We start from the raw sequence: 57671 nt of genomic DNA, 5'->3' as shown, positions 1-57671 counted from the left end.
TGGCTCTGCAGGCGACGCACGATCTCGGCCCACACGTCCTCCTTGTGCAGACGTTCGGCCTGGTCCTTCGCGGCACGGGTGATGTTGGGCTGGAGGTCGTACCAGTACTTCCCGGAACCCGAGTAGAAGTACGTCGCCCGGTCACCGAGCCGGGTGAGGGCGGAGTGGAAGTTCCCCGGCACGTCACCGGGGACTGCCGTACCCAGAAAGACGCGCTTGGCGGTCACCCCCTTGTGGACGGAACCGGGCGCGATCGTCGGCGCCGCACCGAAGAAGACCGCGCGAGCGAGCCGCTTGGTCAACGCCCGCTGCCCGTACAGGGGCTTCTCCGCGTCGATCCGCGACGGTTCGGAGTTCGCGCCGTCCACATCGGCGTCGATGATCGTCTTCCACGAGTCCTGCAGGTACTGGGTCAGGGTGGAGTTCACGTTCGATGTCGCGAGCGGAATGGACCCGGGCATGATCAGCGGCGCGGCGTCCTCACCGACCCACAGGGCGTGGATCACCGTGCTCATCAGCTGCAGGACACCGCGAGTCCGCTGGAAGCGGTCGAGTGAGGACCACTCCTCGTAGAGCGTGTCGAACAGCTCGGGGTGGATCGGATACGTGCGCTTGATGCGGTTCTCGTAGGCGGAACCGCGAGCCTCGCGTGGGAAGTCGTCGGAATACTTCTTGTACATGTCGACGTAGGCGCGTGCGGTCGCGCTGATGGCCGCGAGGGCAGGGGCGTCGGCCTGCTTGAACAGGCGTTGCTTCACGATGTGGTAGGCCTCGTCCGAGGACGCCGGTCGCCACTGGTCGGCGAGACGGCGCACTACGTTCTGCAGCCGCTCTAGCGCCTCAAGCCCATTCGTCCCACCGACTTCCTCGGCGGTCCCCGCGACGGGCTTGGCGTCGACGCCCCGCTCGGAAGCGGGGATGGAGATGGCCAGCAGGACGCCGGATGTGCCTTTGGCCGCCTCGGTGAGGGACTGCGCAAACGTGAACTGGTCCTCGAAAGTCCCGCCGGCGAGGTCGTCGCGTCCGACGAGTGAACGCGCATAGGCGACCCACTCGTCGATCAGGATCACGGCCGGCGAGTAGAGGGTGAGCAGCTCGTGCAGCGCATCGCCGGGATGAGTGCGGTGCCGGTCGGCGGTCGCGACGATCTCGTAGGCCTCCGCTCCGCCGAGCTGCCATGCGAGTTCGCCCCACATGGTGTTCACGCGGGTGCCGTCGTCCTTTGTGGAGCCCGTCGGACTGAGATGGTTTCCGACGATGGCGACGCGGTTGACCCTCCGGCCGGTGTAGCCACTGGCGGTCAGCAAGTCCTGTGTCTCCTGCGGGAAGTCACCGACCGGAAGGCCAGCCGCGATGTGCCACAGGGACAGCATCGAGTGGGTCTTCCCGCCGCCGAAGTTCGTCTGCAGGTTGATGACCGGGGAGGCGTTGTCGTCACCGGAGAGCCGGCGCACCGCGCGGCCGATGAAGTCGCGCAAGCCTTCGGTCAGGTAGGTGCGGTTGAAGAACTCCAGCGGGTCGGCATAGTCGGCGTCGAGTTCGCCGCCTGTGGCGACCTTGTAGAGGTCGGCGGCGAACTCTGAAGCGTGGAAGTTCCCGGTGGCGACGTCGTCGTGAGGAGGAAGCACTTCGCGCCAGGGCTTCAGGCCGGAGGCCTCAGGGTTGTCGACGACGGCCTTGAGGACCTTCTTGTCGTCCTTGTCCGCGGTGACACGGCGGAGGTTGAGCCTGATCTGCGCGATGTCATCGCCGGTACCGACCGCGCCGATGGCGGCGGCGAGCCGCTGGGCGGTGTCGAGGGCGCGGTAGGCGTCGTCGTCGGTGAACGCCTTGCCGTGGGCCCAGGCATGGCGGGTTTGCAGAAGTTCGGCGGCGTAGGCCTCGTGGGTGCGGGAGAGTTCGGAACGTAACGGGTGCCAGCCGCCTTGGAAGCGGTGCGTGTAGTTCTGAGTGATCACCTTGAGCTGGATCGAGACGTCACCATGGTGGACGTCCCGACCATTGTTGCTGTCGACAGTGGTGACGATGTGCGTCCACGTGCGGCCGGCGCCGAGCTGTCGGTTGAGGACTCGCGACAGGAACGCGTCGAGTTGGGGAGCCATGAGGTCGAACATCTGGCCGATGCGATCGCGGTTGGTCGCTGCCATGTCAGTCGTCCTGTTCGGCGAAGTCGAGGGTCGGCTGGGCTGGGGCCGTAGAACGGACGTCTTGCGCGGCGTCGAGGATGTCGGGCCAGCTGGTGACGAGGTTGTTGAAGCTGAGGGCGTCTTTGGTCCAGCTGTGGGCTTCGGCGATCCGAAAGAGGAGGTGGGCGAGTTCCTTGAGGAGGTCCGCGTCGATCACACTATTGGGGAGACTGACTGCCTCCCGGAGGAAGTCGCCTGCGGGGGCAATGCCGTCGCGCTCGAGGGTCTTGGTGAGATGATGGAGGACTTCCCAGTTGCTAGTGTGGCGATCCGCGCGGATGTCGTACTGCGCAGGGAGACTCACTGGACTGATTAGCCGGACATTGCCCGCCCGGCTGGTCAAGATGCCGTCCCGGTCCATCGCGTCCACGCTGGTGTTTCGCGCCCGAGCAAGATTGTCCGCGGCACCGAAGTGACCGATACCGTAGCCATGCTGCCGATACCAGGAGATTGCCCAGCGGGTGGTGGTATCAAAATCGCCTTCCTGTTCAGCGAGCACTTGATCGAGGATTTCGTTGATCCTCGCCAGCGCGGCGCGGACGCTCATTTTCGATCCATCACTCTCGAGCACCTTGCTGTAGCGGCTAAACACAGCCATACCCGGCCCAATGGCTGCCTGCGGTAGATCTACGGGCGCGATCTGACCTTGCTGCAACCTACGCAATGCATCGGGCAGTTCAGCTTCCAACGCGGCTACGAATCCCCGCCGATCCGTCATAAACGCCCCCTCGAGCCGTGGCCGGAGAGAAAGGACGATAGAAGATGCTAGAGAATTGACCCCAACACTGGACATCCGACCGTCACGCTCACTTCGCAGCGGCCACGTCGACGTAATCTCCCAGCCACTTCTAATCATACCCTCGAGTAAGGTCTCCCAGCCGGTCGAGGCCGCGCCTCCAGCGTCACCCTCGGCTTGCTTGAACGCGTAATAGACGGTAATCGGGAATTGATCAAGAGCATGCTTCCTAGCATTACTAAAGACAGCCCGAAAACCTTCCTCAAAGAACTCTCGCGCACGCAGCCTTCCGCCGTGCCGATAGGGATTAGCGACCAACTCGTCAATCTTCGGAACGAGCATAGCTCCAAGCAGATCACCATGATACGCACGGATCGATCGACGAAGCCAGACATAGAAGTAGTCGGAAAGGTCAGAGTATACAATATTGTCATAGTACGGCGGATCGGTCGAGATCAGAGCAGGACCTCCCACGTAATCTATTGCATTCCCCTGGAAGGCAACAGCGTCTGATCTCCCGTTCCAACCACTCAGAACGCGATCTATGCCACGCAACATAAAGCCAAAGTTCCCTGAGGAATCACTGAATGGATTAGCTTCAGCAAATCCCCACGTCATTGGCAATGCCTGACGCGCAAACGTGTTCCGAATTCCTTCATTCTTCGGATCTGGCATCCAGGTCGAAATTGTCGATCCGTAATCAGACAAGCGACTAACCGCCAGACCGAGATACGTAGCAACTGCAGCGGCGTATGATGGACTATTTCCATCGCGAAGCACTCGATCATGAGCCTCCCCGACAAGGTCCCCAAAAGTTGCCAATGCAACCAACTGGCGCCTTGTAAAGAGATCGATGAATCGCCTCATACCATACTGCGGCACCCATAGATTGCGCGGATCGAAAGCGATCTCTTGATCGGGCACGTCCGCTCGGTGGTCCACATCGGCCGCCAGCTCATGCACCGACGTTGGCGAGAGATAGATTCGCCGCCGATCCCCCTTTGCCACCACCCCCATGAGCACGGTACCCATTCGACCGGCCATACCTTCATTCTTGATATGGCTCTTGCTAGCAACGGAGTCACAAGCAAGGCAAACACCTCCTTGGCGAGCCGACATTGTTCCATCACTGACCTGGCGCGGCGCAGAAGCCGGGTCGCTGCCAATCTCAAATTTCACTCGCTTTCCAGAACTATGACTGCCGTCAGGAACAACCGACGGAACGACATACGCCTGCTTGCCGGTTTTCTTTCCAAGCCACCAGGAGCGAACAAGCGGCATTGCAATACCACATCCAGGATTAGGGCAAGTCACCGTTCGAGCCCATATCCATGCTATAACCGTCACCTTGGATCCATCAGGCGCTATTGCCTTGGGATACAGATGACCAATTCGCGATTCGGCCTCAGCGTGAATCCAAGCTCCGTAAGACCGTACGTCAGCCGCAAGGCCCTGAGCACCTTTCCATTCGCGAAACTCAGACTCGGCCAACCCGGGAAATACAGGGATCTTATCCCGAAACTTCGACGGAATCTCGACGAGGGCCTTATTAATCAACACCGCTACAGGGTTGAGATCAGAAGCATAGGTCTCTAAACCCAAGCGCTGCGCCTCCAATGGAATGGTCCCACCACCAGCAAATGGATCAAGGATCGGCGGCGGTTTACCATCAGTGGATCTGTGAATCTCGGCACGCACCTCGGCGAACAGATCTTCGTCGTGGATGTTTTCCCACTTGACGAGCCGTTCGATCAACGCATGGAGGCGCTTGCGCTCCTTACGTTGCAGCTCCTCGGTAGGGAAGTCCCCGGGCCGCGACGACGGATCATCAACCAGCTGCGCAAACAGGACCGCCCGCGCCGCAGCCAGCGGTTTACGCGACCACCACAGATGGAGCGTCGACGGATGGCCGTGTCGGATCGATTTCTCGCGCGCGGACTCACGATTGATCACGTCTAAAGGGAGGGCGACCTCGATCAATTTCTTCTTGGGCATGACAAGTCCCCGAGCTTCGCATGTGGGCAGGCACACCTCGCAGGGAGCTTGATAATAAGCTCTCCTGGCGCGAAATCAAAGGAATGCTGCCCTTACGGGCATCAAGAGAGGTCAGTGTGGCCCGGCCCCCTTCAACCACATATTGATCCAATCAAAGCGGATACCCGTTACCTCGATCCCGCCAAGATTAGTACTGATGAACGGATCATCCAGATACCGCACCTCATCCCACTCCGCCCCAAGCGGATCAACCTTCACCAACGCAAGTCGATACCTAGGCGCCGAGTTCTTCCCGGTCAAGAACTCGTTGTACGTAACGAAGAAGTCCTCTGCCCCCGCAATACGAGCCTTCACCTCGATCCGGTACATCTCCCCACCCGGTGCCGTAGACAAGATGTCGAAGCCCGGGTTGTTGAAAGCCTGCTCCACCGGCTCCCTCCCCAACTCCCGCTCACACTTCATCACCAGGTCAACCCCACGTCGCTCCACCTCCTTCGTCTCCTTGGCATGCATCGGCGCATCAGCCGGCAACTCCCCCTCCACCATCCCCACGGGCAGCACCAACGCCGCCGTCACCACCAACGGTGGCTTCGTCGACATCAGAATCTGCTGGTCCAGCACCTCCCGACGACGCTCCAGCCGCGCCTCCAACTCCGCAGCCTTACGGCTAAGCCCCTCCGCCGACTCCTTCGGCTTCTCCCCCTTCTGCTCCTTCTCCGACGCGACCGCAGCCTCAAGGATCAGCCGCTCGCTCTCCTGCGAAAGCCGCTTGGTGACCAGATCCCGTGTCCTCGCCAGCTCACCCACACGCCGTGGTCTCACCTCACTCAAGTGCTCCGGCAGCCGGTTGGCGATGATCCAGCTGATCGCCTTGTCCTCGGCGTCCGCCAACCAGGGCAGGCCACGGGCAGCCGCGACAGCCGGCGTATCTGGTGCCTCAACGCAGTCAAGGTACGGCGAGGGTCCGGCGGGCGTGACGGAGCCGGAGGCATCCACGAACGCGTAACCGAACCGCCTCGCCACACTCGCCCCCGTCGCGTCCGCGACCTCCTCGATCACCCCGACCAAGAGACACGGCTCGTCGAGCGTCGATGACACGAGCACAGTCCCGGCGTTGAGCACGCCCCCGAACCGTCCGACCGTCTCGTCCATGACCGCGTCATGCAGCGGGTGCCCTGGCGCGAGCAGGTCAGCGCGGGTCTGACCGGCATCCGTAGCCGCATGATCCAGGTCAAAGGTGACGCGGTCGTACCGTGTCGCGATCGGCCCATGCCTGCCCGTCCTGAGCTGAGCCGGCACGTTGGTGATCTCGTATCGCGCACGCTCCCGTCTCGCAATGCGACCACCCAGCCTCGTGAACGCCGCTTTGAAGGCGCGTTCGATGTAGTGGGGTTGCAGGCGCCGGGCGCGAGCCGCGTCCATCGCGCCGCGGAGTTCGGCGAGGTCGGTGTCCGCGAGATGCGCGGCGGCCAGGGCTCTCTCCGCCAGCAGCTCTTTGACTCCGTCGCCGACGCTCGCGTCGATGACCTGGTGCATCTTCGCGCGCACGTCCGGGCGTTCGCCGTACTGGATGGCCTCCATGAGCAGGTCGCGGAGCGGCGTCTCGGCGAAGGCCTCGCCAAGGACGTCGAAGACCTTCCCGCCGTACGCCTTGCCCATCTCCTCGATCTTCAGCAGCAGCCGCGTGAAGACCTCGCCTTCGCGGGTGTTGGACGCGACGAGGTTCCACAGTCGGCAGACCTGCTCCTGCCCGATGCGGTGGATTCGGCCGAAGCGCTGCTCGATGCGGTTCGGGTTCCAGGGCAGGTCGTAGTTGACCATCAGGTGGGCGGCCTGGAGGTTGAGACCCTCTCCGGCGGCGTCAGTGGCGAGGAGGATCTGGCACTCGGGATTCTGGGTGAACTCCTCGGTGATCTGCCGGCGCTCGCCGCGTCTCACCCCACCGTGAATGGCGCGGACGGCGTCCGGGCGACCGAGCAACGAGGAGATGCGATCGCGGAGGTATTCGAGGGTGTCGCGGTGCTCGGTGAAGATGATGAGTTTTCGCGGCGAACCGTCGTCGTCCACGGTGAGGGCGTTGCCCTGGAGGATCGTCGACAGCTCGGTCCACTTGCGGTCCGTACCCGAGTCGCGGACGGTCTTGGCGAGAGCGGTCAGCCCGGTCAGGTCGGCGAGTTCGACGTCGAGCTCCTGCACGGTGCGGGCGGCCGTGGCGGCGTCGAGGAGTTCCTCTTCGAGCGTTTCGACCTCTTCGGCGTTGTACTCGTCGGCGTCGAGGTCGGCGGGTTCGATGGTGGGCTCGGTGTCCACGTACGTCCCGCTGAGGATCTCGTGCTTCTTGCGTTCGAGGCGGCGAGACCGGCGGATCAGACTCTGGTGAATCGCCGCGGGGCTGGAGGCGAGGCGTCGTTGGAGCACCGTCAGCGCGAAGCCGACGGTGTTGCGGTGCTTGCCTTCGAGCTTCTCGGCCCGGTTCATGCCCGTCCGCACGTAGTCGGTGACGTGCTCGTACAGGTCGTACTCGAGGGCGGTCAGCTCGTAGGGAACGGTCTCGGCGATCCGCTCGGGGAACAGTCTGCGCCCTTCGAAGGTGAGCAGATCCTCCTTGACCATGCGGCGCATGATCCCCTTGGTATCGGCGGCGTCCTTGGACCGGCCTTCGAAGCGGTCCCGGTCAAGGAGGGTGAGGAAGAGCTGGAAGTCCTCTTCCTTGCCCGAGTGCGGGGTGGCCGTCATCAGGAGCAGGTGGCGGGTGATGTCGCCGAGCAGCTCACCGAGCTGAAAGCGCTTGGTCTTCTCCAGCTTGCCGCCGAAGAAATGTGCTCCCATCCGGTGTGCCTCGTCGACGACGATCAGATCCCAATCGGTCTCCCGCAGCCGGCCGCGCAGTTCCTCGTTGCGGGCGAGCTGGTCCATGCGCGCGATCAGCAGCTGGCTGGTCTCGAACACGTTGAGGTTGACGTTGGCGTCGATGAGCTGGTTGGTGAGCAGGTCGAAGCGCAACCCGAACTTGAAGAACAGCTCGTCCTGCCACTGCTCGACCAGTCCCCCTGGCGCGACGATCAGGCAGCGGCGCACATCGTCGCGGAGAATGAGTTCCTTGATGTAGAGGCCCGCCATGATCGTCTTGCCGGCACCCGGGTCGTCCGCGAGGAGGAAACGCAGCGGGGTGCGTGGCAGCAGCTCGCCGTAGACGGCGTGGATCTGGTGGGGTAGCGGCCGGACATCGCTCGTCGCGACCGCGAGCATCGGGTCGAAGAGGCCCGCGAGGGTGATCCGCTGGGCCTCGGCGACGAGCTTGAAGTCGTTCGCCGGGGCGTCGAACGCGCGGCTTCCGGTCCGGGCGACCGACAGCGCGTCCGCGTCCTGCCCGAAGAGGACCTGCTGTCCGAGCGCGCCCGTCGTGGTCTTGTACGTCAGTTCCAGTGCGTCGGGACCATGTCGCTGCACCGCGATGACGGTGACGACTTCGGCCGGAATGACACCTGACAGCCTTAAGCCCGGGGCCACCTCATCGAGTAGCACCTGTGCTCCCTCCTCGCCCCCACGCCACTACGCGGCCTTGCGGCGCATCCGAGCGTAATCGGGCGGGACCGGAGAGGAGTAGTGCCACGCGGTCCTAAACCCCCACCCGCTCCGGCTCCGGTGCCTCCGTGCGGACTTCGAGGCGGCCCGTCTTGCGGGCCCAGATCTCGAACAGGACGGTGAAGAAGGGCGGGATGGACGCGGCGAGGGCGAAGAAGGTCGTCCAGGAGAAGAGGCGCCAGCGCAGTTTCCAGGAGACGAGGAAGGTCTCGACGACGTAGGCGACGAAGACGGCGCCGTGGATGGGGCCGAAGATCTTCACGCCGATCTCGGTGGTCGATTCCGGGATGTACTTGAAGTACATGCCGATCAGCAGTCCGGCCCAGGTCAGGGCCTCGACGATGGCGATCACCGAGAACCAGCGGACGAGGGGTTCGCGGGGGGCGGGCGTCGTGTCGCGGGTGCTCATCGGGCGCCTTTCGTTGGTGGCTGGCGTCGCGTGAGGGTACCGGACGGGGGTAGGGGCGCCGGCGACTCCCTTCGTGGAGATGAGCTGGGTCATTGTCGCCGACCGGACAGGTTACCCACCGGTACACCTCCCGTCGCTACGATGCCCGCAGTCCATCCGATCTGGAGGAAGCATGCGCAATCGCAGTCGCCGCATGGCGACTTTCTTAACCGCGACCCTCGGCGCGGCGCTACTCGCGCTGCCGTCGAGCGCGGCGGCGGCCTCACCTGACGTGGTGATCGCCGAGGTGTACGGCGGAGGCGGCAACAGCGGCGCCCCGTACGCCAACGACTTCGTCGAGCTCTACAACCGGGGCGCCTCGCCGGTCAGCGTGGCGGGCTGGTCGGTGCACTACGCGTCGGCGTCCGGCACGAGCTGGGCGGCGGCGGCACTGCACGGGTCGATCCCCGCAGGTGGCCGCTACCTGGTGAAACTCGCCGGCGGCACCAGCGGCGGCGCGGCGCTCCCGGCACCGGACGCGTCGGGCGGCATGAACATGTCGGCGACGACCGGCAAGGTCGCGCTGGTCACCTCGACGGCGGCGCTGAGCTGCGGCGCCAACTGTGACACGGCCGCCGGTGTGCGCGACTTCGTCGGCTACGGCAGCGCCAACGACTTCGAGGCGAGCGTGGCGCCGGGCGCGTCGAACACGACCTCCGTCGCGCGCAAGACCGTCACCGCCGACGCCGACGACAACGGCACCGAGTTCGCCGCCGGGGCACCGACCCCGCAGAACATCAACGGTGGCGGCGGCGACGGCGGTGGGACCTGCGATTACCCGTCGACCCGCATCCGCCAGATCCAGGGCGCGACCCACAAGTCGCCGATGTCCGGATCGGCCGTCACCGACGTGCGCGGGGTCGTCACCGCGGTCGGCGCGACCGGCTTCTGGTTCCAGGATCCCTGCCCCGACAGCGATCCGGAGACCTCGGAAGGCGTGCTCGTCTACACGAGCAGCGCGCCGACGGCCAAGGTCGGCGACGAGGTCGCGGTCAAGGCCACCGTCACCGAGTTCCGCCCCGGCGGCACCGCGACGACGAACCTGACCACCACCGAACTCACCGCCCCGACCGTCACGAAGCTCGGCACCCGCACCGTGCCCGCGCCGACGGTCATCGGCGGCGGCGGACGGGTCCCCCCGTCCACCGTCATCGACGATGACGCCAACGGCGACGTCGAAGTCTCCGGCACTTTCGACGCGGCCACCGACGGCATCGACTTCTACGAGTCCCTGGAAGGCATGCGGGTCCAGGTCAGCAACCCCGTGGCCACCGGCCCGAGCACGTCCTTCGGCGAGATCCCCGTCCTCGCCGACGACGGCGCCGGGGCCTCGGTTCGCACGACCCGCAAGGGCATCGCGATCCGCTCGACCGACTTCAACCCCGAGCGGGTCGTCCTCGACGACGCGGTCCTGGCCGGGTCGACGCCCGCCGGCGTCAACGTCGGCGATCACTTCTCCGGCCCCGCCGTCGGCGTGCTCGACTACGCCTTCGGGAACTTCAAGCTGGAGCTGACCGCGGCCCTGACCCGCGTGTCCGGCGGTCTCACCCCCGAGACCACCGCGGCCGCGGGCGCCGGTGAGCTGTCGATCGCGGCGTTCAACGTCGAGAACCTCGACCCGACCGACCCGCAGAGCAAGTTCGACGGGCTCGCCAAGCAGATCGTGACGAACCTGGCCGCGCCGGGCATCATCGCCGTCGAGGAGATCCAGGACAACGACGGCGCCGCGAACAACGGCGTCGTCTCCGCCGACCAGACGTGGGCGAAGCTGATCGCGGCCATCAAGGCGGCGGGCGGTCCCACCTATGACTGGCGCGGTGTCGACCCGGTCAACGGCGCCGACGGCGGCGAGCCGGGTGGCAACATCCGCGTCGGCTTCCTGTTCCGGACCGACAGGGTGCAGTTCGCCGGCGGCACGCCCGGTGGCGCGACGACGGCGGTCACCGCCACGGCGAGCGGCAATGCCGCCGACCCGATCGCGCTGAACGTCAACCCGGGACGGATCAGCCCGGCGAGCGCGGCCTTCAACGCCAGCCGCAAGCCGCTGGTGGGCAAGTTCGTCGCCAACGGCAAGCCCGTCTACGTCATCGCCAACCATTTCAACTCCAAGGGCGGCGACGACCCGCTCTTCGGCCGTAACCAGCCGCCGAAGCGCAGCAGCGAGACGCAGCGAAACCAGCAGGCGCAACTCGTCGCCGACTTCATCGCGAAGATGCGCGCGATCGACACGAACGCGCGCGTGGTGGTCGCCGGGGATCTGAACGACTTCGAATTCTCGGCGACGATCGCGAAGCTGACGGCGGTGGGGATGACGGATCTGCCGTCGACCCTGCCCGACGCCGAGCGCTACACCTACGTGTTCGAGGGCAACTCGCAGGTCCTCGACCACATCCTGATCTCGCCGTCGCTGGTGAGCGCGGGCTACGCCTACGACGTGGTGCACACGAACGCGGAGTTCGCGGGACAGCTGAGCGACCATGATCCGCAGGTCGTGCGGGTGAAGGTCTAGGTGGTGGGCGCCCGGTCTCGGGGCCGGGCGCCCGCCTCACGGTTCGCTCAAGGCGTTCTCCTCGGCCACCGTCGAAGGCCTCCATGACCGGGCTGCGCGGGCAGGCGCCGTGTGTGCGGGTGCGGTCGGGGGGCTCGCCGGGGCTTCTCATCCAGGTCACACGAGCGTCCCCGTCACCGCCTCCTCCGTGACCGCGTAACACACCGCCCGATTGCTGCCGTTGGGCCACAGGTCCGGTAGCGGTAGGTCCGCGGCGGCTGTGACCCCTTCGCGTTCGTCGCCCAGATATGCGGCGACCCTCGCTTCGCAGTGGTCGACGGCGCGGTCGGCCATCTCGGGGATGCCGGGAGCCGGATCGGCCGGGGAGCCGAGCACGAGGACGCCCGGGACCGCTTCACTCCGATGTGGACGGTCGCAGGGCACGGTGACCGTCGCGTCCTTCGTGGCCGGTTCGTCGACGAGGCAGCGGCGGAGCTCGCCGAGGCCCGCGGCGAGTGCGCCGGCGAGGGTGCCGGTGCGGGGGACGGGCTTGTCGTCGGGGCCACGTTCGGCGATGAGGCAGGCGAACCAGCGGTTCCCCGCCTTCCATTCGGCCTCTCCGGCCAGGTAGCTGAGCGTCTCCAGCCTGCTCGCCTCGGCGTCGGGGCTGCCGAGGAACACCGGCAGCGCGGCGGTGCAGACCGGGCGGTAGACCGTGACGTCGGGCAGGTACGCGTCGGCGTCGCCGGCGAACTCCTGCGAGAGCATGACCTGGTACTCGTGCCCGACGGCACAGTCCACGGTGTCGAGCGCCTGCCCGTCGATCTTCAGGCAGTCGCCGGGGCCGTAGGGGCCGGCGCCGTCGGCGGGCAGCGGCGGGCCTGGCGGGGAGGACGCCGGCGGCGATGCCGGAGCATCGGCCTGGATCGCGCCGTTCGGGTGGGAACAGGCGGCCAGCGACCACATCACCGTCAACAGCACGACCGGCAGACGAAGGCGTCTAGGCATACGATCATGCTGCCCTCGACGCCGTGGGAGGGGTCCTAAACCCGTTGTCGCGGCACCCCCGCGAGGCGTTCGGCCAGCGCCACCGTCCGCTCGGCCGCGGCGATCATGGCGCGGTCGGCGAAGCGGCCGTCGGGGAGCACGACGGTGCCCGAGCCGCGGGCTTCGGCGCCGGACAGGGCGTCCAGCAGCGTGCGCGCCTTGTCCACATCGGACTCGGCGGGGCGGAAGGCCGCCGCGATCACCGGGAGCTGCCTCGGGTGGATGGCCGTGCGGCCCAGGAAGCCGAGGGCGCGGCCCCGCGCGCAGGACGCCGCCAGACCGTCCATATCGGACACGTTGGCGTAGGCCGACATCGTCGGCGGCGCCAGGCCCGCGGCGCGGGCGGCGACGACGATCCGGCTGCGCGCGTAGGTCAGCCCCGCCTCGTCGGCGACGTTGAGGTCGGCCGACAGATCGGCCTCACCGAGCCCGACCGAGCGGACCCACGGGTGGGCGGTGGCGATCGCGTGGGCGGCCTCGACACCGGCCGCCGACTCGATCAGGCAGTGCAGTTCGGGCTCGCGGATCGTCAGCGCCGCAACCGAAGCGGCGATGTCGTGGACCTGCTCGCCCGACCCGACCTTCGGCAGCCGCAGACCCGTCAGGCCGCGCGCGTTCGCCACGGCCGCCAGGTCGGCGGCGACGTCGGGCCCGGTCAAGTCGTTGACGCGCACCTGGATCGGCACCGCGCGCGGCTTGGCCAGATAGGCCGCCACCGCTTCACGCGCCGAGGCCTTGTGCGGCGCGGCGACGGCGTCCTCCAGGTCGAGGATCACCGTGTCCGCGCCGGACTCGACGGCCTTGTCGAAGCGGTCGGGCCGGTCCCCCGGCACGTAGAGCAGGGTCAGCGGATCGCTCATATCGCGCCCTTCTCGCGCAGTTCGGCGATCTCGTCGCCGGACAGCCCGAGCTCACCGAGGACGGCCTCGGTGTCGGCCCCGTGTGGGCGCCCGGCGAAGCGGATCTCACCGGGCGTGCCCGACATGCGGAACAGCACGTTCTGCATGGCGACCTCGCCGAGCTCGTCGTCGGGGACACTGTGGACGGTGCCGAGCGCCTGGAACTGCGGATCGGCGATGACATCGTCGATCTCGTACACCGGCGCCACGGCGGCCTGCGCGTCCTCGAAGGCCGCGACGACCTCGCTCGCCGGGCGCGCGCCGACCCACGACGACACCGCCGCGTCGAGCTCGTCGGCGTGCGCGGCCCGGCCGCTGCCGGTGGCGAACCAGTCGGCGTCGATGAAGTCGGGGCGGCCGACCAGCTTGACGACCCGCTCGGCGATGCTCTGCGCGCTCGTCGACACGGCCAGCCAGCGCCCGTCGGCGGTCCGGTAGGTGTTGCGCGGGGCGTTGTTGCTCGACCGGTTCCCGGTGCGCGGCTGCTTGTACCCCAGCTGCGTGTACCAGGTGATCTGCGGCCCGAGCAGCGCCATGATCGGCTCGATGATGGCGAGGTCGACGACCTGCCCGCGTCCGGTGGTGTGCCGGGAGTTCAGGGCCATCGACGTGGCCAGCGCCGTCGACAGCGCGGCGATCCCGTCGGCGAGCCCGAACGGCGGCAGGGTCGGCGGCCCGTCGGGTTCGCCGGTGACGGCGGCGAAGCCGCTCATCGCCTCGGCGAGGGTCCCGAAGCCGGGGCGCGCGGAGTAGGGCCCGAACTGCCCGAAACCCGTGACGCGGGTCAGGATCAGGCCCGGATTGGCCTTCGCGAGCTCCTCGTAGCCCAGGCCCCAGCGTTCGAGGGTGCCCGGCCGGAAGTTCTCGATGATGACGTCGGCCTCGGCGGCCATGCGCAGCAGCACATCGCGACCGTCCGGTGTGGACAGATCGAGGGTCATCGCCCGCTTGTTGCGGCCGAGGACCTTCCACCACAGGCCGACGCCGTCCTTGCTCGGGCCGTGCCCGCGCGAGGGGTCGGGTTTGCGGGGGTGCTCGACCTTGACGACGTCGGCGCCGAAGTCGGCGAGCGTCGCGCCGGCGAGGGGCCCGGCGAAGAGGGTGGCGAGTTCGATGACGCGGACACCGTCGAGTGCGGGGATCACCGTGCGTCCTCCGGAAGGTCGGCGGCGCAACGGAAACCGATCGAGGAGGAGCGGGCGAGCCCGGCGCCGGGGATCAGGAACTTCACGCTGACCTCGGGCGGCTGCGGGCCGCCGTCGAGGTACCAGTCGGAGCCTTCGGCGGCGTAGTCGGCGCCGCCTTTGAGGATCGCGAAGCGGGTGCGCCCGTCGGTGTGCTCGCTCTCGGTCCAGTTCCACACGCGCGGGCCGTCGAGGTCGAGCAGGCCGTCCTCGGCGGCGGCCTGCCACTCGTCCTCGGTGGGCAGGCGCAGACCGGCCCAGGCGGCGTAGGCGCGGGCGTCGGCGAGGTCGACGTGGGTGACCGCCTCGTTCTCGCGGCCGGCCGGGGGCCGGTCGTCCGACCAGTGGTCGCACAGGCGCTCGGAACGCACGGGCCGGTAGCCGGTGTCGGCGAGGAAGTCGGCGTATTCGGCGTTGGTGACCTCGCGGGCGGCGATGGCGTGGCGCGTGAAGGTCACCGGCCGGATGAGGCGGTGGGTGTTGTGCAGGCGCGGAGGCAGCGGCTTCCACTCGTCGACGTAGGGGACCTCGCCGTACAGGCCGGTCTCCCGCAGCCGGTAGCGGACGGTCAGTTCCCGCGCGCCACCGTCCACAACCGACATTCCACTGGGGACGGTCTCGCGGATCGCGCGCGGCGCGGGGGTCCGCACCGCCGAGCGCCGCGGATAGGTCGTGTCGACCGGACCGGTCTCGTGCACCGGCAGGATCACCGGCACCGGGCTGGCGAGGACCGCGGCGACGCCGCCCCCCTCGATCGGCCCGCCGACCGCGACGCGACCGTCCCCCAGCGCGACCGGGGTCAGTTCGGTGCCCGTGGTCAGCTCGTACCAGCGGTGACCGGGCCGCTCGTCGGTCACCAGCCACGGCCCGTCGTGCGCGGCACCGGTGTTCGCGACCGTCCACATCGGAGTGTCGAGGTGATCCCAGCGCGAGGCGTACACGCCGATCCCGTCACCCGGATGGTCGGCGAGGGGCGTCCAGCCACCGTCGCGCAGCCAGGCCGCGTAACCGTTCCAGACCCGGCGCATGGCGCGCAGCAGACCCTTGTCGCGGTCGTTCCAGCCCACCCAGGAACCGAAGACGCTCTCCCACACCAGCATCCCGGCACCGTTCAGCCAGGCCGAGTGCAGCTCACCGGAGTGGTCGCGGTGCCAGCGGCGGGTGTGGTGCGGCATGTGGCGCGGCTCGAACCAGCGCGACCGCAGCACCCCGGGGACCTCGCTGTCGGCGAACCACTGCGCCCACGACATCGGGTGGTCGCACACGCGCTCCAGCGGCAGCCGCGACTCGCCTTCCAGGGCCACCCCGGGACGGACGGCGTCGAGCGCCTCGCGCAGGACCGTGCCGCCCTCCTTCATCGTGTCCAGGAAGACGCCGTCGACGCCCAGCCACTCGACGATCTCGGCGACCGCGGCGACGTCGTCGACGGCCTCACGCCGAGTGCCGACGTCCCAGGGGTTGTAGTCCACGAAGACGCGCACACCGCGCGCCTGGAAGGCCGCCACCAGACCCGGCAGCTCGGGAACCTGCCGGTAGAAGTCGAACTGGTTGCGGTCGTCGACACCGATGACGGGGTAGGCGTGCCAGAGCACGACGCCGTCGAAACCACCGAAGTCGCGCTCGGCGACCTCGCAGAAACGCTCGGGGGTGAAACGGCCCTCGGCGTGGTCGTAGAGCAGCTCGTCCCACAACCAGGCCAGGCACACCACGTAGTTGCTCGCGACCCAGTCGAACTCGGGCCGCGCGTAAAGCTCGTCGTCGTAACCGATCCGCTCGACGGCCTCCGTCCGCCACCGGCTCAGCGCGGCCCGCCAGGCCGGCCACTCGGCGGGGTCCTCCGGCACGGCGAAGATCTTGGCGTCGTCGAGGACGCGCAGATCCGTACCGTCGAGCGGCACCCGCGCCGGACGGTCGATCGGCCGCGGAACGTACGGATTGAAACTCACCGGTAGGTCACCTCGTACAACTCGTCGATCTCGGCTCGGCCGGGCAGCGCACTGGTGGCGCCGGGCCGCTGAACGGTCACTCCCCCGGCGGCGCTCGCCCAGCGGCAGGCGTCGGGCAGGTCGCGGCCCTCGGCCCAGGCGACCGCGAGGGCGCCGGTGAAGGAGTCCCCGGCGGCGGTCGTGTCGACCACGTCGACCTTGGGCGCGTCGATCGCGACCTGCTCGCGATCACGTGCCGCGTAACGGGATCCGGCACCGCCGAGGGTCAAGACCACGTGCGGGACGGTCGTCAGGAGCGCGGCGGCCAGCTCGGCCGGATCGCCCCCCTCGACACTCGCCAGCATCGCGGCCTCCCCCTCGTTGACCACCAGAAGGTCTACAAGGGACAGTAGCTCCGGCGGCAGCGCGCGTGCCGGAGCGGCGTTCAAGATCACGCGGGTGCCGGCGTCGTGGGCCGCACGGGCCGCCTCCAGCACGGCCAGCAGCGGCACCTCCAGCTGGCAGACCAGGACCGAGGCCGCGCCGATGCGGCCGCGGTCCTCCACGGTCAGGTGCTTCAGCTCGCCGTTGGCGCCCGGGGCCACGACGATGCTGTTCTCACCGGCGTCGTCGACGGCGATCAGCGCGACGCCCGAAGGGCCCGGCACCGTGCGCAGGCCGTCGGTGTCGAGGCCGGACAGCTCCAGCGCCGACCGCAGCTCGGCGCCGAAGCCGTCGGAGCCGACGGCGCCGATGAAGGCGGTACGCCCCCCGGCCCTGGCGGCGGCGACGGCCTGATTGGCGCCCTTGCCGCCCGGAACGGTGCTGAATCCATGCCCCAGCACGGTCTCCCCCGGCGCGGGCAGGGTCGGTGCGGTGGCGACGAGGTCCATGTTGACGCTGCCGACCACGGTCACTTCAAGGCTCATGCGCCTCACTCTGCCTTGCCCGGCACCAGCGCGAGAGTCCGCTCGGCGAGGACGTCGAAGCCGATGCCGTCGAGGCCCGGGATGGAGGTGGCCAGACGGTTGCGCAAGGGCGCCGTCCAGCGCTCCGGCAGGGCTTCGGCCCCGAGCAGCGCGCCCAGGATCCCGCCGACCGTGGCGCCGTTGGAGTCGGTGTCCCAGCCACCGGTCACCGTGGCGCAGATCGTCGCCTCGAAGTCCCCGCGCCCGTGCACCAGCGCGGCCGTGACCAGTGCGGCGTTGTTCACGACGTGGACCCAGTGCAGGTGCCCGTGCCGTTCGTGGAGCACGTCGAGGACCTTCGCCCAGTCCGCCTCCGACGACGCCAGCTCCCGGGCCTCACGAACCGCGACGGCGATGCGCGACTCCGGTGGCAGCACGCCGATCCCGGCGTCGAGCACGTCGTCCACAGTGGACGATGCCACCGCCGCCGCGCCCATCGCGGCGGCGAACATCGCGCCGTAGACGCCGTTGCGGACGTGGCTGACGACCGCGTCCCGGTAGGCCAGGGACGCCGCCGTCGCCGGGTCGCCCGGATGCGCCCACCCGTACACGTCGGTGCGGATCTGCGCGCCGATCCATTCCGCGAAGGGGTTTCCCGTCGTCGCGGTCGCCGGCGGAACGAGACCCGACAGCAGGTTGCGGTAGGCCACCCGCTCGGCGGTGAAGGTCCGCCCGGCCGGAAGCAGGTCCAGCCAGGACTGCGCCACCGCCTCCGGGGTGATCGCGCCGCCCTTCTCCTCCAGCAGGAGCAGGGCCATCAACGGGTAGTTGAGGTCGTCGTCCTCGGGCATCCCGTCGATGTTCTCGGCGAGGCTGGTGGCCTTGCTGCGCCGGTTCCACGGCCGCCGCGCGGCCACGTCCGAGGGCAGTCCCACGGCGGTGAAGTAGCCCGACAGCGGCCACGAGTCCGTGGCCCGCAGGATCTCCTCGATCCCCTCACGCGGCAGCCCTTCGACGGGCTTGCCGAGCACGCAGCCGACGGCACGGCCCAGCCAGGCGCCGTGCAGCCGGTCGAGGGTCGTGCCCGCCGGCCGCCCGGACGACTCGCCGAAGGACCACCCGGCGGCGATCTCGTCGAGGCCCGACGGCTCGCCGGGCCGGTCCGCCGCCTGCACGGCGTCCAGCTCGGCGAGCAGGACAGCGGCCAGCGCCCGCAGCTCGGGTGCGGCCTCCACCGGCGAGGCGCCCTTGGGCGGCGGGACCGCGGCGCCCCCGGCCGCGGTCCAGCGACGCTCGACGGCGTCGGCGCTGGCACCGTGCCCGTCGAGACGGGCGGTGGCCAGCGCGTGGGGAACCAGGTCCTCTGGCTGGATCCAGGTGATGCGCACTAGTCCCCCGCGGCCTCGGCCAGCGCGGCGAAGCGCCCGGCGCGCGTCCGCCAGCGGCTTTCGTCGGCGGCGAAGATCTCGGTGGCGACCTCCGCGAGCGCGACGGCCGGTGCGACCAGGTCGACGCGGCTGGCCTCGGCGACCTTGTCCGACCAGTCGGTCGGGACGGCCTTGGAGCCGTTGAGGGCACCGGCGAGGGCACCGGCCATGGTGGCGGTCGAGTCGGCGTCGCGGCCGTAGTTCACCGAACCGAGAACGGCCTTGGCGAAGTCGCCGTCGGCGATGAGCAGCATCCCGAGCGCGGCCGGGAGCTCCTCGATGGTGTGCAGGCGGCTCGGGCGGCGGGCACCCAGACCAGGGTTGCGGTACTCCTCGCCGACGGTGTCGAAGGGCGCGATCGCCCGTCGCAGGTCGCCGATGGACTCCAGGCAGTCGGTCTTGCCGGCGACGGCGTCGCGGACCGCTTCGATGGCGGCCCGGGTGCCGTCCTTGGCGACCGACAGGGCCGCCTCCACGACGGACGCCGGGTCCGCGCCGGGTGTCATGGCCTCGGCGACCGCGGCGGCGAAGACGCCGGCGGCCTCGCGGCCGTAACTGGCCTGGTGCGTGCCGGAGATCTCGATCGCCTCGGCGTAGGCCCCGGCGGGGTTGCCGGCGTTGACGATCCCGACCGGCGCCATGTACATCGCCGCACCGCAGTTGACGATGTTGCCGACGCCGGCCTCACGCGGGTCGGCGTGGGCGTGGAACAGGCGCGCGACGAGGTGCCGCTCGGCGAGGGCGAGCCGGTGCAGGGTGACGGCCTCGCGCTCCATGTCGGGGATGTAGACGCGGTGGCCGATGAGGTCGGGGACCAGGTGGTCGGCGATGTCGAAGGCGTCGAGGTGGTCCCGGCGGACGGCGTACACGCGGATCAGGGCGTGCGTCATCAAGGTGTCGTCGGTGATGTGACCGTCGCCCTTGTGGTACGGCGCGGTGGGCCTCGCCGTCCTCCAGTCCTCGTGGAAGGGGCCGACGACGCCGTCGACCCATCCGCCGAAGCGGGCCTTGATCTGTTCGGGGAGGGCGCCTTCGGTGGCGCCGCCGAGGGCATCGCCCACGGCGGCGCCGACGAGGCAGCCGGTCGACCTGTCCACCAATGCGGCACTGGTCACGATGCGTTCCCTCCAAAGGGGACGTTGGGCTGGCTCACGGAACGAGTCGGCACGGTCATTTGATGATGTCCGCGCCGCCGTCGACGAGTCTCTTGCCGAGTTCGTCGAGGGTGATGGTGTCGGCGAAGTACTCCTGGAAGGCCGGGGTGGCGATCTTCGACTTCCACTCGGAGAACTCCGGGACGGTCTGGAAGGGGGCCAGGACCAGCGAGTTCGCGCTGGCGACGGCGACGTCCCAGCCGTCCTTGCCCTCGGTGGAGGCGACGAGCTGCTCACCGGCGGTCTTGCCGGTCGGGATCAGCCAGTCGCCCTTGGCGAGTTCGGCCTGGTTGGCCGGGGACAGGAAGTTCGCCATGAACTGCATGGCCTCGTCCTTGTGCTCCGAGGCCTCGGAGATGGACAGGGTCTGCGGGTTGGCCGACTGGTTCTGGCTCAGGCCCTTCAGCGGCGGGAGGGTGACCCACTCGAAGCCTTCGGGGGCCTGCTCGACCATCTGCTGGCGCAGGTAGATCGAGCCGGGGAGCATGGCGTACTTGCCGCCGAAGAAGCCGGGCAGGGGGTCGGTGCCGCCCATGCCGAGGGCGTCGGGGGCGGCCGACTTGTCGGTGTAGACCATGTCGTGGATGCGGCGCGGGACTTCCTGCTCGGCGGGGCCGAAGACGACGGAGTTCTTGCCGTCGGTGTTCTGGAAGTACTTGCCGTCGTAGTTGAGGCCGAGGTTCAGCACGCGGTTGACGGGCTGCTTGAGCGGCCAGGCGGTCCCGAAGGTGTCGCCCTTGGTGAGCTTCTTGGCGTTGACGGCGAACTCGTCCCAGGTCCACGGCGCGTCGGCGGTGGGGACGGGGATCGAGGCCTCGTCGAGGAGCTTCTTGTTGGCGATGACGACCTGCGACTCCAGCAGGAACGGCACGCCGAAGACGGCGCCGTCGGGGGTGGTGACGGTGTCCCAGACGTTCTGGCCGATCTCACCCTTCAGGTCGGCGGGGACGATGTCCTTGAGGTCGGCGAGGTACCCCATCTGCGCGAACTGCCCGGAGAGGGCGGCCTCGTAGTGGATGATGTCGGGCGCGTCGCCGCCTTCGAAGGAGGTGAGCAGCTGGTCGTGCACCGAGTCCCAGGAGCCCTGTACGTACTCGATCTGGATGTCGCTGTGGGCGGCGTTCCAGTCGTTGACGAGCTTCTGGTTGGCCGCGACGGAGGCTTCCTGCCAGGCCAGGCTCAGAAAGCGCAGCTTGACCGGGCCGTCGGCCGAGTCGTCGCCGCTGCCGCAGGCGGTCAGCGAACCGACCGCCATGGTGGCGGCCAGGGCCACCGCCGCGACTTTGCGGGGGGTGAGGCGCTTCATTGCGAACTCCTTGGTGTGTATCTCTGGGGGTGGTGGGGGGTCAGCCTTTGACGGCGCCGGCGAGGCCGCCGGAGGTGAGCCGGCGTTGCAGGAACGCGAAGAAGATCAGGCTGGGTACGGTCGCCATGAGCGATCCGGCGGCCAGTGGCCCGAGCCGCGCGATCCCCTCGATGCCGACGAACTTGGCGAGTTCCAGCGGAAGCGTGGCCAGTTCGGGTCGTTTGAGGAGCACCAGGGCGAAGAAGAACTCGTTCCAGGAGCTGATGAAGGCGAACAGGGTCACCGCGACGACGCCGGGGGCGAGCAGCGGGGCGACGATCCGCCAGAGGGTCTGGAATCTCGACGCGCCGTCCATCGCCGCGGCCTCCTCCAGTTCGCGGGGGATGCCGCGGACGAAGCCCTGGAGCATCCACAGCGCGAAGGGCAGCGACCAGGTGACGTAGACCAGGATCAGCCCGAAGAGGCTGTTGGTCAGGCTCGCGCCCTTGAGGATGATGAACAGCGGGATGACCAGCAGGATGAACGGGAACAGCTGGGACAGCAGGATCCACGCGGTCGCCAGGGTGTTGATCCTGCTGCGGACCCGGGCGAGGGCGTAGGCGGCCGGGAGCGCGATGACGACGGTGAGGACCGCCGAACCGACGGAGACCTGGAGGCTGTTCCAGGCCGCGCGCGCCAGGTGCTGCTGTTCGAAGGCGCTGGTGTAGTTGTCGAGGGTCGGTTCGCGGGGAATGAGGCTCGGGTGGAGTTCGACGACCTCCTGCGGGGTCTTGAACGACGTGGAGAGCATCCACAGCAGGGGGAAGGCGAGGAAGGCGATGTACCCGAGGAGCGCGAGGTACTGCAGGGCGCGGGTGAGCGGTTTGGAGCGGTTCATGCGTTGACCTCCCGCATCCGGCGGCGCAGGTAGAAGAACAGGAGGACGACGATGATCAGGACCATGACGTTGCCCATCGCCGCGGCGGTCCCGAAGTGGCCGAACTTGAAGGCCTCCTCGTAGGCGAAGAGCATCGGCAGCATCGTCTTGCCGCCGGGCCCGCCGGTGGTCAGGACGTAGACCAGGCCGAAGGAGTTGAAGTTCCAGATGAAGTCCAGCGAGGTGATCGCCACGATCACCGGCCGCAGTTGCGGGAGCGTGATGCTCCAGAAGCGGCGCCAGGTGCTCGCGCCGTCGACGGCGGCGGCCTCGTTGAGTTCGGCGGGCACGCCCTGGAGTCCGGCGAGGAGCACGACGGTCGTCTGCGGCATCCCGGCCCACACGCCGACGACGATGACCGCGGGCAGGGCGGTGCTGAAGTCGCCGAGCCAGTTCGTGGCCAGGTCGCCCATGCCGACGCGGTAGAGCGCCTCGTTGACCAGGCCGGCGTCGGGGTGGTAGACGAGTTGCCACATGATGCCGACGATCACCGGCGGCATCGCCCAGGGCACCAGCGCGAGGGTGCGGGTCAGCCACTGGAGGCGCAGGTTCAGGTTGAGCAGCAGGGCGAGGCCGAGGGCGGCCAGGAACTGCAGGATCGTGACGCTGAAGGCCCAGATCAGGCCGATCTTGAACGAGGCCCAGAACAGGTCGTTGGACAGCAGTTCGGTGTAGTTCTCGATCCCGGTGAAGTGGGTGGTCTGGTTGAGTCCGGCGCGGGCGTCGGTGAAGCCGAGGTAGATGCCGTTGAGCAGCGGCACGACCGACAGGATGAGCACCGGCGCGAGGGCGGGGAGGACGAGGAAGTACGCGTACCTGTTATGGGACAGGCGCTTCTTGCGCGCCAGTGGCAGCTCTTCGTTGAGCGTTGTCATTGCGGGGCCTGATCCATCGGAGGGGCGTGAAACAGTGCGGTCGGTCCGCCGCCGCGGGGCCGGCGGGTGCCGGCCCATCCCCGCGACGGTCGCTGCCCGGTGAGGACGCGGACGGGGACGGCGTCCCCGGGAGGGGCCGCCGCGTGCAGGCAGGCGTTGCCGCCGAGGGCGTGGCAGGCGCAGGTGAGGGCCCGGTCGGGTCCTTCTTCGACGACGAAGCTCATGGGTTCTCCTGTTTCGCCGCGGTGTCGCTGGAGGCGCGGACGACGAGCGTGGGGGCGACGGTGACGCGCTGCGCCGGCCGTCCCGGCTCGGCGAGCCGGGCGAGGAGCAGTTCGGCTGCCAGCCGTCCGCGTTCGGCCGAGCCGAGCGACACGCTCGACAGTTGCGGGAAGGACATCTCGGCGAGGTCGGTGTCGTCCATGCCGACGAGCGCGACCTCCTCGCCGACGCGTTTGCCGGCGGCGAGGAGGGCGTGCAGCGCGCCGACGGCGATGAGGTCGTTGGCGCACAGGATCGCGTCGGGTTCGGCGCGGTCCAGCAGGCGCCGGGTGGCGGCGCGCCCGGCGGCGTAGTGGAAGTCGGCGGGTTCGACGAGTTCGGGGTCGAAGGGCAGTCCGGCGGCGTCGAGCGCGTCGAGGTAGCCGGCCTGGCGGGCCGCGCCGGGGACGGTGTCGAGGGGTCCGTTGACGAAGCCGATGCGGCGGCGTCCGCCGGCGACGAGGTGGTCGATGGCCAGGCCGACGCCGGTGTGGGAGTCGGCGCGGACGTTGTCGATCGGTTTGGTGGTGGGCATGTCGTCGGGCAGTGAACCGACCACGACGACGGGCGTCGGGACGCGGGCGAGGGCGGCGAGGTGCGCGTCGGTGATGCGGATCGGGCTGATCACCAGTCCGTCGACATAGCGGCGGGCGAGGCCGTCGAGGAGCTCGACCTCACCGGCCACGTCGGCTCCGGTGGCGTGCACCTGGAGCCGGTAGCCCGCACCGGCGGCGACCTCTTCGATCGCGCGCATCATCGCCACGTACACGGGATTTCCGATGTCCTCCACCGCGAGTGCCAGCATGTCGGTCCGTTGCGCCTGCAGGGAGCGGGCGACGGCGTTCGGGACGTACCCCACGGAGGCCGCGGCCTCGCGCACCCGGCGTTCGGTCTCGACGCTGGCGCCGTGTCCATTGAGGACACGTGACGCCGAGGCGATCGACACTCCGGCCATGGCGGCTACCGTACGGACGGTCGGGGGCCCGCCACCATCAGTGCGCTGTAAACGTTTCCGGCTCACACCACACCTCATCTTGTTTCGCGACTGTAAACGTTTCCGCACAGTCTTGCCCGGGCTCAGGAGCTCGTCAAGGGGTGGAACGGTTCGAGTTCGAGAAATGTGCAGACGGGGCTCAGGCGGTGTTCTCACGCGCGTCGAGTTCCCGCAGCTGGCCCGCCACGCCGGTGGCGGCGGGGCTGCGCAGGACCGAGTAGATGGCGAGGGCCTCGCCGAGCAGCCGCCGGGCCCGGACCGAATCCGCCGCACCGGCCGCCGCGGTCCCCTGCCCACGCAGGGCTGTGCCCAGCCCGAAACGGTTGCCCAGCTCCGTGAAGATCTCCTCCGCGGTCCGGTAGGCCGCCTCGGCCTCCGGCCAGCGCTCCTCCAGCACCGCCACCGCGCCCCGGCCGAGGTGGGCGTTGGCCTCGCCGTTACGGTCGCCGAGTTCGGCGTAGGTCGCGGCCGCCTCGGCGTAGCGCGACTCCGCCTCGGACGGCGCGCCCAGAGCCCTGTGGACGTCACCGATCCCACGCAGCGCGTTGGCCCGCTGGAGCGGGTCGCCGAGCTCGGCGGCCGCCGCGAAACGCTCCAGCGCCTCCGGGTGGCGGCGCTGAAGTCGCAGGACATGACCCAGCCCGACCAGCGCCCTGGCCTGCACCGGGGTGTCCCCGGCCGCACCGGCCTGCTCGGCGGCCTGCTCGAAGTACCTGGCCCCGTCCTCCAGTTCGCCTTTGAGTCGCGAGACGTGCCCCAGCCCGACCGAGGCCTTGATGAGACCCCCGACGTCATCGCGGCGCTCGAAGATGACCACCGCCCGGCGGCAGAGTTCCAGCGAACGGTCCCACTCGCCCTGGAGCCTGGCCACCTCACCGAGCCCGAGCAGGGCATGGGCGTGCCGGGCGTCGTCTCCCCCGTCGAGGTACACCTCGGCGGCGCGCCCGAAGACCGTCGCGGCGTCGGTGAAGCGGCCGAAGGCGAAGAACCTCTCCCCCACCCGCGAGGCCAGCTCGGCGTGCGCGCCGGTGCGGCCGGCGAGCGCGGTGTCGCCGATGTTGTCCAGCTCGGTCTCCACCCAGCGGCGGTCTCCGCCGTTCGGCTCGTCGAGCCGCTGCCGGTAGTAGGCCGACAGCTCATCCCGGATCGGGGTGAGCTCGCCTTCGGACCTGGCCTGGTGGGCGGCGTAGGCGCGCAGGATGTCGTGGGCGGTGTACGCCGGCGGGCGGGGATCGGCGGCCGGCCGGTGGTGCCGCCGGGCGAGACCGACGTCGACCAGGTCCTCCATCAGGTCGACGGCCTCGTCGAGCTCGCAGCCGAGGATCGCCGCGGCCACCTCGCCGGTGGCGAAGCGGCCCGGATGGGCGCCCAGGAAACGGAAGGCGTAGCGCTGATCGGCACCAAGGTGCAGGTAGGAGCCGTCGAGGCGGTCGAAGAAGGCCTGCTGGGTGCGCCGGTGCCCGACGGGTTCGACGCCGCTGAGTTCGGCGACGATCTCGCCGAGTCCCCGGCGTCCGGCGCGGATCTGCTTGGCGTGGGCCTTGATCAGGATCGGCACGTCCAGGTCGGCTTCGAGCAGCCGCCGGACCAGGTCCTCGTCGTGGCCGTCTCCGGCGATGCCGGTGAACAGGTCGCGGGCGGCCTCGCGCTCCAGCGACCGCAGCCGCAGGGGGTCGGCGCCGTCGACGTCGATGTCGTGGCGGGTGGTCAGGATGGTCGCGCAACCGCTCTGCCACAGCAGCAGCGGTTCGATCTGCGCCAGGGAACGGACGTTGTCCCACACCATCAGCAGTTCGCGGTCGGCGGTGCTCTCCTGCCAGGCGCTCATCCGCCCCACCGCGCTGAGCTGCTCGACACCGGCGCTGGACAGGTCGTCGCGGATCGTCGGCAGGATCTTGACCAGGGCCTGGTCGGCCGAGTCGGGGGCGCGGCCGACGGCGTAGGACTGGAAGTCGTAGAAGATGGCGCCGTCGCGGTAGCGGGAGGCGTGCTTCTGGGCGTAGGCGACGGCGAGCGCGGTCTTCCCGATCCCGCCGACGCCGCCGACGACCTGGACCCGGCCACCGCGTTCGCCGGGGGTGAGCGCGTCGGCGAGGCGGGTCAGTTCGTCGCGGCGGCCGACGAAGCGGGTGCCGGGGGTGCCGGGGTGCCAGTAGTCGCGGAGCCGTTCGGGTCTGCGGGCCGTTGGCTGCTGGAGGCAGGTGAGTTTGAAGTCCATCCACAATGGAGCGAGGATCCGCTCCCCGCGGGTGGCCTCCCGGCGGATCCGGTGGAGGACGGCCTCACAGAGCGCGGCGGCGAGCGGGTGGGAGGCGTCGATCTCCTCGGGCAGCCCGGTCTCGCCGACCGGGGACTCGGTCTCGGCGATCCAGACGCGGACGGCGTCGACGAGACCCGCGAGGCCGGTGCCGTCGACCAGGGGCAGGCGGGCGTCCTCGCGTTCGAGGAGCGCGAGTTCGACCTGCCGCGCCCCTTCGGGGTCGTCGTGATGGACGTCGGCCACGGCGGCGGCGACACCGCTCTTCACGGCGACGGCGAGGGCCTTGCGCACGTCCGGGGCGTCCTGATCGCGGCGCATCCGGGCGCCGATCACGGCCACCGTCTTCTTGGCGAGGCCGCGGGCGACCCACGTGGTCAAGGCGGTGCTGACGGGATCCATCCGGCCGCTGCTCTTTTCGGTCCACCGTGAAATGCAGCTCCACAGTAGTCACCGTCCGTCGCATGTGGATCGTCCCAACGGTCAACGCGGCCGGGCCCCGTGGGCCTGCCATACTCCTCCGATGACCGCCGCCCCCCGCACCCACGACTGGTCCATCGACGAGCGCGAATACGCACGGCAGGAGTCCCGTCGCGGGAGCCGCTTCGCCTACGGCACCGTCGATCCCGCCCGCACCGCGCTGGTCGTGGTCGACATGGTCGGCTTCTTCGTCGCCGAATCCAGCCACTGCCAGGGCGCGATCCCGGCGATCAACGGGCTCGCGACGGCCCTGCGCGACGCCGGGGGCACGGTCGCCTGGGTGCTGCCGAAGGTCCACGAGCCCACCGCGTGGGAGACCGGCTTCTACGGTCCCGAGCTCGCGCGGCTGTTCGCCGCCTCGGGAGGCACGGGAACTCCGCGCGAACGGCTCTGGCACGGCCTCGACTCCCGCGACGGGGACGTGTGGGCCGAGAAGTCGGCGTCGAGCGCCTTCTTCCCCGGCCTCAGCGACCTCCCCCCGCAGCTGGAGGCACGCGGCATCGACACCGTCGTGGTCACCGGAACCGTCACCAGCGTCTGCTGCGAGTCCACCGCCCGCGACGCCGCGACAACCGGCCACCGCGTCATCATGATCGCCGACGCGACCGCCGGCCTCGACGACCGCGCCCACAACGCCACCCTGCGAACGGTCTACCGCTCCTTCGGCGACGTCCGCACCACCGCCGAGGTCCTCGAACTCATCGCCGCCGCGCGCTGACGCTTCCCGCGCGGCACGGGCTCCTCTACCGTCAACACGGAGAGAAGGAGCCCGCATGACGCCCACCGAGCTCGCCGACCGCTTCGCGACACTGACCACCGCCCACATCGCCGACGCGTGCGTCCGAGACGGTGTGCCGGTCCGCTGCGCCCCCGCCGGCACGAAACCGGTCGCGCCCGGCATGCGCGCGGCCGGCCGGGTCCTGCCCACCCGGCACGCCGGCAGCGTGGACGTGTTCCTGGAGGCCCTTGAGGAATCGCGCCCGGGAGACGTGCTCGTCGCCGACAACGGCGGCCGCCTCGACGAGAGCTGCATCGGCGACCTGATCGTCGCCGAGGTCGCCGCGGCCGAACTGGCCGGCGTGATCGTCTGGGGGCTGCACCGCGACACCCTCGACGTCACCGCCATCGGCCTGCCCGTCTTCAGCCTCGGCGCCATCCCGACCGGACCGCTCGCCCCCACCGAACGCGCCGAGGACGCCCTCACCTCCGCCAAGGTCGGCGAATGGACCGTCGACACCGGCGACCTCGCCTTCGCCGACGAGGACGGCGCCCTGTTCGTCCCGGCCGAACGCGTCGGCGAACTCCTCAACCTCGCCGAGAAGATCCGCGACACCGAACGCCGGCAGGCCGCCCGGATCCGCGACGGCGCCGGACTGCGCGGCCAGCTCCTCTTCGGGCGCTTCCTGGAACGGCGGGAGAAGAACCCGGCGCTCACCTTCCGGGAACACCTGCGGTCCATCGGCGGAGCGATAGAGGAGTGAGACCCATGATCGGTGACGACTTCCTCGACACCGCACGCGTCGCCGCCCGCTTCCTGCGCCATCCCGCGGTCGCCCGCGCCTGGCCGGAGCCGAGCGCGCTGCCCGAGTTCAGCGTCGGCGGCCTCGCCGGGCACCTCGCCTACCAGGTCCTCGCGCTTCCCCGGATCCTCGACGCGCCCGTCCCGGCCGAACCGACGATCGGGCTGCTCGACCACTACGCGCACGTGGCATGGATCGGCGCCGACCTCGACGCCGACATCAACGTCCGCATCCGTGACAGCGGCGAGGAGACCGCCGCCGAAGGCCCGAAGGCCCTGGCGGGTGCCGTCGACGCGGCCATCATCGGACTGGCCGTGAGCCTCGCCGCGACACCCATCGAGCGACCGGTCCGCATCCCCCTGTGGGGCCCGTGGTCGCTGACCCTCGAAGACCTGCTCGTCACCCGCATGATGGAACTCGCCGTGCACTCCGACGACCTCGCCGTCAGCATCGGCGTGCCCACCCCCCGCCTCAGCGAGTCCAGTGTGGACATCGTGCTGCGGCTCCTCACCCGCCTCGCCGCACGGCGGCACGGACCAACCGCGGTGATGCGCTCCCTCAGCCGCGCCGAACGGGCCCCGAAGAGCATCGCCGCGTTCTGAGAAAAGCGCTGTCATACATGGACGCTATGGTCCCGGCGAGACACCGCGATCCCCGCGCGGTTCCCTTTCGACGCTGAAAAGGACCACCATGGCCCACCCCCACGGGTCCCTCGACCGCTTCTACGGCATGCCGGTCCCGCCCGAGGTCGCCGCCGCCATCACCGAACGACTCACCGAGCCGGGTGAGCCCGATCCGGTGACGGCGCACCTCCGCCCGAACCACGCCTACTTCGGCGCCATCGACAAGACCCTGGCCGGTTTCGCGATCATCGACGACCACGGCGACGACTACACGCTCGTCGACCTGCGCGGCGGCGGCGCGATCTGGTGGCAGGACCACGAGACCCGCGAGATCCACCACCGCCTGAACTCCATCGCCGACTGGCCCTCCTTCCTGCGGGACCGAGACGCCGGCGAGGACGACGGCTTCGGGGCCCACGCCGTCGGCGAACCTCCCCCACACGGCCGCGCGGTGTCCACTGTGGAACTCGCCGGGCGCTACCAATGGCTGGTGTGGCTGCTGGCGCAACCCCTGACCCAGCACGGCAGGCCGATCCAGAGCGACACCGATCTCGCCGGGAACGCCGCCGGCCACTACATCGAGGCCTGGCCCTCCCAGAAGAGCGCGCGCACCGCCCTCGACGCCGAGATCGCCGGTCTCGGCACGGATCCGCACCTGGCGGTCTACTGGCTGCTGCACACCTCGATCCTCGCCATGGACGCCGAACGCGAGCGTGTCCTCGCCGCGCTCGACGGCCCCGAGCTCGTCAGGTCCTTCGCCGGAACCTTCGGCGCACTCGGCCTCGACGGGGACGTCCCGCTCGTCCCGGGGTTCCGGGCCAGGCGCTCGATGCTGGCCGCCCACATCCGTAAAGACGACCTCGGTGACGGCCCGGCCGCGGTCCTGGCCGCCGAGATCTCACCCGGCACCCATCCGCTCCTCCGCGCGCTCGACGTCGCCGCCGCCCTCGCCGACGAGTCACTCGACAGCGCGACCGTGGCCGCCGCCGTCGACCGCATGGACGACGGCCTGACCCGCACCGCCCTGCGCGCCCTCCTCGACTCCCGCGCCCCGGGCACAACACACAGCCCCGCCGCCGACGCGCTCGTCGCCGCGCTCCCGTCCCTGACCGGCTCATGGACCCTCGCCAACTGGGCCCTGGAGTGGGCCCGCCCGGTCACCGGCGACATCACCGCCCTCACCGCCGCCGTCGCATGGCTGCTCACCAAGGACTCCCACCAGCGGGCCGTCCTCGCCGCCGTACGCGACGTCCAGGAGCGCACCGGCGAACCGGTGTTCATGACCGACAACGACCTCACCCGAGCCGAAGCCGACGGGCAGGTCTCCTCCCGGGTCCTCAAAAAGATCATCGACGCTCCCGAGGACACCGCCGAGATCCTCGCCACCGTCGACGATCCGGCACTCGCCCGCGTCATCGCACGCCGCGTCCTCATGCGCGGTGACACCGACACGGAACTGCTGGGCGCCATGTCCTGGGCGGTCCGGGTCGTCCTGGACTCCGGCGACGCCGACGGCGTCACCCTCGCCGCGTCCTGCCTGGCGATGCTGCCCGAGAACGAGGTGGAGCCGCTGATCGAAGCGCTCGCCGCCCGCGTCGGCTCGGCCGACGACCCGGTCACCGAGATCCTCCTCCGGCTGGTCCTCGACACGCCCGACCCCGACGAGGGGGACTTCCTCGCCGGCATGCACGCCGAGAACATCAAGAAGGCCGCGCTGCGCGCGCTCGGGCCCTTCGCCCACGAGGAGCGGATCTTCGGTCCGTTCATGGCGGCCGCCGAAGGCGACGGTCCCCGCACCGCCCTCACACCACTGTGGAACGAGCTCTTCTACCCCCTCGAACCCGAACACTGCGTCATCCCGAGACTCGACGCCGACCAGGCCCACCGCGCGATCCGCGCGATGATCCGGAGCAGGCTCGAACACCCCAGCATCCAGGTGCGAAGCTCCGCCGGGCACCAGCTCTACCGCTTCGGCCATCCCGCCGTCGAGGACTTCGTGATCGAGGCACTGGACCGCTACGGAGCCCGCTACGCCGCCTCCGAACCGAAAGGCGGACGCGTCTTCGACCACGGCCAGACCGAGGACGACAACCTCGAAGACCTCGTCGCCGACCTCTACGCCATCCTGCGCAACCTCGACACTCCCGCCGCCCGCACGGCGCTGATCGACCGACTGTTCACCGAGCGCCGGTCCTACTGGCGAGCCGCCAACGCCCTCGCCGAGACCTGGAACGAGGCCGCGCACGAGGCGATCACGGCGCGCCTGCGGGAAAGCCGCGACCACCACGCCGCCGGGTTGTACGCCTACACACTCGACCGGCACGTCGAGAAGGTCTGGCCGCTGGTGTCGCTGCTGGAGGAGATCTCCGGCTGGGACACGCCCGCCGGGCCGCCCACCGACGGCTTCTTCGCCTACGCGCTGATCGTCGGCATCCGCGCGGCGCTCGACACCGGCCACTACGCGCTCGTGCGGCGGGCATGGCCGCTCGCCCAGGCGATCCAGGCTCCGGCCGGGCCACCGCACCTCCGCTCCTGGACGAGCCCTTTCGAGGACGAGGACTCGCGCTCCCGGCTGGCGGCCGCCCTGTCCGGCACCGCCGACGCCGCCCGCGCGACGCTGATCGAGAAAGGACGGGCGGCCCGCGTCAAGGGCAAGCCCCTGGCCAGGCTCAAGGACGAGGACCTCGGCACGCTCACCGGCGCGACCGTCGCGCTGCGGCTGATGCACGACAAGGCGACCGGCGAGGTCTGGTTCGCCGACACCGACGGACGCGCGCACGCCTTCGACGGCTATGCGGTCGTGCCGCCGCCGTTCACCCTCGTCCCCGGTGGGCCGTCGGCCCTGACCGGGGTCACCGAGGTGTCCGAGCGCGCCCTGTTCTGGACCGCGACGGCCTCCGAGTTCACCGAACTGGTCCGCTATCGCGACACCATCGCCCACAGCGCCGGCGTCAACAACGGGCGCTTCACCACCCGCGTGCTGCGCTTCGCCGAAGGCGCCCACGAGGCCTTCGCGCGGATGCGGGCGAGCCTCACCGCGGCCCGCCTCACCGAGACCGACCCCTGGTACGTCCCCGAAAAGGGCGCCGTCCACCGCGGCTACCACCGAGAACACGACAGCGCCGTCCTGTTCGTCCACGAGGGCCGCATCGAGTACGACGGCGACTTCTTCCCCGACCGCGCGGCGGCCGTCGCCGCCCACGAGCGCCGGGAGATCGACCTGCTCGCCGCCGGGGGCGCGCTCGGCTGCCTGGAGTGGGTCGGATCCAGGCGGCGCCCGGAGGACCTGACGGTCGCCGAATGGCTCGACGACCGCGCCCGCGACGACAGCCGGGACCCGGTGTGGCACGTCGAGGCGCTGGCCGTGTTCGCCGACGGTCTGCGCGAGTACGGGTACCTCTCGCACGTGCCGGGTCTGGCCGACCTCACCGTCGAGATCGGCTCGGGCGTGCCCGACGAGGAGATCGCGGCCTACGAGGCGACTCGCAGGACCCCGGTTCCCGAGGTGCTGCGCGACTTCTGGCGCCGGGTCGGGCACGCGTCCTGGTCGATCGGCGGGCGCGGCTGCCGGGTCCTCTCCCCCACCGAGATGCTCACGCGCAGGCCCGCCGCCGACGCGGTCGGCGCGATCTACAAGGCGCAGTCCTACCGCCTGAACACCGACGTCTATGACGAGCTGGACGTGGTGGCCGAGAAGTCGGACGGCGAGCTGCTCACGCTCCTGGCCACCGATCACGAGACCGACGACGACCGCGTCTTCACCCACGTCTACGACCACGAACGCCACATCTGGTGGGAACGGTCGCTGTCGTGGATGCTGGCGACGTCCTTTCTGAGCGAGTTCACCCAGGCGGTGAAGGCGTCGACGCACCTGGTCGAACGGCTCTACTTCGGGCAGCACGTGAACGCCGCCGCCGAGTCCCGCTACTTCGAGTGGCGCTCGGGCCCGGACGCGAAGTTCTGGGAGCTGTACTGGGACGAGACCAACGGCGTACTGGCGACCCGCTACGGGCGACTCGGCTCTCCGGGCAAGGTGAGCACGAAGCGGATGGACCCGGTGAAGGGCGCGAAGAAGGCGGCGAGCCTGGTGGAGGCGAAGACCGGCGCCGGTTACCGCGAGATCCCCTAGCCCTCAGCCGAGGGCCGCCACGACGGCGTCGGTGAACTCCCCGGTGGTGGCCTCGCCGCCGAGGTCGGGCGTGCGGACGCGGCCCTCGGCGAGGGTCGCGGCGATCGCGCCGACGATCTCGGCGGCGGCCCCGGGGTGGCCGAGGTGGTCGAGCATCATCGCCGCCGACCAGATCGCGCCGATCGGGTTGGCCACCCCGCGCCCGGCGATGTCGGGCGCGGAACCGTGCACCGGCTCGAACATCGAGGGGAACTCGCGCTCCGGGTTGAGGTTCGCCGACGGCGCCATGCCGATGCTGCCGGTGACGGCGGCGGCGAGATCGCTGAGGATGTCGCCGAAGAGGTTCGAGCCGACGATCACGTCGAAACGGCCCGGGTCGAGGACGACCTTGGCGCACAGGGCGTCGATGTGCTCACGGGTCACCTCGACGACGGAGTTCTCGGCGCGCTCGGCGACGACCTCGTCCCAGAAGGGCATGGTGTGGACGATGCCGTTCGACTTGGTCGCCGAGACCAGCCGCCCGGAACGGTTCGCGGCCAAGGCCAGGGCGTAGTCGACGATCCGGGTCACGCCGGGGCGGGTGAACACCGACTCCTGGACGGCCATCTCGTCGGGGAAGCCGCGCGAGAGGCGCCCGCCGATCTCGCTGTACTCGCCCTCGACGTTCTCGCGGACGACGACCAGGTCGATGGGGGCGTCGGTGCGCAGCGGGCCCTCGACGCCGGGGAACAGCCGCGCCGGACGCAGGTTGACGTACTGGCGGAAGGCCCGGCGGATCGGGATGAGCAGACCCCACAGCGACACGTGGTCGGCGACGCGCGGATCCCCGACGGCGCCGAGGAAGATCGCGTCGAAGGGGCGCAGCAGGTCCAGCCCGTCGGGCGGCATCATGGCCCCCTCGCGGAGGTATCCGGCGCACGACCAGTCGAACTCGACGTAGTCGAGGCCGAGGGCGTGCCGCGCGGCGACGGCGTCGAGGACCGCGCGGGCGGCCGGGACGACTTCGCGCCCGATCCCGTCGCCCGGGATGACGGCGATGCGGTGACTGGTCATGATCCCGATTCAAGCAAGCCGCCGGCGGCCGGGTCCAAGACCAGGCGGTGATGGCACTTATAGGCCGCGCCTATCGGTCCTGTTCGGCGGCCATGGTGAGGAACTCCTCGGCCGCCGGGGTCAACGGCCCGTCGCGGCTGACGAGGGCGAGGTCGAGCCAGGCCGGCGGGTCCAGGTCGAGGACGACGGCACCGGCGCGTTCGGCGAGCGGACGCCAGGCCTCGGCGAGGATCCCGACGCCGACTCCCTTGAGCACCAGTGGAAGCACGGCCTCGCGATGCTCCGACTCCACGGCGATGGTGACGTCGGGGACGGCCTCGCGGATCTCCTCGGCGAGGCGGCGGATACCGGTGCCCTCCTCCCCGACGATGAGGCGCTGCCCGGCGAGGGCCGCGCGCGGGAGCGGCCCGTCGGGACGCAGGCTCCCGTCGGGTGGCGCGACGAGCACGAAACGCTGACGCCCCAGGGGACGCAGCCGCAGGTCGGCGGCCGCCGGGAGACGCCAGGCCGAGAGCAGGCCGAGTTCGGTGGCGCCGGTGCGGACGGCGGTGAGCACCGAGAGGGCGACCGGCGCCGCGCGGATCGTGACGCGCACGGCCGGGTGGCGCTCGGTGTAGGCGAGGACCATCGAGCTGAGCGGTTCGACGGCGGGCGAGGGCATCGACGCGACCGTCACCTCGCCGGATCGCAGGCCGCGCACGGCGTCGACGCTCGCGCGCGCCACCGCCAGGGCGCGAACGGCACGGCGGGCCGGTTCGACGAGGGCCTCCCCGGCCTCGGTGAGCACGACGCGCCGCCCGATGCGGTGGAAGAGGCGGCCGCCCAGGTCGCGTTCGAGGGTTCGGATCGCCTGGGACAGCGAGGGCTGCGCGAGGAAGAGCGTCCGGGCGGCCCGGTTGAAGCCGCCGTTGTCGACGACGGCGAGGAAGTACTCCAGTTGCCGCACGTCCATGGCCGGCTCCGGGGGTCGGCGAGCCGGACGGAATGCCCGGCACATAGGCGCAGCCTAACGGTCTGGTAGCCAAACCGCATTGGACCGGCTTGTCCGCACAGGTCCAGAATGGCGCACACGTGCCGCTTGTGGCATGGGTCACCGTAGCCGTTGTCCACAAGGGAGTGACGACATGGCCGCCGAGGAGCAGCGCACCGACGTGGACAAGGCCCTGCTGGGCCACGCCACCTACCGCAGTCTGGGCGAGCAGGTGCTCTCGCCCGCCGAGGAGCGCTTCGAGAAGGGGCGCCGGACGACCGGGCTGTGGCTGGCGCCGGTGCTGGCGGTCGCGTTCGCGCTGATCCCCTTCGATCTGGCGCCGCGTCAGCACGTGCTGGCCGCGATCCTGCTCGGCGTGGTCGTCATGTGGGTGACCGAGCCGGTGCCCATCCCCGTCGGCGGGCTCATCGGCGTCGCCGCCATCGTGCTGTTCGGCGTGGTGCCGGCCTCGGACGCGCTCAAGCCCTTCGGGTCCTCGACGGTGTTCACCTTCATCGGCGCGTTCATCCTGGCGCAGGCGATGCTCAAGCACGGGGTGGCGCGGCGGTTCGCGTTCTTCATCCTGTCGCTGCCGGGGATCGGGAAGTCCACGATCCGCGTCATCATCGCCTTCGGTGTGATCACCTGCCTGCTGTCGGCGTTCGTGTCGAACACCGCGACGGTCGCGATGCTGCTGCCGACCGCGCTGGGCCTGCTGGCGGTCATCGCGAAGATGCTGCAGAGCCGCGGGATGGTCGCGGCGAACTTCGACCCGCTGCGGCTGCGCGTCGGCGCCGCCCTGGTCCTGATGCTCGCCTACGGCGCCAGCGTCGGTGGGCTGCTCACGCCGGTCGGGAGCCCGCCGAACCTGATCGGGCGCGGCCTGATCGAGGAGGCGACGGGCAAGAAGATCTCCTTCGCGGAGTGGATGGCCACGGCCCTTCCCCTGTGCGCCATCATGTTCGTCATCCTCGTGATCGTCCTGCTGCTGCTCAACAAGCCCGAGATCCGCCGGATCGAGGGCGTCGAGGAGTACGTGGCCGCCGAACGGGCCGAGCTGGGGAAGATGTCGCGGGCGGAGAAGAACACGCTGATCGCCTTCGGCATCACCGTCGCGCTGTGGATCTTCCCGGGCGTGATCGCGGTGTTCGCGGGGACCGAGTCGGCGCTCTACGAGACGGTCAGCGGCCGCCTCAACGAGGGCACGGTCGCCGTCCTGGGCGCCTCCCTGCTGTTCCTGCTGCCGACCGAGTGGCGCCAACGCGAATTCACGCTGCGCTGGAGCGACGCCGCGCGGATCGACTGGGGCACGATCGTGCTGTTCGGCACGGGCATCATCTTCGGCTCGCTGCTGGAGTCGACGGGCCTCGCCGAGACGATCGGTTCGGGCGCCTCGAACGCACTGGGCCTGTCGAGCGTCTTCACCATCACCGCGTTCGCGATCGCGCTGGCGATCCTGGTGTCGGAGACGACGAGCAACACCGCCGCCGCGGCCGTCGTCGTGCCGATCATCATCCCGATCGCCATGGCCGCCGGGGTCAACCCCTTCGTGCCGGCGCTCGCGGCGACCTTCGCGGCCTCCTTCGGGTTCATGCTGCCGGTCTCGACACCGCAGAACGCGATCGCCTACGGATCGGGCTGCGTGTCGATCACGACGATGATCCGCTCGGGCGCGAGCTTCGACCTGTTCGGCGGGCTGCTCCTGCTGGCCGGCCTCCCGGCGATGGTGGCGGTGACGGGGATCGGGGGTTAGCGACGGGCGGGCCTTGCCGAAACGGCAGGGCCCGCCCTCGTCACCGCCACGCGGCCGTCTCCGGGTCGACGCCGTTCGCGCGAGCGTTCTCGTCGATGCTTCGGCGGAACCAGGAGGTCAGGCCGGCGCGGATCCCGTCGTAGTGGGCGGCGAAGCCGGGGTCGGACTCGAACATCCTGCCCAGGCAGACCTGCATCTGCCGGGTGAGCGGGAAGAAGTTCGAGAACACCTCCCGGTGGCGCTCGATGAGCGCGTTCGCCTCCGGGCTGCCGGGCACGACGTCCCGGTCGACGGCGTCACCCAGGTCGAGCTGGAGCGCCGACATCGCCCCGGAGAGCGCCTTCCACTGCTCCTTCGTCCGCGAGGCGGACCGCTCGGCGAACTGCGCCCACTGCGTGGAGTCGCCCCACACCGCACGGGCCCGCCGGGAACGAGGCGCGTCCCAGTCCTCCCCGAAGATCTCCGTCTGCGCTTCGTCGTCGAGCAGGATGCCACGCTCATGGGACTCGGTGAGCCGTTCCAGCCGCTCGTCGAGCCGCCGCAGCTCCTCGATCCGCTCGGCGAGCCGGGCGCGCTGCTCGCGCAGGGCGGCGCCGATCTCGGCGGTCGCGTCGTCGAGCACCTCGCGCACGGTCTCCAGTCCGAGGCCGGCTTCGCGGTAGGCGACGACCCGGTCCAGCCGCTGAAGGTCCTCGTCGGTGTACCGGCGGTACCCGGCGGAAGTCCGGACCGACGGTGAGGCCAGGCCGATCTCGTCCCAGTGGTGGAGCGTGCGGACGGTCACGCCCGCCAGCTCGGCGGCCTCGCCCACCGTGACGGCGTCGCGGACGTTCTCAACCGTGTAAGTCATCGTCGGGCCTCCGTCTCGGGTTCCGGCGCGGTGATGCCGACCGCGGCCAGATCGCGCGCTTCCGGGCTGTCGGGGTCGAACTCCAGGGCGGCGGTGAACACGACCTTCGCCCCTTCCGCCGTGGTGACCGCGACGTCGCGCGTTCGCCACGGCGTGTCCCGCGGCCCGGTCACGCCGCCCGGCACGAGTTCCGCACAGGCCTCGGCGATGGCGTCGAGCTCGCCGAGCACGCACAGGAAGCTCACACTCATGCCGGTGGCCGCGGACGTCTCGGTCTCGTCCGACGCGGGGACGAGCAGGACGTCCTGGTAGGTCCACCGGCGCAGGTGAACCACCTGGCCGGGAATGCCGAACAGTTCGACGAAGCCGAAGGCCCGCACCCAGAACTCGGCCGACGCCGCCAGGTCCGGGGTCGGGACCGACACGAAGACCGGCATCGCGTAGATGCCGCGGAACACCTCGGGTGCCACCGCCTCGGGGCCGCGCACGGACACGGGGCCGACCTCGAACGCGTTGAAGTAGTCGCTCATGCGGCCAAGGTGCCCCCTGACGTTGCGTGAGGGTCAAGCCCGATGTCAGCTTCGTCTCTTCCGGGCCGCGATGATCCGCGCGCAGGTCCGGTCCAGGGCGTCGGTGAGCATCTCCAGTTCGGCGGCCGAGAGCCCGTCGAGGAAGAGTTCGCGGACGCGTCCGAGGTGGTCCGGGGCGGCCCTGCCGAGCAGTTCGCGGCCGGCGTCGGTCAGGGTCACGTAGGTGGTGCGGGCGTCCTCGGCGCATTTCACGCGCGCGACGAGGCCGCGTTCGACGAGCTGGCCGATCTGGTAGGTCGCCGCGCTCTTGGCGGTGACGAGGTCGGCGGCGAGGTCGCTCATGCGGACGTTCCCGGTGGCCGTGCCGGGGTCGGCGAGCCGGACGAGGATCTCGTACTGGGTGTGCGAGAGGTCGTGCCCGGACTTGAGGTCGCGGTCGAGCCGCTGCTCCAGGCGCTGACTGGTGCGGATGAACTGGGACCAGGCACGCGCCTGGGCCTCGGTCAGCCAGCGTTCCTCCACGCTCATCGTGTCCTCCGTCACTTCCGGTTGTTCGAATTTGAACTAACGACTAGCGTTCCGATCGTTCAGATTCGAACTAACCGAAAGGCTACCCGATGAACGGGACCATCCGCGTCGCCATCGCCTACCACTCCGCGGCCGGCCACACTCACCGCCTGGCCGAACACGTCCGCGACGGCGCCCTCACCGTACCGGGCACCGAGGCCCGGCTCGTCCCGGTCGAGACGCTCGACGACGGGCTGTGGGACACCCTCGCCTCCGCCGACGCGATCATCTTCGGAAGCCCCACGTACATGGGAGCGGCGAGCGCCACCTTCCAGGCCTTCGCCGAGGCGTCCAGCGCCGTCTGGGCGGTCCGCGGCTGGCAGGACAAGCTCGCCGCCGGTTTCACCGCCTCGGGCGGCATGAGCGGCGACAAGCTCAACACCCTCCAGCAAATGACGATCCTCGCCGCGCAGCACGGCATGAACTGGGTCAACCTCGGCCTCGGTCCCGGCTGGCACATGACCTACGGGACCGAGTTCGACCGCAACCGCCTCGGCTTCTACCTCGGCGCCGCCGCCCAGACCTTCAACGACCTGCCCGCCGAGGACATGAACCCCGGCGACCTCGCGACCGGCGCCGCCCTCGGCGCGCGCGTCGCCGAAGCCGCCCGGGTGGTCCGCGCCGGGCGACTCGAACTCGCCGTGGCCGGCTAGCGCCGTCCCAGGACCCGGCGGGCCGCGAGCCCGCCGGACAGCAGCACCATCGGCACGCCGACGCCCGGCTGCACGCCGGCACCGCAGCGCACCACGTTGGCGAGCCCGCGCACCCGGGTCCCGGGCCGGAACGGTCCCGTCTGGCCGAAGGTGTGGGCCAGCGAGAACGGCGTCCCGGAGTCATAGCCCGCGTCGGCCCAGTCGGCCGGGGTCGTCACCGTCCGGACGGAACCGGCGTCCAGCGGCAACCCGCGCTTCGCCAACACGGCGAGCAGCTCACCGGTGTAGGCGTCACCTCGTGACCGCCAGTCCGGGCCGTCGTCCAGGTTCGGCGTCGGGGCCAGCACGTAGAGGGTCCCGGCGTCGGCCGGATCAGTCCGGCCGGGGTTGGTGACCAGCAGCGAGGGATCGCGCATCACGCGGCCGCCGCCGATGATGTCGTCGAAGGTCCGGTCCCAGGCCCGGCCGAAGAAGATGTTGTGATGCTCCAGCCCGGCGGGCACGTCCACGCCGCCGAGCTGGACGACCGCGCAGGACGGCGCGTGCCGGAACCGGCGCCGCGCTCGCGGACGGCCCAGCAGCCGCAGGGCCGCGCCCTCGTCGGTGGCCAGCACGACGTCGCCGGCGGCGTGGCGCTCACCGGTCGCCGTCGTCACCGCGACGGCACGATCGCCGCGAAGCTCCACGGCCCGGGCCTCGCTGCCGTAGTGGATCCGCACGCCCGCGCCGACGGCGGCCGCGGCGAGCGCCTCGGGCACCTGGTGGATCCCGCCCTCGGGATACCAGACGCCCGCGATCGCGTCCAGGTAGGAGATCACGGCGTAGAGGGCGAGGGCCCGGCGAGGCGCGAGTCCGATGTAGAGCGACTGGAAGGAGAACAGCCGGCGCAGGCGCTCGTCCCGGAAATGCCGGTCCACCAAGGGCGCCAGCCGCCCGAACCCACCACGGGCGACGAGCCCGAACAGGTTCGCCGTCACCAGGTCGCGCGGGGTGTCGAGGTTGCGGTCGATGAAGTCGTCGATCTGGAGGCGGTACAGCTCGGCGACGTGCGCGGCGTAACGGCGGTAACCCTCGGCGTCGCCCGGCCCGCACTCGGCGCGCAGGTACTCGGCCATGTCCTCCGGATCGGCGCGCACGTCGAGGGGACCGGCGTCGCCGAAGAAGCCCCGGTAGGCCGGATCGAGGCGGCGGAGGGTCAGCCGGTCGGCGGTGCGCTCGCCGACGGCGGCGAAGGTCCGGTCGAGGATGTCCGGCGCGGTCAGCACGGTCGGGCCGGTGTCGAAACGCCACCCGTCGACGACCCGCTCCCCCGCCAGCCCGCCGGGCCGGTCCCCGCGTTCCAGGATCGTCACCTCGCGCCCGGCGCCCGCCAGGTGCAGGGCGCAGGCCAGCCCGGACAGTCCGGCGCCGACGATGACGACGCGGCCGCTCACCGCCGGGCGCACGCACGGCCGATCTCGCGCAACGCCACCCCGAGACGGCGACTGGCCGGGACGGTCGCGCGCTGTTCCAGGACCCGGTGCCCGCCACGGCGGACGGCGGTGAGGATGTCGCGGTAGAGCGTGTACGCGGCCCGCACACAGGGCCGCGAGCCCACGTCGAGCATCGCCACACCCGGCGCGGCCGCCCGGTAGTGCGCCTCGGCCCGCTCGATCTCGAACTCGACGAGGGCCCGGATCGCCGCGGTGGTGCGGCGAGCACGCAGGTCGGCGACGGTGACGCCGAAGGCGTCGAGATCGGCGCGGGGCAGGTAGACGCGGCCCCGGTCGAGGTCCTCGCCGACATCACGGATGAAGTTCGTCAACTGGAAGGCGTTGCCGAGCTCGCGGGCCGGTCCTTCGGCGGCGTCCCGGTCGGCGCTGCCGAGGATCGGCAGCATCAGACTGCCGATCGCCGCCGCCGAACCCGCCATGTAGGCCAGCAGATCCTCATAGGTGTCGTAAGCGGTGACCGTGAGATCGGCGGCCATGCTGGCCAGGAAGGCCTCGAACTCGCCGACGGGCAGCCGGAAACGCGTCACCGTGTCCAGGATCGCCGGGAGGATCGGGTCACCGGAGGGCATGTCCCCGCGCAGTCCGGCGAGGAAGCCGTCCGACCAGGCGCGCAGCGCCTCGGCGCGCTCCTCGGGCGTGTCGCCCGGGCGGGTGTCGACGATGTCGTCGGCGTAACGGGCGAAGCCGTAGAGGGCGTGCACGTGCGGGCGGATCGCGCCCGGCAGGAGTCTGGTCGCCAGGTAGTAGGTGCGGCCGTGCCTGCGGTGGAGGCGGCGGCAGTGCGCGTACGACTCGGCGAGCGCTGGCTCGGTTCCGGTGGGCGCGATCACGCCCGGCAGCGTAACAGTGGAGGTCAGAGGGGCATGTGCGCGGCGAGGAAGTCCTCGACGGCGTCACGCACCTTGGCGTCGCCGGCGTCGCCGTCGGCTTCGAGGAAGTCGACGCCGTGGTGGGATCCGCCGACGAGGAGGAGCTTCTTGTCGGTGGTGGCGGGGGTGGCGGCGTCGAGCTTCTCGGCGTTGCCGCCGAACTGGGCGTCGCCGTCGGCGGCGGCGTAGAGGACGGGGACGGTCAGGTTCGCCACGGCGGCGAGGGCGTCGGTGCCGTCGTAGAAGGTCGGTGCCGACAGGGCGATGACCCCGTCGACGGGCGGGGCCGCCTGCGTCGCGGCGGCGAGGACGGCGGTGCCACCCATCGAGGCGCCGATGAGGGTGACGGCGGTGGCGCCTTCGGCGCGCAGGTATCCGACGGCCTCGACGACGGCGAGGTGGTTGCCCTTGGCGGCGTCGCGTGAGGACGCCGAGCCGGGCCTGTCGATCGTCAGCGCCCGGTAGCCCCGCTCGGCGAGTTCCATGGCGTAGGGGACCCATTGGCACAGGTCGCCGTTGGACTGGTGGAGCAGGACGACGGCCTTCTTCCCGTCGCCGAAGGACAGTGCGCCGATCGACTGGCCGGGTCCGATGCGGACGGCCGTGCCGCCTTTCGCCTCGTCGGCGCAGGCGACGCCGGGCGCGACGAGGGGCGCGGGCGGCGGCGTGGTGGTGGCGTCGCCGGAGGGCTCGCCGCCGGTGCAGGCGCTCAAGGCGAGCGCGGCGGTGGCGAGGAGGGCCGACAGGAGCACGCGAGTGCGCGGCATGGGCTTTCCCGTTCGTGAGACGTGTGCGGATGTCGTCTCGGGGGCGGCCTTGACGTTGCGGCGATCCTACCCGCGGCGTGGAGCGGGACCCGTCGCGACCGAGGGGGTGGGTGGCGACGGGTCCCGGGCGATACCTGGGTTAACAGTGTTCGGAGGGGCTGTTATACGAGGCACCGCCGGTGGAGCCGCCCCACTTGACGCAGGTGGGGGCGGACCGTTTAACGGGCCCGGCGTAGTAGCCGTAGTTGCCCGAGTCGGTGGTTCTTGTCGCGCCTTGCGGTTCGAGGTAGGCCGAGGTCGCCGTGGCCGATCCCTTGTTGGTGAACTTGAGGGTCACGACGCAGTTGTTGCTGGTGCCGGCGTTCCACAGCAGCACGACGTTGCCCTGACCGGCGAGGCGGGCGGAGTCGTTGACCCGGAACCCGCTGCCGCACACGTCGGCGGGGTCATAGGACGTCGCGCAGTTGTTCGACGTGACGTTGGCGCTGGGGTAGCCGAAGGTCGAGCCGTTGAAGACGGGCTTGACCGTGTTGTTGGGGTAGTTCGTGCCGTACCGGACCTCGAAGTGCAGGTGCGGTGAGATGTTGTTGCCGGGAGCGCTGGTGTTGCCGAGGGCGCCGATGACCTGTCCGCGGTCGACGTACTCGCCGACCTTGACCGCGAGCGAGCTCAGGTGCGCGTAGTAGCTGGTGTAGCTGCCACCGTGGTCGATCTTGACCAGGTTGCCGTAGCGGTTGCCGGACTGGAACGAGGCGATCGCGATGGTGCCGGCCGCCGCGGCGAGTACGGTGTCGCCGAGGTCGGCGGTGGCGGTGCCGCCGCGGTTGAAGTCGATCTCCCAGCCGACGTGCGCGCTGGAGTTGCTGTTGTTGCCGTTCCAGGTCTGTCCGCAGGGGAAGGGAAGCTGCATCGCCGGTGCCGCGAGGACACCGACGCCGTCCACACCGGCCGACGCGGGCGCGGCGGCCGTCAGCACACCCGCGACGAGCGTGCCGATCATTGCTAAGGCGGTGAACAGCCGTCTGGTTCTGGGCATGGCCGGTCCTCGATCTCTTGGAAGGGCTCGGTCGAGCCGCCGGGGTTTCCCCAGGCGGGTACCGTGACCAGCTATCCACGAGTCGCTACAAAATTGATACAACGTCAAGGTCAAGACTTCCGGCGCCGAAGGGATCGAGATGCGCTGCGAGTTCGCCGTTCTCGGGCCGCTGCACGTACGGGCCGACGGCCGGGTCCTCACGCTCGGCGGGGACAAACCGCGCCGGCTGCTGGCGAGCCTGCTGCTGTCGTCGGGTGAACCGGTCTCGGCCGACCGTCTCATCGACGTGCTGTGGCCGGAGCGGGCGCCGCGCTCGGCGCTGGCGAACCTGCGCACCTACATCAGTTCCCTGCGGACCGTCCTCGGCCCGCGGATCCGCTACCGCGACAACGGTTACGTCATCGAGCTGTCGCCGGGCGAGCTGGACGCCGACGAGTTCACCGCGCTGCTGAGCGTCGCCCGGCACCACGCCGCCGACCCCGAACAGGCCCTCGACTGCTACGACCGGGCCCTGGCCCTGTGGCGGGGGGCGCCGCTGTCCGACCTGGAGTGTCCGTTGTGGACACCGGTGGTCTCGCGGTTCACCGAGACGCGCCTGACGGCGATCAGCGAACGCGCCGAGCTTCAGCTGGTGCTCGGGCGAGCCGCCGAGGCCGTCGCCGAGCTGCGCGCGGCCACCACGGAATACCCGCTCCAGGAGAGCCTGTGGTGCCTGCTGATGCGCGCTCTCGACGGCGCCGGACGGCACGCCGAGGCCATGGCCGCCTACGGGACGGTCCGGCGGCTGCTGGCCACCGAACTGGGCGTGGAGCCCGGTCCCGAACTGACCGACGCGCACCGGCGGCTGCTGGACAGTCCACAGTCGACCGACGCGCCGACCGACGTGCGGACCGCCGCGCTCCACCGGGTCTGCGACCGGCGCCTCGCCCTCGTCCAGACCGCCGTGGACCTGCTGCACGCCAGCATCTTCGCCACCGGCGAACGCTCCCAGGCCCTGGTGCCCGAGTCGGTCCTGGTGCGGGTCACCGCCGACCCGATCGGCTGGCTCGACGCCCACCGCGAGGCCCTCGTCTCGCTCATCGCCCGGGCCGCGGCCGCCGGACTGGCCCGCCCGGCCTGGCGGCTGGCCGCCGCGCTCGTCCCCTACTTCGACCTGGGCGGGCACCTGCTCGCCTGGCGTCGCTGCGTCCACATCGCCCTGTCGGCCGCCCGCCGCTGCGGCGACACCAACGGTGAGACGACGATGCTGCGCGGGCTCGGCCAGCTCTACGTCTACACCGACCAGTTCCCCGCCGCGACCGAGGCCTTCACCGCCGCCCGCCGCCTGTGCCTCGCCCTCGGCGACGAGAGCGGCGCCGCGCTGTCCACGGCGGGCCTGGCGGCCGTCGCGCGCTTCACCGACCGGCCCGAGGAGGCCGACTCCCTGTTCCGGCAGGCTCTCGCGGTCTTCGTCGCGCAGGCCGACCGGCACCGTGAGGCCTACATCCGCTGGGCCCTGGCCGGGACGCTGCTGGCACGCGAGCACTTCCCGCAGGCCCGCGACGAGCTGCGGCAGTCGCTGCGGCTGGCGCGCGAGGTCGGCGACGACCACCGTGAGGCGCACGTCTGGCAGCGTCTCGGAGAGCTCCAGACGCGCGCGGGAGCGCCCGAGGCGGCCGCCGAGCCGTTCCGGCGGGCGCTGGAACTCTTCGACCGCATCGGCGACGCCGAAGGGGCGTCGTCGGTCCGCCGCAGCCTCGCGGCCTTAACGCCGCCCGTTCAGGCCGTCGCCAGGCGTCTGCGCGCGCCGAACATGCCGTAGGCGGCCTGCCAGGCGACCACCACGGCCAGCAGCAGCGCCATCAGCCACCCGTCGACGCGCGCCCCGAGGACGCCGATGGCGATCGGCGCGAGCACGCACGGCAGGCCCCAGCCGAGCAGCCACTGCCACGGTGCCTTCGCGAGGAGCGCGAGGACGCCGGTCGCGGCGAAGTGGACGGCGAGTCCGCCGCACAGCAGCCACCTGGTGCCCGTCGGCAGGTCACCGTGGGCGTGGGCGGCGACCGCGCCGAAGCCCGCCGCGATCGCGGTGATGCTGGCGGTGGCGATGAAGTGTCCGGGGAGCGTCACGCGCGGCGCCGGGCCCTCCGCACCGAAGTGCGGAACGCCGTTGACCCCGTAGCGCAAGGTCAGCCACCAGATCCCGACGAGCACGACGAAGCCCGCGAGCACGGTCAGACCGAGGTCGCGATCCCAGTGCACCAGCGGGTTCCCGGCGGCGGTGACGACCTGGAGGACACCTTCACCGAGCACGATGATGACGAACAGGCCCAGCCGTTCCCCCAGATAGGACATGTCGAGGGCCGCGGCCTTCGGCGCGTCCAGGCTCGGCACCCGCCGGTTCTGCGGGCGGTCCCCGCGCCGCTCGACGGCCCGCGAATAACGCTCCCTGCGCCGTTCGGTCTCCTCCTCGGCCCTGGCCAGCACCGCCTCGGGACGGCGGCTGGCCAGGATCGTGAAGACGATGTCGAGGACCGCGCCCAGCGCCCACAGCCAGTAGCGGTAGGGCGCGTCGACCCACACCGACATGATCCACGGCGCCACGCCCGCGCCGGCCTGCGCGGCCGGCCAGGAGGTGAGGACGGTGCCGGTGCGCTGCCAGGTCGACGCGGCCGCGAAGCGGCACACGACGTAGGCGATGGCGAACACGGAACTGCGGTCGACGTCGCCCTCGTTGTGCAGGACACCGGGGATCGTGGCCGGGACGGCGGCGGCGAGCACGGCGATGCCGAGCATCCCGATCATCATCGCGCGCATGCGCGTGCGCTCACCGGCGACGTTGGCGTAGAGCGTGTAGGACGTCCACACCGACCACACCGCGTAGTAGAGGAGCACGAAGGCCCCGATCGAGGCCAGGCTCGGCGACTCGTGGAAACGGTGCGCGAGCTGCGCCACGGCGGCCACGACGACCAGGTCGAAGAACAGCTCCAGCCAGTTGGCGTGCCGTTCGGCGACCGCCTCCGCGGCGGACGGGGGATCTTGGGTCACGGCGGGATTGTGCCACGTCCCGGTCGGGCTCACGCCCGGGATCGGCGACCGCGCCGGACATGATCGTGGGCGGCCCCGTCGGGGAACCGCCCACATGTCGTGTCCTCCGGCGCGCCATCGCCGGAGACCTCGTCTGCCCTGCCGTGCCGGTCCGGCTAGGGCGTGTTTGCAGAGTTGGGTAGCCATTGGTGGATGGCGGCGAGGGTGATGGCTGCGGCGTAGGACTGGCTTGTTTTGTCGTATCGGGTGGCGATGCCTCGCCATTGCTTCAGGTGGTTGAAGCAGCGTTCGACGACGTTGCGGTGTTTGTAGCGCTGCTGGTCGAAGGTTGGTGGCCTGCCTCCGCGAGGGCCTCGCCGGGCGCGGTTGGTCTTGTGGTCGGCGCGTTCGGGGATGGTGGCGCCGATACCGCGTTTTCGCAGGTGGGTGCGAATGGCGCGGGTGGAGTAGCCCTTGTCGGCGATGACGTGGTCAGGTCTGGTGCGGGGCCGTCCCGGGCCGGGCCGCTTGACTCTGATGGCGGCCATGACCTGCTCGAACTTTGTGCAGTCGTTGACGTTGCCCGCCGAGACGACGAAGGCGAGGGCTCGGCCGTTCCCGTCGCAGGCGAGGTGGATCTTCGTGGTCAGTCCACCCCGGGATCGTCCGATGGCGTGAACCGATTCGCCCGAATCGCTGCGCCCCCTTTGGCGCCGGCGGCGTGCTGGTGGGCACGGGCGATGGTCGAGTCGATGCTCACCAACCAATCGAGATCGCCTCGGGCATCGGCATCGGCCTGGAGCCCGGCCAGCAAACGCTGGAACGTCCCATCCAGAGCCCACCTGCGAAAACGCGCATAGATGCTGCGCCAAGGCCCGTAGCGTTCGGGCACGTCCCGCCACGGCGCACCCGACCGGATCTTCCACGCGATCCCGCTCAGAACCCGCCGGTCATCCATCCGCGGCCGGCCACCGTTCACCACCGGTGGCAGCAACCCGGCCAGTACATCCCACTCAGGATCAGTCAACTCATACCGACAAATCACCCACCCAGCATCCCGCCCCTTTGCAAACACGCCCTAGTCCGGTCCGGCTAGTCCGGTCCGGCTAGTCCAGTCCGACCACTTGAGAGGTCGTCGGCGGGTCCACCTTCGGACTCTGCAGGCGGCCCGGCGCCGTGATCGGCGCGGTCATTCCGGTCTCGGGAAAGGGCGGGGGCGGCAGTGCCCTCGCCCGGCCGCCCGGCCTCGGTACCGGGACGGCTCGTTCGGTGTCCGGATCGGACGGTCTGCGGCGATATCGGAACCCGACCAGGATGGCCGTGGTCACCAGAGCCAGTGCGACCACGGCTCCGACGAGCCCGATGATGTCGTTTTGCGAGGCGGCCACGTCGGCCGCCAGCACAGGATGCCTGCCCCACACGATGCGCTCCCCGCCCACTCGTACGTCGCCAGTGTCACCGAGTAGTCCACCGGGATGGGCATTTCGTTCGGTTACGACCCAGTGACATATCTATGGTCACCGATGTTCGCTACTTAGCGCAAGTGTCTAATGACAACAGTTCGGTCACCTTTCCGTCAGCGACCGTCCATTGTCGACGGACACCGGCCCGTTCGGCGAAGTACGCGTCATGGGTCACCAGCACGAGAGTTCCCTGGTAGGCACGCATGGCCTCCTCGATCACGTCGAGCGAATCGAAGTCGAGATGGTTGGTCGGCTCGTCCAGCAGCAGCACGGGTGTGGCGCTGTTCACCAAGACGGCCAGCAGCAGCCGCTGCAGCTCACCCCCGGACAAAGTGGACAGCGTGGCGGTCCGCTCCTCCTCGCCGAAGAGATAACCGCCGAGCAGCTCCTCGGCCTCGTCGATGTAGACCGGCACGCGGGAACGGAAGAACTCCAGCACGCTCATCCGCCCCGTACGGCCTTCGCGCAGGGCGTCGTGCGACTGCGGGAGAACGCTCGGGGCGACCGTCGCGCGCACCTCGCCGTCGTCGAACTCACCGGCCAGCGCGCGCAGCAGCGTCGACTTCCCGGCCCCGTTGCGGCCGGTGACCACGATCCGGTCGCCCGCCTCCACCGTCAGATCCACCCCGTCGAGGATCGCCCGCCCGCCACGGCGGACGGTCAGGCCCTCGGCGACCAGCGGCGGCCCCTCCCCGGCGGCGGTGGCGGGAAAGGCCAGCACCAGACTCGGCCGGGTCCGCGGCTCGGCGATCCAGCGCACCGACTGCATCTGCCGCATCAGCCGCCGCTCACGCGCCTTGGCCTTCTTGGCGACCTTCTTGGCGTAACGGCGCATCCGGTCGTTGTGCGTGGTCAGTTCCGTACCCAGGGCGTGGCCCTTGGTGCGCTCGATGTCGGTCTCCCAGCGCACGCGGTCCTTCTCCTGCGCCTCGAAGTCGAGCAGCAGCCGCTGCCAGCGCTTCTGCTTCTCCGCGCGATAGGCGGTGTAGCCGCCCTCGTAAAGCTGCGGCTCCTCGTTGATCCCGTCGATCTCGACGATCCGGGTCACCGCGCGGTCGAGCAGCGCCCGGTCGTGGCTGGCGATCACGACGCCACCGCCGAACCCGGCAAGCCAGTCCCCCAGCCAGGCGCTGCCGTCGGCGTCGAGGTGGTTGGTCGGCTCGTCGAGGAGGAGGACGTCGGGCGCCGACAGCAGCAGCCGGGCCAGCATCAGCCGCGACTGCTCGCCGCCGCTGACGGCCGTGACCGGCAGCTCCTCGGGCAGCCCGGCGATGTCGAGCCGCCCGCGCACCTCGGCCAGCCGGGCGGCGAAGGTCCAGCCCTCGCGCGCGATCCAGCGCTCCTGAACGGCGCCGTACTCGGCGAGGACGTCACCGCCCGCGGCGAGCTTCTCTTCGAGCGCGGCCATCCGCTCGGTGAGATCGCGCAGCTCGGGATCGCCGCCACGGAGGAACTCACCGACGCTCTGGCCGGGGTCGGGAACCTGCTGCGCGAGGTAGCCAACGCGCACGCGCGGCCCGTGGGTGACACGGCCGGCCGACGGGGGCTCCTCACCGGTGAGGATCTTGAGCAGGGTGGTCTTGCCGGCGCCGTTCGGCCCGACGAGGCCGATCCGGTCGCCGCGGTTGACGACGACGTCGACGCCGGTGAACAGCGGTTCGAGGCCGAAGTCCTTGGACACGGCGGTGGTGCTCAGCAACAAGGAGACTCCCGGAAGGTCGGCGGGCCGGTGGCGGGCCGCGGCAGCACAGAACCGGGAAGGCCGAGACGGAGTCGGCGGGAACGACCGGCAGAGGCTGCGGAGCACTGGGCTCGACGCGGCGTCTGTTGGCGCTGGGGCGATCGGGCCGTCGAAGACGGTCCCGGCTCTCACAGCACCGGCGGTCAGTTCTCCACTGTGGCGCACTCCAGGGTCGGGGACGAGACCGTTGAAGTGTGCCCGAGGCCGGGCCCGGCGTCAAGCCGGACGGGCCGAACCCGATCACCCTGTGTGCCAGCGCTCCTACGTGCGGCGATCCCCTGGTGGGGGCCCTGACCTGGGGGCGGGAGTCCGGTAGCCTGTCGCCGGGCCGCCACTTCCCCTGAGACGCTCGATTCCGGCCGAGCGCCCGGTGACGGTCCACCGCCGAATCGCCCTGCGGGGTGAACCGGGGACCCACCGAATCCCGGGGCGAATCCGCGCGCACCCCCGCGCGGTAGGGCGTCTCTTGGCCCGAGCCCGTCAGCTAACTCGGTAGGCGGACGGCAAGAGAGGCGAAAGCGTGCCGAAGACCCATCGGCGTGACACGACGCTCGGCCTGCTCGTCACCATCGTGGTGACCGTGCTCGCCGTGCTGGCGAACTCCCCCGCCGCCGTCGCCGACCCCGACGACGAGGGCGGCTCGAAGGAGATGCGCGAGGAACTCGACGACGCGATCGGCAACTACAACGACGCCCGTGACGCGCTCAAGACCTCCAAGGACCGGCAGAAGAAGCTGGAGAAGGAGATCACCGAGGGCGAGACGGAGGTCGAGGCGCTCAGCGCCCAGGTCGCCGAGATCGCCGGCGCGATGTACGAGAACGGCGGGATGAGCTCGGCGAAGGCCTTCCTGGCCAGCGAGAACCCCGACGACACCCTCTCGGGCATGGTCCTCGTCTCCTACCTCGGTGAGGAGAGCGCCAAGAAGATCAGCGAGCTGAAGGGCGCGCGCTCCGATCTGGAGGCCAAGGTCGAACTTCTGGACGACGAGATCGACGACCAGAAGGAGTACGTCGAGAAGATGGAGAAGGAGCGGTCGAAGGCCGCCCAGGCCATCGCGGCGTTCGGCGGCGACGCCACCAACGGGCCGACCACCAGCGACGCCCCGGCGCCCACGCCGGTCCCCCGCAACCCCGACGGTTCGCTCCCGAGCGAAGGGTGCAGCAAGGAGGACCCGACGCCTTCGGGTAACGGCGGCTGCCTCACCCCGCGCACCCTGCACGACCTGGAGCAGACCGAGATCGCCGGCTGGAACCGCTACGTCGGCTGCTTCCGTGGTGGAAGCTTCGGTGAACATCCGCAGGGACGTGCCTGCGACTTCTCGGTGACGCCCGGCGGTTTCGGTGGTGAGGCCTACGGCGAGGCGAAGGCCTATGGCGACAACCTCGCCGGGTGGTACGTCGAGCACGCCGACGAACTCGGTGTCCTATATGTGATCTGGTATCGCAAAATCTGGATGCCAGGTCAGGGCTGGACCACTTACGACGGAGCGGGTGGCGAACCCAACTCCGACCACACGAATCATGTGCATCTTTCCGTCAGATAGGGATTAAACCGGCGCACATACAGCGCACACGCGACGCCATGAGTGGGTCGTGGGCAGGTGGCGGTTCGACTGCGGGCTGTACCTTTGTTCGTTATGGAACGACCCACGACCTCGCGTCGCGCTGTCCTCGGCGCGTCAGCCGGAGCCTTCGCGCTGGCCGGACTGGCCGCGTGCACCAAGGACGGCTCCTCCACCTCTCCCGGCGACGCCGCAAGTTCGGCGCCGGCCGGTCCCCCGCTGGCCATCGAGCCGGCCTCCGACAGCACCGGCCTGGCGGTCTCCACCGAGATCGCGGCGACGGCCGAAGGCGGCGAAGTCACCGCGGTGAGCCTCGTCAACGACAAGGGCGACACCGTCAAGGGCAAGTTCCGCCTCGACAAGTCGAGCTGGGTGCCGAACGACCCGCTCAAGTACAAGACGACCTACACCGCGACGGTGACCGCGAAGGGCGCCGACGGCGTCGAGTCGACCGGGACGACGACCTTCACCACGATGGCGTCCCCGAAGAAGCGCGCCGGCGCCTACCTGTGGAACGCCGACGGCGCCGTGTACGGCGTCGGCATGCCCGTCCTGGTGCAGTTCAAGGACGGCTACGCCATCGACGAGAAGAACCGCGCGGGCGTCGAGAAGCGCCTGTTCGTGGAGTCGGAGCCGCACCAGCCCGGTGCGTGGCGCTGGGTCAGCGGCTCGGTGCTGGAGTTCCGCCCGAAGGAGTACTGGGAGCCGGGCACGAAGCTGAAGGTCCGCGTGGGCCTCGGCGGGCACCCGCTCGGCGACGGCGACTTCGGCGAGACCGACATCACCGGCGACTACAGCATCTCCGACACCAAGCGCGAGATCATCGTCGACAACAAGAAGAAGAACATGGTCGCCAAGCAGGACGGCAAGACCAAGAAGACGATGGACGTCAGCCTGGGCAAGCCGTCGAAGCCGTCGTTCTACGGCACGATGGTGATCATGGAGAAGCTCCGCAAGACGGTCTTCGACTCCTCCACCTACGGCGTGCCGGTCGACTCCCCCGACGGCTACCGCACCGACATCGAGTTCGCCGAGCGCATGACCTGGGACGGCCAGTTCATCCACTCCGCGCCGTGGTCGGTCGGTGATCAGGGGCAGCGCAACGTCTCGCACGGCTGCATCAACGTCTCCCGCGACAACGCCGAGTGGATGTACAACTGGACCGAGGTCGGCGACCCGATCGTGGTCAAGGGCACCGAGGAGCCCGTGACCGAGGGCAACGGCTGGACCTGCTGGAACATGTCGTGGGAAGACTTCGTCAAGGGCAGCGCGCTGCCCCCGCCGACCGTCTGAGTCCTCACCGAACCGTTCTTTTGGGGCGGGCGTCACCATCTCCAGGGTGACGCCCGCCCTTTGTGCGGGGAGGGAGGTGAAGCGTGGTCGGGGGTGGGTGCGGGCCGGCTCGGGTTCGTCGCCGCGGTCACGAACGGGACGGGCGGCCCGGGGTCGGTGCCGGCGCACTCGTGGTCGTTGACCCGGCAGTCGCCGGGGATGATCTCGGCGGTCGAGTCGACGGTGAAGCCGACCTCGGCGGCCGCGCCGGGGACCAGGACCGCGTCGCCCGGTTCGGCGACGACGGTGTAGGCCTCGCCGACGGGGTCGAGGATCCCGTTCCACAGCCGCCCGATGACCGCGCCGCCGGGCAGTGTGAAGGTCAGGGTCCAGCCGTCCACGGTGGCGTCCCCGTGATTGGCGACCCGGTACACGCCCGCCTGGCCGCCGGCCCACGCCGAGGTGGTGCGGTAGATGGCGGTGACACCGTCGGTGGCGGCGGCCGTGGCGATGCCGGTCACCAGGCCCCCGATGACGGCGACGGCCGCGAAGGCCGCGAGGGGCAGGAGGAGCCGGCGGCCGTGGCGCATGGCGTCCTCCTCGGGGGGATCGGGGTGTTCTCCTCCAAGGGAAGCGCGAAACGGCCTGCTCGGGCCGCGTTTTTAGGAAGCCTTAAGCCTGGGCTGGGACGGGTTTAGCGCCCGCGGCCGTCATCCGTTCCAGCCACTCCGCCATGAGCGCCGCCTCGACCGGGGTCAGGCCGGCCGGTGTCCCCGCGCGCAGGCGGGCGCGCAGTTCCACGGCCGGGTCGGCGCCGGGCACGGCCGCCGAGGTGACGGCGGCGACGACGGCGTCGCGGGCCCGGTGAGACAGGCGCGGGTCGCGCTCGGCCTCGGGGGTGTTGATGAGGGTGAAGACCACGCCGACGCCGGCGGAGTGCACCAGCTCGGCTGCCTCCTCGACCGGCAGGCGCAGCAGACCGGCGGCCTCGATGCGGGTGAGCATCCCGATGAGCATGCGGTGACCCTCGGCCGCCCCGGCGGGCGGGTTTCCCGGCCGGACGCCGCCGTACATGAGCTGGTAAAAGGCCGGGTAGGCCAGCCCGAAGGCGATGTGGTCGTCCCAGCCCCGGCGGAGGTCGGCGACCGGATCGCCGGAGGGCCCGTTGGCGCGCTTGACGGCGAGGTAGCGCTCGAAGCCGTAGGAGGCGGTCGCGTCGAGGAGTCCCCGCTTGTCACCGAAGTGGTGGTACAGCGTGGGGGCACCGACACCGGCGGCCTCGCTCACCGCACGGGTGGAGAAGGCGGTGACGCCGCCTTCGGCGAGCAGCTCGGCCGCGGCCCGCAGAATGCGCTCGCGGGTCCCGGTGACGGTGTCGGTCATGGCACAACCTTAGCCGCCGGAACATAGCGGCGCTATAGAGAACAGCGTGGGTCACTTGCACAACGCTCTAAGAGCGATGTACCGTCGCTATAGTCAGCCTAGAACGTCGCTATACAGGAGTTCGGCATGCGCGCAGCGGTACTCAACGCACCCAACACCCCCCTCGCCCTCGTCGAGCGCGAGGTCCCCACACCCGGACCCGGCGAGATCCTCGTCAAGGTCCTCGGGGCCGGCATGTGCTTCTCCGAGGTCGGTCAACAGCAGGGGCACTACCCCTTCGCCGTCTTCCCGTCCGTCCCCGGACACGAGATCAGCGGCGTCGTCGCCGCCCACGGCCCGGGCGTCGAGTGGCCCGCGGTGGGCACGGCCGTCGGAGCCCAGTGGGTCTACGACTCCTGCGGCCACTGCGATCGCTGCCTTCGCGGCGACCAGGTCGTCTGCCGCCGCAGCCGGGTCACCGGAGTCGCCGTCGACGGCGGCTACGCCGAGTACTTCCTGGCCAAGGAAGGCTTCGTCACACCGATCCCCGAAGGCATCGACCCGATCGCGGCCGCACCGCTGATGTGCGCGGGCGTCACCGCCTTCAACGGCCTGCGACGGGCGGGCGCCACGGCCGCGTCGAAGGTCGCCGTCATCGGCATGGGCGGCGTCGGCGAACTCGCCGTGCGTTTCGCCCTCGCCATGGGCGCCCGGGTCGCCGTCCTGGGCCGCTCGCGACGGGCCGAGCCGAGGGCCAGGGAGCTCGGGGCGGAGTTCTTCGTCAGCACCCAGGAGCAGGGTCCCGCCGAGGCGCTCGCCGCCTGGGACGGCGGAGCCGACATCGTCTTCAACGCCGCTCCGGACACCACCGTCGCGGCGGCCGCGGTCGGCGGCCTCGACACCGACGGGACCCTGCTGATGGCGGGGGCGGCACCCGAACTGACGCTGCCGGTGATGCCCTTGCTGATGCGCCGCCTGCGGGTGCAGGGAAACCCGTCGGGATCCCCCGCCGACCTGCGCGACACACTGGCCTTCGCCGCCCGCGCGGGCGTACTCCCGGACGTGACGCCGGTGAGCCTCGACGAGGCCCCGGACGTTCTCACCCGCATGGCCGCGGGATCGTGGAGCGGTCGCGCGGTGATCGACTTCCGAAGCTAGCGTCCCACGGCCGCCAGGGCCTCGATGTCGTCGTAGGTCCGCACCCGGATCCCCTTCTCCCCCTCCAGGAGAGCGGCGACCATGGCCCTGGCGACCGTGCCCGCCCCGACCGCCCGGTAGGGGCGCAGCGGACCGACGAGGGCGCCGGAGACCACTCGCAGCAAAGGGATCGAGAGCTTCTCGGCGAGCCTGCGGTCGGTGCGCTCGCCGAGCAGGCCGCTCGGCCGGAACACTTCGAGGCAGGTGTAGCCGAGCCTGCCGAGATCGCGTTCGGTCTCGCCTTTCACACGCAGATAGAAGGCGCGCGCGTCCGGGTCGGCGCCGATCGAGCTGACCAGCGCGAAACGACTCGCCCCGGCCGCCCGGGCGAGCTCGGCGACGGTGAGGACATGGTCGTGGTCGACCTCGCGGAAGGCCTCCTTGCTCCCGGCCTTGGCCATGGTGGTGCCGAGCGCGCAGTAGACGTCGTCGACGGCGGGGACGTCGGCGGCGGTCAGCGCGGCGAAGTCGACGACGCGTTCGTCGAGGCGCTTCTCGCGGTGGCCGGAGTCGCGGCGGGTGAGCACGGTGATGCCGGTGTAGACGGGTTCGGCGAGCAGTCGCTCCAGGCAATGCCCGCCGACGAGACCGGTGGCGCCCACGAGCAGCGCGGTGCGTCCTGACACGTGGTCAAGCCTAGAGCGTGTCGTGGTGTTCACGGGAGCCAGATCGTGTGCCCACCGGGACGGGGCCCGGCCGTGACGCCTGCGATCGCCGTCGCGGGCCGCGACGGGTGAGTGCCACCGCCACCGCGCCGGCCTCAATGTGTACGCAGGTGCCGCCGCAGCAGTGGCATGACGATCTCGGGGCGTTCCTCCGGAAGGAAGTGCCGCCCACCCTCGACTTTCACGAGTCGGTACTCGCCGCTGACCCAGTTGGCGGTGTCCTCGACACCGGAGAGGGCGGCGCTGCCGTCCTTCGTGCCCCACACGAACAGGGTCGGCACCGCGACCTTCTCCTCGTGGCCGGCGAAGAGATCGTTGGCGCGGTACCAGTTCAGCGCGGGGGTGAGCGCGCCGGGCCGGCTGAAGTGCCGCACGTACGTGTCGGTGTTCTCCCGGGACACCCCGTGGGCATAGGCCTCGCGCATCATGGCCGCGTCATCGGCCAGCAGTTCCTGTTCGGCGATCCCGGGCTCGCGCACGAAATCCAGATAGGCCATCGTCCGCCGCTGTGCCGGGTCGGTGCGCAACGCCTTGTTGTACGCGCCCGGATGAGGGATGGACACCACAGACAGACTCCTGACCCGGTCGGGACGACGGGCGGCGGCCACCCATGCCACGACGGCGCCCCAGTCGTGCCCCACCAGGTCGAATCCGTCCCAGCCCAGGGACTCGGCGATGTCCACGACGTCTTCGGCGAGGTGGTCGAGGCGGTAGTCCCGGGTGTCGTTCGGCCGCACGTCGGGTGAATAGCCGCGCTGGTTCACGGCCACGGCACGAAAACCCAGGGCCCCGAACAAGGCGACGTAGTCACTCCATGCGACGGCCAGTTCTGGAAAACCGTGCAGGAACAGCACCGAACGCCCATGGCGCGGTCCCGCGGCGATCGCGTCGAAGGTGCCCGCGCGGGTCGGTATCCGCAATCGGCGTGGCCGGGGCAGCGCCGACACGTCCACCGGACCCGGCTCGGCGGCGAAGGCGGGGTGAGCGGGAACGCCCGTCACGGCGGTGGCTCCCGCGGCCGCCACCGCGGCGCTCAGCAACGTTCGGCGGGACATCGAGTGCGGCATGGCGTGCTCTCCTCAGGTGGGGTGAAGGTGAATGGTCGCGAAGGAACCGGACTCCCGCCATGGGGCTAACTCCCCTTCCGGCCGTGGGGCTACCCCCTCCTAAAGCGTGTTGCGTCTTCGGGCAGCGGCTCATGCGTCAAGACGCATTTCCGCGCGCTTCGCCGGGCGCTTTCGTTCGCCGCTTCGCCATTCGGCCGAACCGATCGATGACCACGGGAGAACGATCGTGCCATTCCGCCGGGCCCTTGGTCCTCTCCTTCGATCTCCGTCTTGTCGAGTCCGATGAGGACACGTAATTTCGACACACGCGCCGCCCCGGTTGTCGAGTCGGCGCGTTATTCCCCCAGAGATCGGAGGAGCGATGGCTCCTGCCAGAAAATGCCCCGAGTGCCGTTACGTGATGTACGTCCAGGGCGAGAAGTACGAACCACGCGGTACCTGGGTGGTGTACGT

General features: G+C 70.2%; 44 protein-coding genes, 1 pseudogene and 1 riboswitch (2 of these 46 running past the window's edge). Of the genes and pseudogenes, 12 read left to right on the top strand and 33 right to left on the bottom strand.

The genetic code is table 11. The features are described 5' to 3' along the window. The 4 genes from HNR73_RS14230 to HNR73_RS14215 form a co-directional block, all read right to left on the bottom strand. Window positions 1–2147: the 5' portion of a DUF499 family protein gene (locus HNR73_RS14230; protein ID WP_184787881.1), read on the bottom strand. 1192 nt of this gene lie to the left of the window's left edge; the window shows 2147 of its 3339 coding nt (coding positions 1–2147); it begins with the start codon at window positions 2145–2147; its stop codon lies off the left edge, out of view. A gap of 1 nt (window position 2148) precedes the next feature. Beyond that, complete coding sequence (locus tag HNR73_RS14225; RefSeq protein ID WP_184787880.1) at window positions 2149–4917, bottom strand: DUF1156 domain-containing protein; 2769 nt, start codon at window positions 4915–4917, stop codon at window positions 2149–2151. A gap of 111 nt (window positions 4918–5028) precedes the next feature. Continuing rightward, window positions 5029–8442 (bottom strand): helicase-related protein, encoded by a 3414-nt coding sequence (locus tag HNR73_RS14220; protein WP_184787879.1) that lies wholly within the window; start codon window positions 8440–8442, stop codon window positions 5029–5031. A 94-nt stretch (window positions 8443–8536) separates the two neighbouring features. After that, the gene (locus HNR73_RS14215) at window positions 8537–8911 is read right to left on the bottom strand and encodes a DUF3817 domain-containing protein (protein ID WP_184787878.1); all 375 of its coding nucleotides are present in this window, start codon (window positions 8909–8911) and stop codon (window positions 8537–8539) included. A gap of 193 nt (window positions 8912–9104) precedes the next feature. Between HNR73_RS14215 and HNR73_RS14210 the strand changes: the two genes are divergently transcribed. Beyond that, on the top strand, window positions 9105–11459 hold the full coding sequence (locus HNR73_RS14210; RefSeq protein WP_203686509.1) for a DUF8508 domain-containing protein: 2355 nt from the start codon (window positions 9105–9107) through the stop codon (window positions 11457–11459). A 156-nt stretch (window positions 11460–11615) separates the two neighbouring features. Here the strand turns inward: HNR73_RS14210 and HNR73_RS14205 are convergent, their stop codons facing one another. The 13 genes from HNR73_RS14205 to HNR73_RS14145 all read right to left on the bottom strand — a co-directional run bounded on the left by HNR73_RS14205 (window position 11616) and on the right by HNR73_RS14145 (window position 26993). After that, a complete protein-coding gene (locus HNR73_RS14205; RefSeq protein WP_184787876.1) occupies window positions 11616–12446 on the bottom strand; it encodes a septum formation family protein in 831 nt (276 codons plus the stop codon). Window positions 12447–12481: 35 nt separating this feature from the next. Next, entirely contained in the window at window positions 12482–13345 is an 864-nt protein-coding gene (locus tag HNR73_RS14200) for an HpcH/HpaI aldolase/citrate lyase family protein (RefSeq protein ID WP_184787875.1), read from the bottom strand. Beyond that, window positions 13342–14529: a CaiB/BaiF CoA transferase family protein gene (locus tag HNR73_RS14195; protein WP_203686507.1), complete on the bottom strand. Its 1188-nt coding sequence runs from the start codon at window positions 14527–14529 to the stop codon at window positions 13342–13344. Before HNR73_RS14195 ends, HNR73_RS14200 begins: the two co-directional genes overlap by 4 nt. Then, a complete protein-coding gene (locus HNR73_RS40720; protein WP_184787873.1) occupies window positions 14526–16514 on the bottom strand; it encodes an SUMF1/EgtB/PvdO family nonheme iron enzyme in 1989 nt (662 codons plus the stop codon). The genes HNR73_RS14195 and HNR73_RS40720 overlap by 4 nt, the downstream gene beginning before the upstream one ends. Further along, window positions 16511–17422, bottom strand: a complete 912-nt coding sequence (locus HNR73_RS14185; RefSeq protein WP_184787872.1) for a ribokinase — start codon at window positions 17420–17422, stop codon at window positions 16511–16513. The genes HNR73_RS40720 and HNR73_RS14185 overlap by 4 nt, the downstream gene beginning before the upstream one ends. A gap of 5 nt (window positions 17423–17427) precedes the next feature. Further along, complete coding sequence (locus HNR73_RS14180; protein WP_184787871.1) at window positions 17428–18789, bottom strand: ADP-ribosylglycohydrolase family protein; 1362 nt, start codon at window positions 18787–18789, stop codon at window positions 17428–17430. After that, window positions 18789–19943 (bottom strand): ADP-ribosylglycohydrolase family protein, encoded by a 1155-nt coding sequence (locus tag HNR73_RS14175; RefSeq protein ID WP_239122221.1) that lies wholly within the window; start codon window positions 19941–19943, stop codon window positions 18789–18791. The genes HNR73_RS14180 and HNR73_RS14175 overlap by 1 nt, the downstream gene beginning before the upstream one ends. 55 nt (window positions 19944–19998) lie before the next feature. Then, the gene (locus HNR73_RS14170) at window positions 19999–21288 is read right to left on the bottom strand and encodes an ABC transporter substrate-binding protein (RefSeq protein ID WP_184787870.1); all 1290 of its coding nucleotides are present in this window, start codon (window positions 21286–21288) and stop codon (window positions 19999–20001) included. A gap of 40 nt (window positions 21289–21328) precedes the next feature. After that, window positions 21329–22165 carry a carbohydrate ABC transporter permease gene (locus HNR73_RS14165; RefSeq protein WP_184787869.1) on the bottom strand — a complete coding sequence of 279 codons (837 nt, stop codon included), beginning with the start codon at window positions 22163–22165 and terminating at the stop codon, window positions 21329–21331. Further along, window positions 22162–23079 carry a carbohydrate ABC transporter permease gene (locus HNR73_RS14160; protein WP_184787868.1) on the bottom strand — a complete coding sequence of 306 codons (918 nt, stop codon included), beginning with the start codon at window positions 23077–23079 and terminating at the stop codon, window positions 22162–22164. Before HNR73_RS14160 ends, HNR73_RS14165 begins: the two co-directional genes overlap by 4 nt. Next, window positions 23076–23303 (bottom strand): hypothetical protein, encoded by a 228-nt coding sequence (locus HNR73_RS14155; protein ID WP_184787867.1) that lies wholly within the window; start codon window positions 23301–23303, stop codon window positions 23076–23078. Before HNR73_RS14155 ends, HNR73_RS14160 begins: the two co-directional genes overlap by 4 nt. After that, window positions 23300–24373, bottom strand: coding sequence for a LacI family DNA-binding transcriptional regulator (locus HNR73_RS14150; protein ID WP_184787866.1), 1074 nt, complete (start codon window positions 24371–24373; stop codon window positions 23300–23302). Before HNR73_RS14150 ends, HNR73_RS14155 begins: the two co-directional genes overlap by 4 nt. Before the next feature lie 100 nt (window positions 24374–24473). Next, window positions 24474–26993, bottom strand: coding sequence for a tetratricopeptide repeat protein (locus tag HNR73_RS14145; protein ID WP_184787865.1), 2520 nt, complete (start codon window positions 26991–26993; stop codon window positions 24474–24476). 121 nt (window positions 26994–27114) lie between these two features. Here HNR73_RS14145 and HNR73_RS14140 point away from each other — a divergent pair, with 121 nt between their 5' ends. The 4 genes from HNR73_RS14140 to HNR73_RS14125 all read left to right on the top strand — a co-directional run bounded on the left by HNR73_RS14140 (window position 27115) and on the right by HNR73_RS14125 (window position 33343). Beyond that, window positions 27115–27789: an isochorismatase family protein gene (locus tag HNR73_RS14140; protein ID WP_184787864.1), complete on the top strand. Its 675-nt coding sequence runs from the start codon at window positions 27115–27117 to the stop codon at window positions 27787–27789. Between the two features lie 55 nt (window positions 27790–27844). Next, the gene (locus tag HNR73_RS14135; RefSeq protein WP_184787863.1) at window positions 27845–28552 is read left to right on the top strand and encodes an RraA family protein; all 708 of its coding nucleotides are present in this window, start codon (window positions 27845–27847) and stop codon (window positions 28550–28552) included. Window positions 28553–28557: 5 nt separating this feature from the next. Beyond that, window positions 28558–29193: a maleylpyruvate isomerase N-terminal domain-containing protein gene (locus HNR73_RS14130; RefSeq protein ID WP_184787862.1), complete on the top strand. Its 636-nt coding sequence runs from the start codon at window positions 28558–28560 to the stop codon at window positions 29191–29193. A gap of 88 nt (window positions 29194–29281) precedes the next feature. Further along, a complete protein-coding gene (locus HNR73_RS14125) occupies window positions 29282–33343 on the top strand; it encodes a WGR domain-containing protein (protein WP_184787861.1) in 4062 nt (1353 codons plus the stop codon). A 3-nt stretch (window positions 33344–33346) separates the two neighbouring features. Here the strand turns inward: HNR73_RS14125 and HNR73_RS14120 are convergent, their stop codons facing one another. Beyond that, window positions 33347–34396, bottom strand: coding sequence for a tartrate dehydrogenase (locus HNR73_RS14120; RefSeq protein ID WP_184787860.1), 1050 nt, complete (start codon window positions 34394–34396; stop codon window positions 33347–33349). A 70-nt stretch (window positions 34397–34466) separates the two neighbouring features. Then, a complete protein-coding gene (locus tag HNR73_RS14115) occupies window positions 34467–35348 on the bottom strand; it encodes a LysR family transcriptional regulator (RefSeq protein ID WP_184787859.1) in 882 nt (293 codons plus the stop codon). A 172-nt stretch (window positions 35349–35520) separates the two neighbouring features. On the opposite strand from HNR73_RS14115, the gene HNR73_RS14110 reads away from it, so the two are divergent. Further along, window positions 35521–37119 carry an SLC13 family permease gene (locus tag HNR73_RS14110; RefSeq protein ID WP_184787858.1) on the top strand — a complete coding sequence of 533 codons (1599 nt, stop codon included), beginning with the start codon at window positions 35521–35523 and terminating at the stop codon, window positions 37117–37119. Between the two features lie 40 nt (window positions 37120–37159). On the opposite strand, the gene HNR73_RS14105 is transcribed toward HNR73_RS14110, so the two are convergent. From HNR73_RS14105 to HNR73_RS14095, 3 genes are read right to left on the bottom strand one after another with little or no spacing between them, the layout of a single operon-like run. Further along, on the bottom strand, window positions 37160–37969 hold the full coding sequence (locus tag HNR73_RS14105) for a MerR family transcriptional regulator (RefSeq protein WP_184787857.1): 810 nt from the start codon (window positions 37967–37969) through the stop codon (window positions 37160–37162). Then, on the bottom strand, window positions 37966–38499 hold the full coding sequence (locus HNR73_RS14100; RefSeq protein ID WP_184787856.1) for a VOC family protein: 534 nt from the start codon (window positions 38497–38499) through the stop codon (window positions 37966–37968). The genes HNR73_RS14105 and HNR73_RS14100 overlap by 4 nt, the downstream gene beginning before the upstream one ends. A 45-nt stretch (window positions 38500–38544) precedes the next feature. Further along, window positions 38545–39027, bottom strand: coding sequence for a MarR family winged helix-turn-helix transcriptional regulator (locus HNR73_RS14095; protein WP_184787855.1), 483 nt, complete (start codon window positions 39025–39027; stop codon window positions 38545–38547). Window positions 39028–39116: 89 nt separating this feature from the next. Here HNR73_RS14095 and HNR73_RS14090 point away from each other — a divergent pair, with 89 nt between their 5' ends. Then, on the top strand, window positions 39117–39719 hold the full coding sequence (locus HNR73_RS14090; protein ID WP_184787854.1) for a flavodoxin family protein: 603 nt from the start codon (window positions 39117–39119) through the stop codon (window positions 39717–39719). Here HNR73_RS14090 and crtI read toward each other — a convergent pair. The 4 genes from crtI to HNR73_RS14070 form a co-directional block, all read right to left on the bottom strand. Continuing rightward, a complete protein-coding gene (gene crtI / locus HNR73_RS14085) occupies window positions 39716–41152 on the bottom strand; it encodes a phytoene desaturase family protein (RefSeq protein WP_239122219.1) in 1437 nt (478 codons plus the stop codon). The genes HNR73_RS14090 and crtI overlap by 4 nt on opposite strands. Continuing rightward, the gene (locus HNR73_RS14080; protein WP_239122218.1) at window positions 41149–42042 is read right to left on the bottom strand and encodes a phytoene/squalene synthase family protein; all 894 of its coding nucleotides are present in this window, start codon (window positions 42040–42042) and stop codon (window positions 41149–41151) included. Before HNR73_RS14080 ends, crtI begins: the two co-directional genes overlap by 4 nt. Before the next feature lie 23 nt (window positions 42043–42065). After that, window positions 42066–42848 (bottom strand): alpha/beta hydrolase, encoded by a 783-nt coding sequence (locus tag HNR73_RS14075; protein WP_184787853.1) that lies wholly within the window; start codon window positions 42846–42848, stop codon window positions 42066–42068. Between the two features lie 139 nt (window positions 42849–42987). Continuing rightward, window positions 42988–43884 carry a M23 family metallopeptidase gene (locus tag HNR73_RS14070; RefSeq protein WP_184787852.1) on the bottom strand — a complete coding sequence of 299 codons (897 nt, stop codon included), beginning with the start codon at window positions 43882–43884 and terminating at the stop codon, window positions 42988–42990. A gap of 139 nt (window positions 43885–44023) precedes the next feature. On the opposite strand from HNR73_RS14070, the gene HNR73_RS14065 reads away from it, so the two are divergent. Continuing rightward, complete coding sequence (locus tag HNR73_RS14065) at window positions 44024–45685, top strand: AfsR/SARP family transcriptional regulator (protein ID WP_184787851.1); 1662 nt, start codon at window positions 44024–44026, stop codon at window positions 45683–45685. Here HNR73_RS14065 and HNR73_RS14060 read toward each other — a convergent pair. The 3 genes and pseudogenes from HNR73_RS14060 to HNR73_RS14050 all read right to left on the bottom strand — a co-directional run bounded on the left by HNR73_RS14060 (window position 45643) and on the right by HNR73_RS14050 (window position 50055). Further along, entirely contained in the window at window positions 45643–46911 is a 1269-nt protein-coding gene (locus tag HNR73_RS14060; protein WP_184787850.1) for a low temperature requirement protein A, read from the bottom strand. The two genes, HNR73_RS14065 and HNR73_RS14060, sit on opposite strands and share 43 nt — an antisense overlap. Window positions 46912–47066: 155 nt before the next feature. After that, window positions 47067–47965 (bottom strand): annotated as a pseudogene (locus HNR73_RS14055) (IS5 family transposase). Between the two features lie 455 nt (window positions 47966–48420). After that, window positions 48421–50055 carry an ABC-F family ATP-binding cassette domain-containing protein gene (locus tag HNR73_RS14050; protein ID WP_239122426.1) on the bottom strand — a complete coding sequence of 545 codons (1635 nt, stop codon included), beginning with the start codon at window positions 50053–50055 and terminating at the stop codon, window positions 48421–48423. A gap of 411 nt (window positions 50056–50466) precedes the next feature. Beyond that, window positions 50467–50611: riboswitch (cyclic di-AMP (ydaO/yuaA leader) on the top strand. Window positions 50612–50614: 3 nt separating this feature from the next. Here HNR73_RS14050 and HNR73_RS14045 point away from each other — a divergent pair. Both HNR73_RS14045 and HNR73_RS14040 read left to right on the top strand, forming a co-directional pair. Beyond that, on the top strand, window positions 50615–51637 hold the full coding sequence (locus HNR73_RS14045; RefSeq protein WP_184787849.1) for a coiled-coil domain-containing protein: 1023 nt from the start codon (window positions 50615–50617) through the stop codon (window positions 51635–51637). A 93-nt stretch (window positions 51638–51730) separates the two neighbouring features. Then, on the top strand, window positions 51731–52948 hold the full coding sequence (locus HNR73_RS14040) for a L,D-transpeptidase (RefSeq protein ID WP_184787848.1): 1218 nt from the start codon (window positions 51731–51733) through the stop codon (window positions 52946–52948). A 32-nt stretch (window positions 52949–52980) separates the two neighbouring features. Here HNR73_RS14040 and HNR73_RS14035 read toward each other — a convergent pair whose 3' ends face one another. Both HNR73_RS14035 and HNR73_RS14030 read right to left on the bottom strand, forming a co-directional pair. Continuing rightward, window positions 52981–53517 carry a cellulose binding domain-containing protein gene (locus tag HNR73_RS14035; RefSeq protein ID WP_184787847.1) on the bottom strand — a complete coding sequence of 179 codons (537 nt, stop codon included), beginning with the start codon at window positions 53515–53517 and terminating at the stop codon, window positions 52981–52983. A gap of 82 nt (window positions 53518–53599) precedes the next feature. Continuing rightward, window positions 53600–54310, bottom strand: a complete 711-nt coding sequence (locus HNR73_RS14030) for a TetR/AcrR family transcriptional regulator (protein ID WP_184787846.1) — start codon at window positions 54308–54310, stop codon at window positions 53600–53602. A gap of 126 nt (window positions 54311–54436) precedes the next feature. Here HNR73_RS14030 and HNR73_RS14025 point away from each other — a divergent pair, with 126 nt between their 5' ends. Continuing rightward, the gene (locus tag HNR73_RS14025; RefSeq protein WP_184787845.1) at window positions 54437–55447 is read left to right on the top strand and encodes an alcohol dehydrogenase catalytic domain-containing protein; all 1011 of its coding nucleotides are present in this window, start codon (window positions 54437–54439) and stop codon (window positions 55445–55447) included. On the opposite strand, the gene HNR73_RS14020 is transcribed toward HNR73_RS14025, so the two are convergent. Further along, on the bottom strand, window positions 55444–56112 hold the full coding sequence (locus HNR73_RS14020; RefSeq protein ID WP_184787844.1) for an NAD(P)H-binding protein: 669 nt from the start codon (window positions 56110–56112) through the stop codon (window positions 55444–55446). The genes HNR73_RS14025 and HNR73_RS14020 overlap by 4 nt on opposite strands. Before the next feature lie 134 nt (window positions 56113–56246). After that, window positions 56247–57218 (bottom strand): alpha/beta fold hydrolase, encoded by a 972-nt coding sequence (locus HNR73_RS14015; RefSeq protein ID WP_203687039.1) that lies wholly within the window; start codon window positions 57216–57218, stop codon window positions 56247–56249. A 361-nt stretch (window positions 57219–57579) separates the two neighbouring features. On the opposite strand from HNR73_RS14015, the gene HNR73_RS14010 reads away from it, so the two are divergent. After that, window positions 57580–57671: the 5' portion of a hypothetical protein gene (locus HNR73_RS14010; protein WP_184787843.1), read on the top strand. The gene runs 73 nt beyond the window's last position; 92 of the gene's 165 nt are visible here — the first part of the coding sequence; the start codon lies at window positions 57580–57582; the stop codon falls past the right edge of the window.

It is taken from the genome of Phytomonospora endophytica (genome assembly GCF_014202425.1).
GTDB lineage: Bacteria > Actinomycetota > Actinomycetes > Mycobacteriales > Micromonosporaceae > Phytomonospora > Phytomonospora endophytica.
The sequence above is the reverse complement of the archived record's forward strand: the minus strand, read 5'-3'. Positions and strand labels throughout refer to the sequence as shown.

Coding starts and splice junctions, on each gene's coding strand:
- HNR73_RS14070 (WP_184787852.1), bottom strand. CDS start 43,884: ATGCCCAGAACCAGACGGCTGTTCACCGCCTTAGCAATGATCGGCACG.
- HNR73_RS14120 (WP_184787860.1), bottom strand. CDS start 34,396: ATGACCAGTCACCGCATCGCCGTCATCCCGGGCGACGGGATCGGGCGC.
- HNR73_RS14210 (WP_203686509.1), top strand. CDS start 9,105: ATGGCGACTTTCTTAACCGCGACCCTCGGCGCGGCGCTACTCGCGCTG.
- HNR73_RS14095 (WP_184787855.1), bottom strand. CDS start 39,027: ATGAGCGTGGAGGAACGCTGGCTGACCGAGGCCCAGGCGCGTGCCTGG.
- HNR73_RS14160 (WP_184787868.1), bottom strand. CDS start 23,079: ATGACAACGCTCAACGAAGAGCTGCCACTGGCGCGCAAGAAGCGCCTG.
- HNR73_RS14140 (WP_184787864.1), top strand. CDS start 27,115: ATGACCGCCGCCCCCCGCACCCACGACTGGTCCATCGACGAGCGCGAA.
- HNR73_RS14090 (WP_184787854.1), top strand. CDS start 39,117: ATGAACGGGACCATCCGCGTCGCCATCGCCTACCACTCCGCGGCCGGC.
- HNR73_RS14040 (WP_184787848.1), top strand. CDS start 51,731: ATGGAACGACCCACGACCTCGCGTCGCGCTGTCCTCGGCGCGTCAGCC.
- HNR73_RS14130 (WP_184787862.1), top strand. CDS start 28,558: ATGATCGGTGACGACTTCCTCGACACCGCACGCGTCGCCGCCCGCTTC.
- HNR73_RS14200 (WP_184787875.1), bottom strand. CDS start 13,345: ATGAGCGATCCGCTGACCCTGCTCTACGTGCCGGGGGACCGGCCCGAC.
- HNR73_RS14110 (WP_184787858.1), top strand. CDS start 35,521: ATGGCCGCCGAGGAGCAGCGCACCGACGTGGACAAGGCCCTGCTGGGC.
- HNR73_RS14115 (WP_184787859.1), bottom strand. CDS start 35,348: ATGGACGTGCGGCAACTGGAGTACTTCCTCGCCGTCGTCGACAACGGC.
- HNR73_RS14150 (WP_184787866.1), bottom strand. CDS start 24,373: ATGAGGTGTGGTGTGAGCCGGAAACGTTTACAGCGCACTGATGGTGGC.
- HNR73_RS14105 (WP_184787857.1), bottom strand. CDS start 37,969: ATGACTTACACGGTTGAGAACGTCCGCGACGCCGTCACGGTGGGCGAG.
- HNR73_RS14030 (WP_184787846.1), bottom strand. CDS start 54,310: ATGACCGACACCGTCACCGGGACCCGCGAGCGCATTCTGCGGGCCGCG.
- HNR73_RS14075 (WP_184787853.1), bottom strand. CDS start 42,848: ATGCCGCGCACTCGCGTGCTCCTGTCGGCCCTCCTCGCCACCGCCGCG.
- HNR73_RS14170 (WP_184787870.1), bottom strand. CDS start 21,288: ATGAAGCGCCTCACCCCCCGCAAAGTCGCGGCGGTGGCCCTGGCCGCC.
- HNR73_RS14065 (WP_184787851.1), top strand. CDS start 44,024: ATGCGCTGCGAGTTCGCCGTTCTCGGGCCGCTGCACGTACGGGCCGAC.
- HNR73_RS14100 (WP_184787856.1), bottom strand. CDS start 38,499: ATGAGCGACTACTTCAACGCGTTCGAGGTCGGCCCCGTGTCCGTGCGC.
- HNR73_RS14035 (WP_184787847.1), bottom strand. CDS start 53,517: ATGCGCCACGGCCGCCGGCTCCTCCTGCCCCTCGCGGCCTTCGCGGCC.
- HNR73_RS14135 (WP_184787863.1), top strand. CDS start 27,845: ATGACGCCCACCGAGCTCGCCGACCGCTTCGCGACACTGACCACCGCC.
- HNR73_RS14205 (WP_184787876.1), bottom strand. CDS start 12,446: ATGCCTAGACGCCTTCGTCTGCCGGTCGTGCTGTTGACGGTGATGTGG.
- HNR73_RS14155 (WP_184787867.1), bottom strand. CDS start 23,303: ATGAGCTTCGTCGTCGAAGAAGGACCCGACCGGGCCCTCACCTGCGCC.
- HNR73_RS14185 (WP_184787872.1), bottom strand. CDS start 17,422: ATGAGCCTTGAAGTGACCGTGGTCGGCAGCGTCAACATGGACCTCGTC.
- HNR73_RS14145 (WP_184787865.1), bottom strand. CDS start 26,993: ATGGATCCCGTCAGCACCGCCTTGACCACGTGGGTCGCCCGCGGCCTC.
- HNR73_RS14125 (WP_184787861.1), top strand. CDS start 29,282: ATGGCCCACCCCCACGGGTCCCTCGACCGCTTCTACGGCATGCCGGTC.
- HNR73_RS14165 (WP_184787869.1), bottom strand. CDS start 22,165: ATGAACCGCTCCAAACCGCTCACCCGCGCCCTGCAGTACCTCGCGCTC.
- HNR73_RS14215 (WP_184787878.1), bottom strand. CDS start 8,911: ATGAGCACCCGCGACACGACGCCCGCCCCCCGCGAACCCCTCGTCCGC.
- HNR73_RS14025 (WP_184787845.1), top strand. CDS start 54,437: ATGCGCGCAGCGGTACTCAACGCACCCAACACCCCCCTCGCCCTCGTC.
- HNR73_RS14015 (WP_203687039.1), bottom strand. CDS start 57,218: ATGCCGCACTCGATGTCCCGCCGAACGTTGCTGAGCGCCGCGGTGGCG.
- HNR73_RS14225 (WP_184787880.1), bottom strand. CDS start 4,917: ATGCCCAAGAAGAAATTGATCGAGGTCGCCCTCCCTTTAGACGTGATC.